The sequence below is a fragment of the Phenylobacterium sp. Root700 genome (assembly GCF_001429025.1).
Lineage (GTDB): Bacteria > Pseudomonadota > Alphaproteobacteria > Caulobacterales > Caulobacteraceae > Phenylobacterium.
Genome location: NZ_LMHT01000027.1, coordinates 1 through 41831 on the forward strand (window position 1 = coordinate 1; position 41831 = coordinate 41831).

Below are 41831 nucleotides of genomic sequence, written 5' to 3' on the forward strand. Positions count from 1 at the left end.
CTCGATCTCGCGGGCGATCAGGCCGTAGGCCACATGGCTGACCCCGGCCCCGCCGTACTGCTCAGGCAGGGTGGCGCCCAGGAAGCCCAGCGCGCCCATCTCGCTCATGATCTCGCGGTCGAAGCGCTCGTCGGCATAGGCCGAGACCACCCGCGGCAGCAGCTTCTCGCGGGCGTACGACCGCGCCGACTGCCAGACCATCCGCTCCTCCTCGGTCAGCCGCGAGGCCAGGTCGAGCGGGTCTTCCCAGTTGAAGGTCTTGGGCTGATCACCGGTGTCGAGGGCCATGGCGCTGGTCTCCAAAATATCGAGCAGATGGGGAGGCCGCCGATGCGCCCTCCCCTTAGGTTCAGATCAAGCCGAGACGGTTTCGGCCTGGGCGATTTCCATGCCCGGCAGGCTGTCGGCGGCCCGCCACTCCTTCAGGAGTTGGATGAAGATGACCGGACCGCCGCCGTAGAAGTTGTTCCGCACGGCCAGGTCGGACGGCATGCCTTCGTTGTTGTAATAGCCGGGCGTGCACTCCTGGTCGAAGGCGCGGCGCATGCCGGCGTACGACATCACCTCGGCCACCCAGGCCTCTTCCGCCGCCTGGCTCGGCTCGATGGCGCGGATCTGCCGGTCCTCGCAATGCTTGACGATATAGGCCACGTGCTTGCTGGCCTCGTTCAGCATGTGGGTGAAGTTCGGCGTATTGGCCGACTGCGCATTGCCCAGCACGAACATGTTGGGGAAGCCGCGCGTGGTCATGCCGTGCAGGGACGAGACCCCGTCCTTCCACTTCTCCGACAGGCTCAGCCCGCCGCGTCCGTAGGTCTGGAAGCCGGTCCGCCGGGCGTAGTCGGTCTGGAACTCAAAGCCGGTGCCGTAGATCAGGCAGTCGAGCTCATACTCCTGGCCGTCGACCACGACGCCGCGCTCGGTGATCGCCTCAACCCCCTGCCCCTTGGTGTCGACCAAGGTGACGTTGGGACGGTTGAAGGTGTCCAGATAGTAGTCGTTGAAGCACGGGCGCTTGCACATCTGGTCGTAGTACGGCTTCAGCGCCTCGGCGGTCGCGCCGTCCTGGACGACCTCGTCCACCCGCGCCCGGATCCGCTCCATCCGCGCGAAGTCCTTGAGCTGGATCTGCTCGAAGGCCTCGGGGCCCATCCCGCCGCTCATGGCGATGCCAATCGGCGAGAGGATCTCGGTCCAACCATCGCCGACCATGTCCTGGTCGGCGACGCCGCCGCTGACCAGCAGGTTGAAGTTGTCCATCCGCTCCTGCTGCCAGCCGGCCGCCAGGCTCTTGGCCCACTGCGGATCGGTCGGCCGGTTGTAACGGGCGTCCACCGATGAGGGCGTGCGCTGGAAGACATAGAGATGGCCCGCGCCCTCGCCCAGGTGCGGCACCGCCTGGATCGCCGTGGCGCCGGTGCCGATGATGCCGACCCGCTTGCCGGCCAGGCCGGTCATGTTCCCCTGTGCGTCGCCGCCGGTATAGGCGTAGTCCCAACGGCTGGTGTGGAAGGTGTGGCCCTTGAAGCTCTCGACGCCGGGGATGCCCGGCAGCTTCGGGCGCTGCAGCGGCCCGGTCGACATGCAGACGAAGCGCGCCTTCATGGCGTCGCCGCGATCGGTGGAGACGATCCAGCGCAGCGCCGCCTCGTCCCAGCGCAGTTCGGTCACCTCGGTCTGGAAGCAGGCGTCGCGATAGAGATCGAAATGGCGGCCGATCGCCTGGCTGTGCTGGAAGATCTCCGCCCCGCCCGCATACTTCTCGGAGGGGACGTAGCCCAGCTCCTCGAGCAGCGGCATGTAGACATAGGCCTCGATATCGCAGGCCGCGCCCGGATAGCGGTTCCAGTACCAGGTGCCGCCGAAGTCGCCGCCCTTCTCGATGATCCGGATGCTCTTGACGCCGGCCTCGCGCAGCCGGGCCGCGGCCATCAGCCCGCCGAACCCGCCGCCGATCACCACCACGTCGACCTCGTCGCTCAGCGGCTCGCGCGTGAAGCCCGGCTCGACATAGGGATCGTCCAGCAGGTGGGCGAACTCACCCTCAACATAGCGATACTGGCTGGTCCCCTCGTTGCGCAGGCGCTTGTCACGCTCAGCGCGATACTTCTCGCGCAGGGCGACGGGGTCGAAATCCAACACGGTGTCTTGGGTGGGGTTCACAGCATCCTCCAGAAGCCCGTCGCCTATTCCACCGCCCAGATGGCGGCCCGCGGTCTATCCGCGACGGGCGATCGAATTGACGTACTGGTGCACAAAATCCCCAAATCGCCACCGCTCGTCAAGCGCTTCGACAAATGAGGGCGCCAAGGTTCAGTTTGGACAATTACGTTTGCACGCGCTCGCGGCGGTGATGGTCCGCAACGCCGGGTTTTATCTCGCCTCACCTTTCTACCGCAGGGGTTCGCAAACCCAGCTCCACGATGCACCGCATCGTCAAATTGCTTGACAGCGAGCTTACACAAGAAGGTATCTATGACCCGGATCGTCAAAACCGGCCCGCCTGAGGCCGGACGCGGAATCATTAGTGGAGGGGAAATCCCATGCGTAAGTGCTTGCAAGTGCTGTTGTGCGGCTCGGCCGCGATCAGCGGTTTGGCGGCGGCCAGCGGAGCCTGGGCCCAAGCGGACGGGCCTGTTCAGATCGACGAACTGATCGTCACCGCTCAGAAGCGGGCCGAGAACATCCAGGATGTCCCGGCCGCGATCACCGCAATCAGCGGGGCCGCGCTGCAGGAGCGCGGGGTGGCGTCTCCCGTCGACCTTCAGTTCGTGGTTCCCAGCATGCAGGCGGGCAAACTGCTCGGCCAGACCGCAATCACGATCCGTGGCGTGGGACTGAACCAGGGCTCGCCCGGGGTCGCCATCCATGTCGACGGCGTCTACCAGCCACGGCCGTCCATGGGCGATCTGGCCCAGACCGACATCGAGCGCGTCGAAGTGCTGCGCGGCCCGCAAGGCACGCTCTACGGCCGTAACGCCAACGGCGGCGCGATCAACTTCATCACCCAGGCGCCGAGCGACCAACTCGAAGGCTACGTGCTCGGTAGCTACGCCACCTACAACGAGACCCGGCTGCAAGGGGTGATCAACGCGCCGTTCGGCGACCGCGTACGCAGCCGGCTGGTCATCGACCGTTGGGACCGCGACGAGGGTTTCGTCAAGAACGTCCTGCCGAACGGCCAAGATGTCGACAAGGGACAGACCCTGGCCGCCCGCTTGCGCGTGCAGGCCGACCTACTTGAGAATCTGACATTCGACCTTGGCCTCACGGGGCTCCACGGCGAGGGCCCGACCTCCTACTTCACGCTGTACAATGTCCCGACGGCGGGAGCGCAGGCGGTGAACCCCTATCTGACCGGCGCCACCGTACCGCTGGAGCCACGCCGCATCGCGGCGAACGACCCGATCGGCGCTGAACGGGACTTCGCCTCGGCCTCTGGCACGTTCACCTGGGATCTGGGCGACTTCCAGGTCAAGTCGATCACCGCTTACCAGCGCCTGGCCGATCACGAAGTGCGCGACGACGATTCCATCAATGTCAGCGCCTTCCCCTCCGAGCGCACCGCCCGTTCGCGGACCGTGACCCAGGAACTGAATATCGGCGGCCAGGTCGGCCCGGTGACGGCCGTTGTCGGCGCCTTCTACATGCGCGACAGCGCCTTCGATCAGTTGCACTACGACTTCCCGCTCGGCATCTTCCCGCTGCCTGCCGGAAGCTCCCTCGACCACCTCTCCATGCGCACGATGACGAAGTCCAAAGCGGTCTTCGGCGACGCGACCTGGAACCTGACGGACCGGGCTCGCATCGTGGCGGGCATCCGCTTCTCTGAAGACAAGATCACCCAGACCCAACGGACACTGCTGAGCTTCGGGCCGACGCCGCCCTTCGCCAGTTGCCCGCTGCGCACCAACGACGTGGCCTACAAATCCACCACCCCGAAAATCGGGGCGCAGTTCGACGTCTCGGACGACAGCAACGTCTATGCGACCTATTCGAAGGGCTTCAAGAGCGGCGGCTGGAACCTCTACGCCTGCGACAACGGGTTCGAGCCCGAGAAGGTCACGTCATATGAGGCGGGCTGGAAGAACCGGCTGCTCGACAACACCCTGATCGTGAACGCCTCAGTCTTCTACTACGACTACACCGACCTGCAGCTGAGCCAGGTGGTCGGCCTTGTCCGCCTGATCAAGAACGCCCCGGCCGCCAAGGTGAAGGGCCTCGAAGTCGAGGCGGTTTGGAAGCCCGAGGAACACTGGACGTTCAACGCCAACGCCTCGTTCCTGGACGCCAAGTTCACCGAGTTTTCCAACATCGACTCGCTGGACCCAGCGCTCGGAACCCAGAACGTGAAGGGGCACTATCTGAACAACTCGCCGAAGGTCTCCAGCAATGTCGGCGTCGCCTACAAGACCGACCCGCTCAATGTCGGCGGCCGGCTTACCGCCCGCGCGGACGTGAGCTACCGCAGCAAGATCTACTTCCGCGAGTTCAACAACGCTCAGGACGCCCAGAAGGCCTATACGATCGTCAACGCCGCGTTGATCTGGGATAGCCCGGAGGAAAAGTACCGTGTGCGCCTGTACGCCACGAACCTGTTCGGCGAGGACTATCTCGTGCAGATGGATTCCTCCGACAACTTCGGCTCCCGCTTCGTCGCATGGGGCTCGCCCCGTCAGGTCGGACTTGAGCTGAAAGCCAACTTCTAACGACCAAGGCGTCGGGAGCCATGGGCTCCCGACGCCGCGCCGTCGCCCTGCGCTCTCGGCGCTGATGACGCCTTGATCGCCGCGGTCCGACTGACAAATCAGAAGAAGAGATTCCATGACCGAGTTGACCCGTCGCGGGTTCGCGCAGGCCGCCGCCATCCTGGCGAGCGCCGCCCCTCTTCAGGCGCGTGCTTCGAGCGCGAGCGCCGCTCCGATGGACGCCGTGGCGATGGCGCAGGCTGTCCGCACGGGCAAGGCCAGCGCCGCTGATCTGGTCGAGGCCGCGATCACCCGCCTTGAGAAGGCCAACCCGCAGATCAACGCCGTCGCGCTCCCGAACTTTGAGCGAGCCCGCAAGATGGCGGCGGCTGGCGTCGCCGGCCCGCTGCCCGGCGTGCCGACGCTGATCAAGGACGTCGCCTCGCAGGCTGGCCTGCCCTTCACGTTTGGATCTCGGGCCTACCGCGCTCGCATCGGCGAAACGGACGCCCCCTATGTCGTCGCCGTGGAACGCTCGGGCGTCGTTTCGATCGGGCGCTCCACCACGCCCGAACTCGGCCTGTCCGGGACCACCCAATCGCTGCTCGCCGGGCCGACCCGCAATCCGTGGAACCTGGAGCATAGCGTCGGCGGATCCTCGGGCGGCGCGGCCGCGGCGGTGGCCGCGGGCGTCGTGCCGGTGGCGCACGCCAGCGACTCGGGCGGCTCGATCCGCGTTCCGGCCGCCGCCAACGGCCTGGTCGGATTGAAACCCTCGCGCGGGCGCATGGTCGGATCGCAGAACGATCACGCGATCACCGACCTCACCGTCAACAACTGCGTCAGCCGCACGGTGCGCGACACCGCCGCCTGGTTCGCCGCGACCGAAATGACCGGTGAAGCCGCGCGCTTCGCCCCGGTCGGCGTGGTCACCGGCCCGGGCCAGCGGCGGCTGCGCATCGGCGCCCACCCGGCCGAGAACAACGGCGCCCCGCCGAGCCCCGACGTCGAGGCGGTGTTCGCCAAGGCGCTGCCGCTGCTGCGGCGGCTCGGACACAAGGTCACCGATCGCCCCCTCGCCTTCGACATCGCGCGCGCCAACCAGGCCGTGCGGGTCATGTTCGGCGCTGCGGCGGCCGGTCGCGTCAAGGCGGTCGGGGTGGATCTGGGACGCGAGCCTGGCCCCGACGACCTGGAACCCTTGACCCTGGGCCTGGCCGAGATCGGACGGCGCTCGGCCCCCGGCGATCTTGGCGCGGCGGTGGCGACGCTCACCGAGGCGGTCCAGGGCTATGACGCCCAGTTCGAGACGATCGACGTCTACATGACCCCGACGCAGAACAAGCCGCCGATCCCGCTGTCCTATCTCGACCCGGCCCTGCCCGCCGAGACCCAGATCGAGCGTGTATTCGGCTTCGCCCCCACCTGGATCGACAACATCGCCGGCACGCCGGCGATCACCCTGCCCATGGGCCTGAGCCAGGACGGTTTGCCGATCGGCCTGCAATTCTCGACCCGCGCCGGCGGCGAGGCCGTGCTGCTGCAGCTCGCCTTCGAGCTTGAGCGCGAATTGCAGTGGTATCGCCGCACGCCGCCGATCTGGGTCGGCTGACGAGCGCAACTGATGATGCGCCCCCGGCCGCCACGCCTCTAACCCGAAGGCCACCTCCCGCCGCCAAGAGCCTAGCGCACAGCCACAACCTCAGCGATAAGGCGCGCGAAGCCGGGGAAAACCGGCGCGACGGGGGAATTGGGCCATGGAACTTATCCTCATCCGCCACGGCCTGCCCGTGCGCAACGACGAGAGCTCCGATCCCGATCTGTCGCAGGAAGGCCGCGACCAGGCCGGCAAGGTGGCCGCCTGGTTGGCCCACGAGGGCGCGGACGCGGTGTGGTCCAGCCCCATGCGCCGGGCCATCCAGACCGCGCAGCCGTTCGCCGACCACCTTGGCCACCAGATCAGTCAGCACGAAGGCGTGGCCGAGTTCGATCGCGATTCCGGCTCCTACGTGCCGATGGAGGTCCTGAAGCGCGAGAACTACGAGGCATGGCTGGCCCTTGCGAGGGGCGAGCACGCCATGGACATCAACGCCTTCAGCGCCGCCGTCGTCGGCGCGCTGGAAGAGGTGATCGCCGCCCATGCGGGCCAGCGGGTGGCGGTGTTCTGCCATGGCGGAGTCATCAATGTCTGGACCGCCCACATCCTGGGCATGGCGCCGCGGCTGTTCTTCGAGCCGGGCTACACCAGCGTGCATCGCTACATGTGCGCCCGTGGCGGTCAGCGGGCCGTGGTGGCGCTGAACGAGCGCGCCCACCTGCGGGCGGCCTAGGCGGTCTCAAACAACAAGAGGGGGAGCCAAAGATGGCGAACAACGAACAGGTGATAGCCGACTTCATCACCGCGTGGTCGCGGTTGGATGTCGAGGAGCTGGTTCAGTATTTTTGCGAGGACGGCGTCTATCACAACATGCCGACCAAGCCCGTGACCGGGCACGAGGCCCTGCGTCCGTTCATCGCGGCGTTTCTGAAGGACTGGACCTCGACCGAGTGGGACGTCCTGAACCTGGTGTCCAAGGGGAACATCGTCATCGCCGAGCGCCTTGATCGGACGATGGTCGGCGACAAGCCGGTCAACCTGCCCTGCTGCGGCGTGTTCGAAATGCAGGACGGACGCATCAAGGTCTGGCGCGACTATTTCGACATCGGAACCTACGTTTCGGCTCTGCGCGGCTAAAAGGCCGGGGGCGGGCGCTTTCAGGCACAAATTTGCGCCGGATCATTGAGTTCGGCTGGAATTTGGCGATCCAAGATGGCGTAAAGACCACAGCAGGCAGAAATTTCCTCAGCGAGGAAACTCTGCTGTTGCCACGAATAGTTTCGAATGGAACTATTTTCGACAATTCAGATCAAGAATATCGCGGCCGGGGGATTACATGACCACACTCATTTCAACAAGACAGCGCACCCGCTTGCTCGGAGCCACGGCCTTGGGCTCGGCTCTGCTGATCGCGGCGGGCGGCGGAACCGCCTGGGCTCAAGGGACCGCCAGCGGCGGCCCGGCGGTCGAAGAACTGGTCGTCACGGCGCTGAAGCGCTCGACCGTCCTGCAAGATACGCCCATCGCCATCTCCGCCGTCACCGGCGAGACCCTGGCCAAGATGGGCGTCGACAACATCGGCGACTACGCCAAGGCGGTGCCCGGCCTGACCCTGGTCGACGGCGGCCCCGGCGCGCGGCGCGTGGTGATCCGCGGCATCCAGGGCGCTGGTGAAGCCCAGGTCGGCATCTATTACGACGAAACCCCGGTCGGCGGCTCGCCCGGCACCACCAGCGACAGCGGCGCGCGTTCGCCGGACCTGAAGCTGTTCGACGTCCAGCAGGTCGAAGTGCTGCGCGGGCCCCAGGGCACGCTCTACGGCTCGGGCTCGATGGGCGGCACGGTGCGGGTGATCTTCCGCAAGCCGGGCTACGAGAATGAAGGCGCCTTCGAAGGCAACGTCTTCTCCACCAATGGTGGCGGCATGGGCTACGAGGCCAACGCCATGGTCAACCTGCCGCTGGTCGAGGACAAGCTGGCGGCCCGCGCCGTGGTGTTCTACCGCGAGGTCGACGGCTACGTGGACAACAACGTCCTTGGCCTCAAGAACCTCAACGACGAGACCACCTGGGCCGGCCGCCTGCTGGTGCGCTACGAGCCGACCGAGAACCTGACCATCGACGCCGCGGCCTTCGTCCAACGCACGGACGCGGTCGCCCAGTCGGTCAGCGTCAAGTCCGGCGACTACGTCTCGACCAGCCGCGCCCAGCTGCCGCTGTACGACGACTACAACATCTACAGCCTGACCGCCCGCTGGGACCTGGGCTGGGCCGCCCTGACCGGCGTGACCTCGAAATATTCGCGCAGCCAGCTGCAGACCTCCGACGTCAGCAACTTCATCGGCAACTTCCGCAACAATCCGGGCCTCTGCGCCTCGCGCAACGGCGGCGTCCCCTGCGGCCCGGCCGAGTTCGCGACGTTCAACGCCTATGTGAACACCCACACGCCCAGCACCCTGCACCAGCCGCAGGACGTCGACACCTGGACCAACGAACTGCGCCTGTCCTCGACCGCCGAAGGGCCGCTGAACTGGACCGTCGGCCTGTTCTCGGAAGACCGTGACGCCTTCATCGTCAGCCAGCAGCAGGGCGTGGATCCGGTCACCGGCATCGCCTACTCGCCGGCCCGCATCTCCACCGTCCGCACGATCGACGACAGCCTGAAGCAGACGGCCGCCTTCGGTGAAGGCTCCTACGAGATCACCGACAAGCTGACGCTCACCGCCGGCGCCCGCTACTTCAAGTATGAAAAGAAGATCGTCGGCCAGACCTTCGTCGGCCTCGACCTGATCGGCGCCCGCGTGACCCCGCCGACCACCGTCTCCTCCAAGGAAGACGGCTGGGTGTTCAAGTTCAACGCCTCCTATGACGTCAACGACGACATCATGGTCTACGCCCAGGCTTCGGAAGGCTTCCGCCCCGGCGGCGCCAACCAGGTGATCGGCCTGCCCGGCGCCCTGACGCCCTACGACTCCGACAGCCTGGTCAACTACGAGCTCGGCGCCAAGACCGCCTGGTGGAGCAACCGCCTGACCCTGAACTTCGATGTCTACCAGATCGACTGGGACAACATGCAGGTCAGCGGCCGCACGGCCAACGGCGCCTTCTCGTTCATCAGCAACGCCGGCGCCGCCCGGGTGAAGGGGGCCGAAATCGAGGCCGTCCTGAACCCGATGCAGGGCCTGCAGCTCCAGGCCAACGCCAACTTCAGCGACGCCAAGCTGGTCGAGGACCAGGTCAACCCTGACGTCAACGCTCCGGGCCGCAAGGGCGACCGCATCCCGTTCATTCCGAAAGTCACCACCGGCCTGGCGGCCCAGTACACCTGGCCGCTCACCGATGGCCTGGACGGTCTGGCGCGGCTCGACGCCAACTATGTCGGCACCAGCTATTCGGAGTTCCGGCCGACCAACGCCTTCAGGCAGAAGGTTTCGTCCTACACCCTCGCCAACGTCCGCGTGGGCGTGGAGGCCAAGGACTGGGGCGCCTACGTTTACGTCAACAACATCACCGACGAACTGGCCTACGTCACCAAGAACCAGAGCGCGATCAGCGCCGGGACGATCAACGGCGTCACCGTGCGTCCGCGCACCGTCGGCGTGACCTTCAACAAGAAGTTCTGATCGCCTTCACCGTTCACGCGGCCGCCGGCCGCGTGAACGGTCTCCATTTCGACCCAGACCCTATTTCGACCCAGACCTTCCGCCCGTCCCCATCCAGGGCGGCTAGGCCTCGGCGTGTTCAAAGCACCGGATTTTCCGCAGGAGATTAGCCCTTGAAGATCAGCCCGCCCCTTCGCGCCGCGGCCATGGCCTCGGTCGCCGTCCTGGCCCTCGCCGCCGCCCCCGCCCAGGCCAAGGACATCGTGGTCCATGCCGGCCGGCTCATCGACGGGGTCGGCAAGCTGCCGCGCAGCCAGGTCAGCATCCGCATCACCGACGACAAGATCGTCGCCGTCGAACCAGGCTTTGTAACCCCGGTCGGCGCCGAGGTGATCGACCTGTCGCGCGCCACGGTCATGCCCGGCTTCATCGACAGCCACACCCATATCCAGTCGCTGAAGCCCAAGGGCGACCCGATCGCCCGGAAGATGACTCGCACCAGCCTGGACTCGGCCCTGTCGTCCACGGTCAACGCCCGTAACCTGCTGCTCGCCGGCTTCACCTCGATCCGCGACGTCGGCGGCGGCGGCGGCGTCGACGTGGCGCTGAAGCGCGCCATCAACGCCGGCCAGGTCACCGGGCCGCGCATGTGGGTCGCCATGGAACCGCTCGGCCCGACCGGCGGCCACTCCGACCCCACCAACGGCCTCGACCCCGAACTGCTGCATTCCGGCTGGGGCAACTCGGTGGTCGACGGCGCCGACGAGGTCCGCAAGGAGGTGCGCGCTCACCAAAAGCGCGGCGCCGACCTGATCAAGATCATGCCCAGCGGCGGCGTGCTCAGCATCGGCGATGATCCCAGCCACGAACTGATGACCGTCGACGAGGTCAAGGCCGCCATCGACACCGCCCATAGCCTCGGCCTCAAGGTCGCGGCGCACGGCCACGGCAAGACCGCCATCGACATGGCCGTGAAGCTGGGCGTCGACTCGATCGAGCACGGCTCCTTCGCCGACGCAGAGAGCTACAAGCTGTTCAAGCAGCACGGGACCTATCTCGTCCCCACCCTGCTGGTGGCCTCCAATTCGCTGGAGCTGGCCCTCACCCATCCCGAGCTGATGAACCCCTCGGCCGCGGCCAAGGCCAAGGTCGTGGTGCCCCAAACCCTGCGCAACTTCGGCGACGCCTATCGCGCCGGGGTCAAGATCGCCTTCGGCACCGACACCGCGCTGGGCGAGAACGGCAAGGAGTTCGCCCTGATGGTGAAGTCCGGCATGCCGGCCATGGAGGCGATCCTCTCGGCCACCCAGTCGGCGTCCGACCTGCTGGGCGTGGCCGACCAGATCGGCTCGGTCCAACCCGGCCGCTTCGCCGACCTAGTCGCCGTCGACGGCGATCCGCTGACCGACATCACCGAACTGCAGCACGTCGACTTCGTGATGAAGGGCGGCGTTGTCTACAAGCAGGACGGCAAGGCCACCGTCGCCTCCAACTAGGCCCGGTCCGCCGGCGCGCTCAGCGCGTCGGCGGTCTCTCCGATCAGGCCTGCAGCGCGCGACGGAAGAAGTCGAGCAGCAGGCCCAGATCCTCGTTCCATGTCTCGGGGTCGGGCATGTGCAGTTGCCCCGCATAGATGTGAACCTCAGGGTCCCGCCCGGCGTCGCGAAGATTGGCGGCCAGATTGGGCGTCATCTCCGAAGGCCAGAGCCATCCTTGTCCCCGGCGCTCAGGAACAACGGCCCGGCATAGGCCTCGATTTCGATGGGTAGCCCGGGCGAAACCGGGTGGCCGCCAAGACTAGGCCGGCATCGTAGCTCTGACTCTGGAAGCTCCACCTCGATGGCGGCCCGTCGCCGCTTCGATCACAGGCCGTGGTCCCAACCGCCAGGCTCGGCGTCTCCCACACTGAAGCCACGCCGGAAGACTTGTCCACGCGCGCCGCCGCCGGCGCGCGGGACCGGGCGACGACGTGGCGTGCGAGTGTGTTTTCGGGCTTCCGGCGAGCCCATCGGTCTGGATATGCAAGTTTTTAGTCATCGGTAGGTCGCCAAGTCGCCCCTGCGGCCAGATCACGACATGGACCTCTGCGCCGCCGCGAATCTGAAACCCTACAAGCGTCACTCGGTTCGCCATAATTATCTGATTTAATTATAATTTCTTTCGCATTCCCGGGAACTCTCAACGCGGGCTTTGACAATTTCAGGTCTGCAAGGTTCGCCCCAGGCGCCACTTAAAATTGTTGCCGCCGCACCCACTCGGCAAGCTTGAAAGTGGCCTGCTCGGCAGCGGTCAACCGTCCGGAAACGCTCCTCTTCAACGAAAAATTCTCGGTGCGGGCCATCACGCCCGACAAATCAGAACGACATTTTATGTCTATAATTCAGATAGTTATGAAAAATCAAAATCAACAAATTGTGGCGCGAGACCTTCCAGGCCTCATCGCCTCGCTCCGCTAACCACCTTCATTACTTGCATTACGAGACCCGCTTAGTGCAGGTTGCGTTCGGACGAAGCCGAAGTGCTTCGCTGACGAAACGGGGAGACTTCAGATGCAATTGAAGATGATGTGCGGCGTCGCATGGGCCGCGCTGACGATTGGAACGCCTTTCGCCGCAGCAGCGCAGGACAGCGCGGTGGTCGAAGAACTCATCGTCACCGCTCAGAAGCGCGAGCAGGGCCTGTCGCAGGTTCCGATCTCGATCACCGCGCTCAGCGGTGAGCAACTCGAACGCTCCGGCGTCAGCCGCGTGGAAGACCTCTACGCCATCGCCCCATCGGTCTCGTTCTCGCCGGCGCAATCCTCCTCCGGCGCAGGCCTGCGGATCCGCGGCGTCGGCAGCGCGGCCTTCAGCTCGGCGACCGAATCCAGCGTCTCCACCATCATCGACGGCGTGGTGGCCGGCCCCGGCGGGGCCGCCCTGACCGACCTGTTCGACGTGGCGCGCGTGGAAGTGCTGCGCGGTCCGCAAGGCACGCTGTTTGGCAAGAACTCATCGGCCGGCGCGATCAATGTCGTCAGCCGCGCGCCCACCGACGCATTCTCAGGTTTCGCGAACCTGCGCTATGGCGAGGCGCTGCGCGAAATCCGCGCGGAAGGCGCGATCAGCGGCACGATCGCCCCCAACCTGCGGGCGCGTCTGGCCGGCTATCGCCTGACCCAGAACGAGGGCCAGGTCTGGAACCCGGTCCGCAAGACCGACGAGAACAAGCGTGACCGCTGGGGCCTGCGTCTGCGCGCCGATTATGAGATCGGCCCCAACAAGCTCGACTTCATCGCCCAGTACGAAGAGCAGGACAACGCCTGCTGCCGCGTGTCGTTCTACGGCCTGGACTCACGGGCCTACGGCGCCCTGACCCGGCTCTACCTTCTGCCGAGGCAGGCCGCGAACGGCGTCGTGCCCAGCCCGGACAACCGGCTTTCCATCGCCGACGGCCCGCTGAACGAGAGCACCCAGACCACCCATCTGGTGGCGACCGCCTCGCACGAGTTCCAGAACGGCCACGTGCTGCGCTCGATCAGCGGCTATCGGAAGTGGGAAGAGCTCGACACCATCGACGTCGATGGCGTCGACGTGAACCTTGGCAACGACGCGCGCCAGCAGCGCGACCTGAGCATCCTGAGCGAGGAACTGCAGCTCATCTCGCCGGGCGACCAGAACCTCCAGTACGTGCTCGGCCTGTATTTCTACGATCAGAACTCGGGCGGCGACTCGATCACCGCCGGCGGCGCGGGCACCATCCTCGGCCAAAGCTCGACGACCTCTCGCGGGACGGTCGACGTCCGAAACTACGCGGCGTTCGCCGATGGGACCTATGACTTCAATGAGCAGTGGCAAGCCTTCGCCGGCCTGCGGGTGCTCTACGAGAAGATGGAGGTCAGCTCGCAGCGGAGCGGCAACTACTTCGCCTTCTCGCCAGGCACGTTCCAGGGGAAAATCAGCACCGACGACACCAACTGGGTCGGCCGGGTCGGGGTTCGTTTCGTCCCCAACAGCAACCAATCCTACTATCTGTCAGCGTCGCGAGGCTACAAGGGCCGCGCCGTCGACAACTCGACCGGCAACCTGTTCTTCACCAATCCGGACCGGGCGGTGCTCAATCCGGAATTGGTCCACGCCTATGAATTCGGCGCGCGGACCAAGTGGTGGGAGAACCGCCTGGTTCTCAACCTGACCTTCTTCTACAGCGACTTCTTCGACTATCAGGCCGGGTCGTTCGACAACGTCACCAGCACGGTCATCCTGCGCAACGCCGGCAAGCTGAACACCAAGGGCGTCGAGGCCGACTTCGCGCTCATCCCCTGGCAGGGCGGCTCGATCTCCGGCGGCCTGGCCTATGTCGATGCGGTCTTCGAAGACTTCAAAGGCGCGCCCTGCACGGTGGTTCAGAACGCCCTGCGCACCTGCCCGGTCGGCGGTCAGGACCTGTCGGGTCGCCCGCTGAGCAATAACCCGAAGTGGCAGTACAACATCCGCGGCCAGCAGAACTTCCCGCTCGCCGACGCGATCGAGGGCTATGTCCGCGGCGAGTACTCCTGGCGCGACGACGTCACCTATGGCGGCGACCTAAATCCCGCCACCCGCCAGCCGGCCTTCGGCGTCGCCAACTTCCGGGTGGGCCTGACCTTCGCGGACGGCGATTACGAGGTCTCGGCCTTTGTCGAGAACGCCTTCGACGAGAGCTACGCCCTGCGGATCTACGACTCCCCAGCCTTCCCCGGGTCCTATTCCGCTTTCTTCGGTCCCTCGCGCACCTATGGCGCCGAGCTTCGCGCGAAATTCTGAGCAAGGAGAGCAACCATGAATTCCGACAATCCTCAGTCCCCCCTGCTACAGCGCCGTGAGCTCCTCGCGGGCGGGGGCAGCCTGCTGGGCGGTGCGATGGTGGCCGGCCAAGCCGTGAGCCAGGTGCAGGCCCGTCCTGATCGGGTGCGCCACTACGTGCTCGCGACCCACGACCGCGACTTCGTCTGCGACCAGATCTACGAGTTCCTGGGCCTGGCCCCGACGCCGAAACCCCCAGGTCCCGGCACCACCGAAAAATACGGCTTCTACAGCACGATGATGCGGGTCGGCGGGACGATGCTGGAGATCGTTCAGCCGATCAAACCCGACCACCACCTGAACGGCTGGCTCGCCGAACGGGGCGGTGACGGCGGCTACATGGTCGTGATGCAGAACTTCGACGCCGCGGCTCTCAAGGCTCGCGCCGCCCAGGAGAACCTCAAGCTCACCCGCGATCAGATGTTCCTCGGCCAGCACATGATCCAGTTCGACTACAAGCGGTTCGGAACCCACTTCGAAACCTACCAGTACAGTCCCGAGGACGACTGGTGGGGCAACCCGCTGACGGGTCCGTACAGCGACGCCCGCGTCGCAAGCGACGTGGTCGGCGGCGAGGTGGCCGTCGAAAATCCGCAGGAGATCGCCGCGCAGGTCGCTCGCCTGTTCAAGGGGGGAACCCCGGACGGCGACGGCGTGCGGTTCGGCGACAAGAAGATCAATTTCGTGCCCTCCGACGGGCAATGGCGCGGCCTCGTCGCCCTCGATCTGAAAGCCCGCGAGGCCCGGCGGGTCGGCGACTGGGCGCGGATCGGCGGCGTGAAGTTCCGGTTGGTTTAGTGGGATGCTCGACATGACCCGAGACAAAGAAGCCGGCGCCGGCGCGGCTCAAGCCGCCAAGCCGAACGTGATCCGTCACTACGTGCTCGCGACCCACGACCTGAAAGCGGTTTCCAGTCAGTTGCAGGACTTTCTGCAAGTCGACCAGGGCTTCCGCCATGACATGAGCGCGGCGCTCGGCTTCACCAATGAGATGATGATGATCGGCCAGACCATGGTTGAGATCATCCAGCCCGTCGCCCCCGATCACCGGGTGCACGCCTGGCTGGCCGAACGCGGTGGCGACGGCGGCTTCATGATCGTGTTGCAGACCTTCGACGCCGAAGCCTTCCGAGCGCGGACGACCGCCGAGAAGCTGCGGCTGGCGCGCGACATGCAGTTCCGCGGCCAAGACATGATCCAGCTGGACTACAAGCGGTTCGGCACGCGGTTCGAAACCTACCAGTACAGCCTGCCGGACGGCTGGTGGGGCGACCCGGTCGGGCGCAGCTACGCAAAGAGCAAGGTGGCCGCGGAGATCGTCGGGGCCGAGGTCGCGGTGGAGAACCCCCGCGAAATCGCCACCCAGATCGGGGGCCTGTTCCAGTCCCCGGTGAAGGGAGACACCGTCACCTTCGTCGACAAGCAGGTCCGCTTCGTAGACGCCAAGCCGCCCTGGCGGGGCCTTGTCGCCCTCGACCTCAAGGCCCTGGCGCGCAAGCGCCGCGGCGATCATCGTGTCATTTGCGGCGTCGACTGGCGCCTCGTTTGAACGCCGTACTGCTAAGGGGCGGATTTCATGGCTAAGATCTGGAAGATCATCACCTTCTATGCTCGCTTCACGCCGAGCTACAGCGCCATCGGGTACTATGCGAGGCGGCCGTTCTGGAGGACGCTGCGGCCTGACCTTTCCGGTCAGACCTGGCTGGTCAACGGCGGCTCTGAAGGCGTCGGCGCCGCCGCCGCCCGGGCGGCGGCGCAGGCCGGCGCCACCGTCATCGCCGTGGCGCGCAACCCCGACCGGCTCCGTGAATTCGCGGCCTCGGTGAAGGGACCTGGCCAGATCGTTCCGGAAATGGCCGACTTCTCGCTGCAGAGCGAGGTCGACGCGCTGCTCGGACGGTTGCAGGCGCGCGGCGTAAAAATCGACGTGCTGGTCAACAATGTCGGCTGCATGCTGGGCAAGCTGAAGATCACCTCCGAAGGCCTCGAAACCTCGTTCGTCACCAATCTGCAGAGCCACTATCTGCTGACCCGGGAGCTGATCTCCAGGGGCATGCTCACCGCACGGGCGAGCGTCATCGAGGTCTCCTCGGGCGGCATGTACAACCAGCCGCTGCTGGTGAAAAAGCTCAACGACGTCGGGACCGGCTACGAGGGCGTGCGCGCCTACGGCCTGGCCAAGCGCGGCCAGGTCGTGCTGACCCGCTACTGGCGCAAGGCCTACGGCGCGACCGATCTGCGGTTCTACGCGATGCATCCGGGTTGGGCCGACACCGTCGGCGTGCGGCGATCGATGCCCCGGTTCCGCAAGATCCTGAAGTCGGTGCTGCGCACCGAGGCGCAAGGGGCCGACACCGTGAACTGGCTGGCCGCCGCCCGGCCGGACCAGGCCCAGGAGGACGTGATCTGGTTCGACCGCAAGGAGCGCACCGCCCACATCTATCCCCACACCCCGAACTCGCCCGACACCGCTGAAGACCTGGTCGCCTTCCTCGAGGCCAACACCCAGGCCGCCGGGTTTGGCGAAGCCCGGGCGAAGGCGCCCGCTTAAGACGCTTGGCCTTCGCCTGCAGCAGCGCGGCTGCAGGCGAAACCGCCGGGACACGCCATCGTGTTCATTCTTCCCCATGACACAGCTTAATATATCGCATTACGATACTTATCTCGATTCCATGAAGGAGGACGGAGATGAAGTTCGTGACCGATTTCATGGGCTGGCTGGCCCATAGCGGCGCCCCTTGGCGGGCCTATCCCGAGGCGGGTCGCCACGGCCATGACCTCGGCGTCGTCCAGGCGCGCCGACCGGCCGCAGCCCCCGCGAGAACCTGGAGCGTCGAGACGGCGCCTGACCGCCGCCTATCGCAGGCCGTGGCGGGGCTGGATCATTGCGATCCCAGGGTTCACCCCCGCGAATGGCTGATCGCCGCCAGCCGGATGAGCGGCGTTCCGATCTTCCGCAAGGATGGCAGGCGGGTCGGCCAGATCAGCGACCTGTCGATTGATCGGCGCTCAGGCCGGATCACCTATGCGCTGGTCGCGTTTGGCGCCCGCCCCTCGGAACGGTTCCACCCGCTGCCCTGGGCGCTGCTGGCCTACGACCTCGAGAAGGACGGCTATGTCGTCCCCTTCGACACCTCGTCGCTGGCCGCCGCGCCCAGCCTGACGCGCGACGAGCTGCAGTGGTTCGGGGCGGGCGACGGCGCCTGGCGCGAGAAGGTCGCGGCCTATTACAGCCCCCACCTGCTGATGCCCTACATCTGAGGCGAGGTCAGTCGCCGCTCAGCTTCTCGAGCTGGCCGAGCAGGCCCGAGAACGCCGGAGCGATCACGCGCAGCTCGTTGAGATTGTTCGCCGAGAGCGCGGCCAGCACCGCCTCTCCATGATCGGTCAGCGAGACCAGCACCTTGCGCCGGTCGTCGTCGTCCACCGCGCGCTGGGTGTAGCCGGCCTTTTCCAGACGGCCGATCAACTCGACAGTGCTGTGGTGCTTGATCAGCAATTGCGCCGCGAGGTCGCCGATCGACATCGGCTTGGGCGCCGGATGCGCCTTGATCGCCAGCAAGGCTTGATGCTGTTGCGAGGTCAATCCGACCGACCGGGCGCCGGCCTCGGCGAAGGCCAGATAGCGCCGGACCGCATATCGGAACGAGGCCAGGGCCTCGTAATCGGCCAAGGTCAGCACGCCGGGGTCCGCCGCTCGATCTCCGACTGGTGTCATGGACGTCTCCTCGTCGCGGCGCACCCTTTGATATGCAGCGCTCGCGGTGGCGTCATGTTCATTTTCATCGCCCAATGCATCGCCTAACGATATACCCCGGCATGCCTTGATTTCGCTATGGATGGGAGGCGACGAAGAGCCCTCGCCGGGGCGGCCTCCGGCGCCGATGGAGCACCAGTTCGAATGACGACGCCCAAGGCCCCCCAGACGATCGCCGCCGCCAACGGGGTGGCGAGCGACACCGCGTTCGGGGCCGTGACCTCGCCGCTCCATCTGTCCACGACCTATCTGTTCGAAGGCTTCGACCGCGAGGGCCGCTACGCCTACAGCCGGATGGCGAACCCGACCCGCGACCAGTTGGCCGACACCCTGGCCAAGCTGGAAGGCGGGGCCGGAGCCGTGGTCACCGCCAGCGGCATGGCGGCGGTGGATCTGGTGCTGAGCCAGGTCGACCCCGGCCGCCTGATCGTGGCGCCGCACGACTGTTACGGCGGCACCTATCGGCTGCTGGCGGCGCGCGCGGCGCGCGGCCAGTTCGAGATCGCCTTTGTCGACCAGTCCGACCCGGCGGCGCTCGCCCAGGCGCTTGCCCGCGCCCCGGCCCTGGTGCTGATCGAAACCCCCAGCAATCCGCTGATGCGGGTGGTCGACATCGTCGTCCTGGCGGGCCTGGCCAAAGCGGCCGGCGCCAAGGTGGCGGTCGACAACACCTTCCTCTCGCCGGCGCTGCAGCGGCCGATCAGCCTGGGCGCCGACTATGTCATCCACTCCACCACCAAATACCTGAACGGCCATTCCGACGTGGTCGGCGGGGCGGTCATCGCCGCCGATCCCGCCGACGTCGAGGCCCTGGCCGCCTGGGCCAACATGACCGGCGTCACCGGCGCGCCGTTCGACGCCTACATGATCCTGCGCGGCGTCCGCACCCTGTTCCCGCGCATCGAGCGCCAGCAGCAGAACGCCGCCGCCGTCGCCGCCTTCCTGGAAGGTCACGCCGCGGTTCGCGCCGTCCATTATCCGGGGCTGGCCAGCCATCCTGGCCATCAGATCGCCAAGGCACAGCAGGCTGGGTTCGGCGCGATGCTGAGCTTCGACCTGGCGGGCGGCGTGGACGCGGTCCGCAGCTTCGTCGAGGCGGTGGGGGTCTTCACCCTGGCGGAGTCGCTGGGCGGGGTCGAAAGCCTGGTCGCCCATCCCGCCACCATGACCCATGTCGGCATGGGGGCCGAGGCCCGCGCGGTGGCCGGCATCGGCGACGGCCTGCTGCGGCTCTCGGTTGGGCTGGAAAGCGAGGCCGATCTGCTGGCCGACCTCCAGCAGGCGCTCGCCGCCTCAACCTGAGATAGCCAAGGCTGAGGTTTGAGGTATCGTCGCCTGGCGGCCGGGCGCCCTGCGCCGCCGCCGATGGGAGCGCGCATGCCATCTTCGCCTGACCCGCAGGACGCGGCCGAGGAGTCTCCCCGGCCGAGACGACGCGGCGGGCCGGTGCGCCTGGCGCTCTGGATCGCCGCCGGCGCGGCGTTGCTGGTCGGGCTCTATGCGGGCCTCGGCTTCTGGGTGGCCCCGCGGATCATCAAGGATCAGGTCGTCAGCCAGGTCGCCGAGCGCTACCAGCGCAAGGCCACGCTAGGCGAGGTCAGGCTCAACCCCTTCACGCTGAAGCTGGAGGCCGACCGCTTCAGCCTGCCCGACGCCGACGGCAAGCCGATGATCGGCTTCGATCGCCTAAAGGTCGATCTGTCGATCGCCTCGATCTGGCGGCGCGGCGTGGTCTTCAACGAGATCAGCCTGGAAGCGCCGAAGGTGCGGCTGGTGCGCCGCGCCGACGGACGGCTGAACATCGTCGACCTGATCCCGCCCAAGGAAGAGGACAAGCCGCCGGCCAAGGTGACGATCGAGCACCTGTCGGTCAGCCATGGCCGCGCCGAGGTCGTGGACCTGGCGCGCCGCAAGCCGTTCTCCAAGACCTTCACCCCTATCGGCTTCACCCTGAACAACTTCAGCACGGTGAAGGACGGGGCCGCCTATGTGCTCAACGCCGTCTCCGAGCGCGGCGAGGGCCTGGCCTGGCGCGGCGTGCTGGGCCTCAATCCGCTGGCCTCGCGCGGAACCTTCGCCCTGACCAGGGTCAAGGTCGCGCCGTTGGCCGAACTGGCGGACGACGCCCTGCCCTTTGGCGTGACCAGCGGCGAGCTGGGTCTGTCCGGCGGCTACGCCTTCGCCCTGAACGGCGAGAACCTGACCCTGGGCGTCGACGTCAATGATCTACGCCTGACCGACGCGGGCCTGCGCGCCCAGGGCGCCGCCGCCGACTGGGTGACCTTGCCGGAGGTCGTGGTCTCCAAGGTGCATGTGGACGTGCCGGGCCAGAGCGTCAGCGTCGGCCGCATCGAGGCGAACAACCCCACCGTGACCGCCTGGACCGAGCCCGGCGGCGCGATCAATCTGGCGCGCTACGCCGGCCCGCCGTCCCCAGCCGCCAAGCCCGGGGCCGGGGCCGCGCCCGCCGCGCCGGCCTGGAAAGTCGACCTGCCGGACCTGCGCGTGAAGGCCGCGAAGATCGCCTTCGAAGAACGCTCGATCGCCACCCCGCTGCGCATCGTCGCCACCCCGCTGGATGTCGCCGTCACGGGCCTGGCCCTGCCGATCGTCAAGCCTGTGCAGGTGCAGGCCAGCACCGGCCTGGAGGGCGGAGGCCGGCTGGCCGCCAGGGGAACGGTCACCCTGGACAAGGTGTCGGCTGACCTCGACGTCGAGGCCAGCGACATCGATCTGCCGCGCTTCCAGCCCTATATCGACGGCGGCGCGGACCTGCGGCTGCTGTCGGGCCGGATCTCCGGCAAGGGCCGGGCCGGATACGCCGCCAGCGGCGCGGCCAAGTTCGACGGCGCCCTGCGCGTCGACAACTTCCACACCGTCGACAAGACCCTGGAGCAGGACTTCGTCAACTGGCGCTCGCTGCGGCTTGAGGGCGTCAGCGCGCGCACCCTGCCGCTGGCCGTGAAGGTCCGCGAGGCGGTGGCCCTGGAGCCCTACGCCCGCGTGGTGATCGGCCCGAACTACGTGATGAACACCACTACGGTCCTTGATCCCAAGGCCGCGGCCGCCCAGGCGCTCGCAGCCCCGGCGCCCAAGCCGGTGAAGCCCAAGGTCAGCCTGTTCAAGAAGGCCAAGCGGGCGCCGCCTCCGCCGCCCAAACCTGAACCGCCCAAGCGCGAGGCCCTGCCGGTCGAGATCGCACTGGTGCGGATCGAGAACGGGCGGATGGATTTCTCCGACCTGTCGATCGAGCCGCACTTCATCGCCGGCATCGAATCCTTGGACGGCACGATCAAGGGCCTGTCGGGACGCCAGGACGCCCGCGCCGACGTCGACCTGGCCGGCCAGGTCGACCGCTATGCGCCGGTGAAGATCGCCGGGCAGGTCAACTACTTCGCCGCCCGCAGCTTCACCGACGTGAAGATGAGCTTCAAGAACATGGAGCTGACCACCTTCTCCCCCTATTCCGGCAAGTTCGCGGGCTACCGGATCAACAAGGGCAAGCTGGACGTCGACCTGAACTACCGGATCGACGACCAGAAGCTGGACGCCAACCACCGGGTGGTCATCAACCAGTTGGAGCTGGGCGAGAAGGTCGACAGCGCCGACGCCGTCAAACTGCCGATGAAGCTGATCGTCGCCCTGCTGAAGGACCGTCACGGGGTGATCGACATTCCGGTGGCGATCAGCGGCACCCTGGACGATCCCAAGTTCAAGATCTGGCCGGTGATCTGGAAGGTAGTCGGCAACCTGTTCGTCAAGATCGCCACCTCGCCCTTCGCCCTGCTGGGGTCGCTGGGCGGCGGCGGCGAGGAGCTGCAGTTCATCGACTTCGCGCCGGGCGCCGTGGTCCTCGACGACACCGGCCGCGGCAAGGTCGCGGCGCTTTCCAAAGCCCTGGTCGAGCGGCCGGCGCTCAATCTCGAGATCCCGATGCCGGTGAGCCCGGCGCTCGACAAGCCGGCCCTGGTGGAGACCCGGTTCAAGGCCGAACTGGCCGCGGCGGCGAGCGAGAAGCTGGGCAAGCGCGCAGGCAAGGCCGGCGCGGTCGAGGCCGCCCTGGCCGATCCGAAAACCCGACGCGGGGTGCTGGAAGACCTCTATCGCAAGCAGTTCGGCGCCAAACCCGACATCCCCAAGCCCCAGGCGGCCGAGGGCGGCGCTAAGCCCGACGCCGACCAGGCCGCGCTGGCCTGGTTGGAGGACAAGCTGCGCGCGCGCATCGCCATCGATGACCCGGCCCTCCAACAGCTGGGCCGCGCCCGGGCCGAGGCGGTGCAGGCCGCGCTGCTGGACGGAGGACAGATCGAACCCTCCCGGATCTTCGTCACCGCCCATCCTCCGCTCACGGCGACCTCGGCGCCCGTGCGGATGGAACTGTCCCTGAACTGACATTCCGATCATCTGGGCTGGCGTCAGGCGACCGAGACCGGGCTAGGGTGGGCGTCCCTTCGATTCCGGATCTCAGCATGCCGACACCGGCCCTCGCGCCCGCCGCCGAACGCGACCTGAAGATCGGGGTGACCCGGCTGCGCGAGCACCTGCTGAACCACGCCGAACTGCTGTTCCGCCGGGTGCTATCCACCGCGCCGGACCACCCGGCCGGCCAGCGCTTCCTAGGCGTCACGCTCTACAAGCTCGGTCGCCACGACGAGGGGCTGACGCTCATCCGCACGAGCGTCGAACTGGAGCCCGAGGCGGCCGGCGGATGGATGGACCTGGCCACCGCGCTCCATCGTCTGGGCGACGGACCGGGCGCCGCGCAGGCCTATGCCCGCGCCACCGGCGGCGCGGTGGGCGAGACGCCGTCCGACCTCGCCTTCTGGAGCGAGCGCGCGGCCCATGAGTTCACCGTGGTCGACTACCCCTATCGCTCGACGGTCCGCTATGGCTCGGGCCGGCCGCCGCATCGCGAGCTCGCCGAACTGATCGGGAAGGGCCGGGAGCGTTATCGCGCGTTCCTGACAGGCATGGGCGAGATCCAGGCCGACTTCTCCCAGCTGCCGCTGGGCGGCAGCTACGAGACGACCACCCCATTCTGGCTGAACGCCTGGTTCCCGCCGCTGGACGGCATGGCCCTGACCCAGATGCTGCGCTCCACCAATCCGGCCCGCTTCCTGGAGATCGGCTCTGGCGTCTCGACCAAGTTCGCGCGGCGGGCCGTCGAGCTCTACGGCCTGCGCACCAAGCTGATCTCCATCGACCCGCAGCCGCGCAACGAGGTCGACGCCCTGTGCGACCAGGTCCTCCGCAAGCCGCTGGAGACCTGCAACCCGGCGATGTTCGAGGACCTGAACGCCGGCGACATCCTGTTCCTGGATTCCTCGCACCGATCATTCCAGGGCTCGGACGTCACGGTGTTCTTCATGGACATCCTGCCGCGCCTGAAGCCCGGCGTGATCATCCAAATCCACGACATCTACCTGCCCGACGACTATGTCAGCGGCCACCTCCAGCGGATGTGGAACGAGCAGTACCTGCTAGGCGTCGCCCTGATGTTCGGGCAAGGCGCCTTCGAGATCCTGTTCCCCAGCTGGTTCGTCGGCCAGGACCCCGACCTGTCGCGCCACGCCGGCGCCATGCTGCGCCAGGGACCGCTAGAGGGCCTGAATCTCTACGGGGCGTCGTTCTGGATGCGGAAGACCTAGGCCCGCCGCCACACGCAGCGACCACTCGATTTGGCGGCGAACCAGGGCCAAGGCGCCGCCCGGCATGAGCCATTTCGGACTGGCCGATCCGCGACGCGGCCGACTTCTCGGCCCTGTCCAGCCACATCACCAGCCAGGGCGCCGACACGCTGATCACCCTGGGCGCCCAGACCGTGGTGCTGGTCGGGGTTTCGGCCGGCTCGCTGACCGCCGCGGACTTCGTGTTCGCCTAGAGGCGATTGCCATCGGCGGGGCGGCGCGGCAGGTTGCCCGCCGCCGCCCTTCGGCCGTGGGGCGGCGCGCATGAAACTCGCGGCCAGGGCGTCTTCATATGTCGAGTTCGCAGGTCCCCCTCTCCGCCCATGACCAACTGCGGGAGGCCGCGCGCGACGCCTGGCTCTACGCCCTGCCGCTGATCGAGATCGCCATGACCCGCGCCAGCCGCGCCGGGTTTGGCGGTGAGATCAACACCTTCAGCCACGCGCGCAACCTCGCCAACCACAAGATGCGGGCGGTGACCACGCCCAACAACGACACGCTCTACACCAGCGCCCAGATCGACCTGAGCGCCGGGCCCGTGACCATCACCCTGCCGGCGGCCGGAGAGCGCTACCTCTCGCTGGCGCTGATGGACGCCTACACCAACAATTTCGCCATCCTCGGCACCCGGACCACTGGCCCGGACGGCGGGACCTTCCGGCTGGTCGGCCCGACCGAGGCCGCCGAGGGCCCCAATGTCGTGCGCGCGCCGACCAACCATGTCTGGGCGCTGGCCCGTATCCTGGTGGACGGCCCCGCCGATCTGGAAGCCGCCCGCGCCATCCAGTCCGGCTTTTCAATGCAAGGCCCGCCCGCCCCGCAGCCCCAGACCCACGCCCGCCGCTCCGCGCCCTGGAACGAGTACTTCGCCAGCGTCGATGCGCTGATGGTCGCCAACCCGCCGCCGGCGACCGACCTCGCCCTGCTGCGCAAGGTGTCGGCCCTGGGTCTCGGCACGGGCGAGTTCGCGCCTGAGAACTTCACCGCCGAAAAGGCCGTCGCCATCGAGGCGGGCGTGGCCGAGGCCCGTGTCGCGGTGCGGCGCGGCGGCGGCGGAGCGAACTGGATCGACGGCTGGTTCTATCCGCGCGCCGACCTCGGGAACTTCGGCCAGAGCTACGCCTACCGGGCCGGCGTCGCCCTGGCCGGCCTGGCCGCCCTGCCGCCGGTCGAGGCCATGTACATGCGCGGGCGCGGCGAACGCGGCGGCATCTATGACGGCCTGCGGTCCTGGCGGCTGCACTTCGCGGCCGACCGCATGCCGGCGGTGGACAGTTTCTGGTCGCTCAGTCTCTACGAGGCCACCGCCGACGGGCAGTTCTTCTTCGCCGACAATCCGCTGGACCGCTACGCGATCGGCGACCGCACCGAGGGCCTGACCTATAACGACGACGGCTCGCTCGACATCTGGATCGGCCACCAGCGTCCCGACGAGGCGCGGGTATCGAACTGGCTGCCCGCCCCGCCCGCCGGCTTCGCCCTGTTCATGCGGGCCTATCTGCCGAAGCCCGCCCTGCTCGACGGCAGCTACCGGCTGCCGCCGGTGACGCTGCTGGACGAGACCTGACCGCGGCGCGGTCTTTACGCCGCCGCAAACATTACGCCTTAACCTTGGTCGCATGGGATACGAGCCGCCCATCGGCCAGGAACGACGCGCCCAGCCCCGCCAGCGCACCCTGTTGCGCGGCCGGATCTGCTACGGGCCGCGCCACGTCATCTCGATCGATTGCGGCATTCGCAACCTCAGCGATCAGGGCGCGCAGGTCAAAATTCCTGCCGGCCAGCCCCTGCCATCGGTTTTCACCCTGCTGCATGTGGTCGCAGGACTCGCGTTTGACGCGCATTTAAGCTGGCGAAAGGCCGATCTGATCGGCGTCCAGTTTGAAGGCCAGCACAACCTGAAGACTGAAATCAGCGACGACCTGGCGCCACTTCGGGCGATTTGGATGGCTCTCGCCTCAAGTTAACGCAGTTCAGGACGATTTTCCGGCCGCGTTTACTCAAATTGCCAAGCCTTCGCGGATTGATCACTCCAATTCCACCAAACGCGTTCGGTGAGCATGCTCGTCTATCGTGCGCCTGTGGATGATACTCGCGCTTTTCAAAGCGTGAATATGGGCCTTAACTCACTCGAATCCAACGCGAACCCCGGAGCCGCTGCTCCGTAGGCGGACGTTTAGGGTGAGGAGGCCAAGATGTCTGCGGAACCTTCAAACAAAACTCCCGATCCAATGGATGTGGCGTTGGGCGCAGCTGTGCGTATTCGACGGCGGACGATCGGCATGTCGCAAGAGGCGCTTGCCGAACAGTGCGGGGTCAGCTTCCAGCAAATTCAGAAGTACGAGAACGGCGCCAACCGCATCTCGTTTTCGCGGCTCGTCCAGATTGCGCGGGCGCTGCGATGCCGGGTTGTGGACCTGATGGATGTTCTCGACACCCCAGCCGGGGACGGTGACGTCGATCTGCTTAGCCGCATGCGCACGCCTGGCGCGCTTGAACTGCTGACCGCTTTCGAGCGGTTGCCGCAGGAAGCCCGCTCGTCGCTCGTCAACCTGCTTCGGGTGATGACCGATCCGGACGCCGGCCAGAAGACCACCCGCCACCGGGAAACTGTGTCAGCCTAGCCTAAAAGTAACGGGCGCCGACCTCGCTGGAAGTCGACGCCCGCAGTGTTTGACGCTTGAGCCCTAGAGGGGCTTCAGGTCGACCGCGGCGATCTTCCCGCGCTCTTCCCTCTCCTGATAATCCAGCTTCTGACCTTCGTTGAGGCCTTGCATCCCCGCGCGCTCGACGGCGGAGATGTGGACGAAGACGTCCTTGCCGCCGTTGTCAGGCTGAATGAAGCCGAACCCCTTGGCGGAATTGAACCATTTGACGGTACCCGTGGCCATAACGCTCTTGTCTCCCTGACAAGCGTTGGGCGCGCGACGGACCCCCGTCAGGTCGCCCGGAAACAATCACAGTCGTCTGGGAAGGCGCCAGTTCGGCCCGCATCGGCGGCGGTTGGAACGTGAGCAGGCCCAAGTCCGGATTGCGGGCGAAATTTTTGCACACGGGCCAGCGCCACCGTCAACAACCCCTGCGGTTCAACTTTCCGCCAACACCTTGTCGATCAGGGCCTTCGCGTCCTTGCCGCCCCAGTCCGCGCCGCCAGCCAGCCGGCCGCGTTCGACGCCGTCCGCGCCATAGATGATGGTGGTCGGCATGCCCGAAGCCGTCGGCTTGAAGGCGAACGGCAGGGCCATTTTCGGGTCGTGATAGAAGGCCAGCGGCGCGTGCTTGGCGATGAAGGCGCGGGCCTTGTCGGCGTCGTCGGGCCGATCGACGCTGATCGCGACGATCTCCACGGGTTTGCCCTGATATTCAGCCGCCAGCTTGGCCAGGGTCGGCATCTCGATCACGCACGGGCCGCACCAGGTGGCCCACAGATTGACCACCGTCACCTTACCCCTGAAGTCGGCGATGCGCTTGGGCGCGCCGGTCGGATCCTGGAAGCTGTTGACCGGCGCGGGCGCGGCCTCGACCGGGGTGACGAACTTCGCCATCTCGCCGGTGGACAGCGACTTCAAGTTCGTTTCCCGCTGGGGGTTTATGGAAGCCTGGGCGATGATGTAGACAATCCCGGCGACGCCAAGCACGGCGGCGCCCCGGAGCGCCCACTTCAATGGGATCGCCTTGGGTTCGCCCTTGGCCTCACCACCTGATTTTTCGCTCATATGACGCACTCTTCCTCGACTGCTTCCGGCAAGCCGGCGCAAGACCCGCAAGGCGCGGGCCAAGCCATGTGGGGTGGACGGTTCTCGTCCAAGCCCGCCGAACTGATGCAGGCGATCAACGTCTCCATCGGCTTCGACAAGCGACTGGCGGCGCAGGACCTGGCCGGCTCTCGCGCGCACGCCGCGATGTTGCTCAAGCAAGGCGTGATTACAAGCCAGGACGAGGCGGCCATCCAGGGCGGCCTCAAGGCCATCGAAGCGGAGATGGCGGCCGGGACCTTCCCGTTCCGCGACGAGTACGAAGACATCCACATGAACGTGGAGGCCCGCCTGCGCGAGCTGATCGGCCCGGCCGCCGGCCGGCTGCACACCGCGCGCTCGCGCAACGACCAGGTGGCTTTGGACTTCCGGCTCTGGGTGCGTGACGCCGCCGACCGCACCATTGCGCAGATCGCCGCCCTGCAGGGCGCCCTGGTCGCCAAGGCCGAGCCGCACGCCGCCACCCTGATGCCGGGCTTCACCCACCTGCAGCCGGCCCAGCCTGTGACCTTCGGTCACCACCTGATGGCCTATGTCGAGATGTTCGGCCGCGACGCCTCGCGCTTCGCCGACGCCCGCGCCCGGATGAACGAGAGCCCGCTGGGCGCCGCGGCGCTGGCCGGCTCGCCCTTCCCGATCGACCGCCATGCGACGGCCGCCGCCCTCGGCTTCGACGCCCCCACCGCCAACTCGCTGGACAGCGTCGCCGACCGCGACTTCGCGCTGGAGAGCCTGGCGGCGGCGACCATCTGCGCCACCCACCTGTCGCGGCTGGCCGAGGAGATCGTGATCTGGATGACGCCGCAGTTCGGCTTCATCAAGCTGACCGACGCCTTCACCACCGGCTCGTCGATCATGCCGCAAAAGAAGAACCCCGATGCCGCCGAACTGGTCCGCGCCAAGGTCGGCCGACTGCTCGGCTCGTTCACCCAGCTGACCGTGGTGATGAAGGGCCTGCCGCTGACCTATTCGAAGGACATGCAGGAGGACAAGGTCCCCACCTTCGAGGCCTTCGACGCCCTGGAGCTGTCGCTGGCCGCCATGGCCGGCATGGTCGCCGACATGGAGCCGGTGACCGAGCGCATGGCCGCCGCCGCCGGCGCCGGCTTCTCGACCGCCACCGATCTCGCCGATTGGCTGGTGCGCACCCTGGACATGCCGTTCCGCGACGCCCACCACGTGACCGGGGCTGCGGTGAAGAAGGCCGAGAGCCTGGGCTGCGACCTGCCGGGCCTGCCGCTGGCCGACCTGCAGGCGATCGAGCCGCGCATCACGTCCGACGTCTATGAGGTCCTGACGCCGCAAGCGTCGGCGGCCAGCCGCAAGAGCTACGGCGGAACCTCGCCGGAACAAGTCCGCGCCCAGATCGCGCGTTGGAAGGAGAAGCTGTCATGACCCTTCGTCCCCTGCTCGCGATCGCCCTGATCGGCGCGACGGCGCTGGCCGGCTGCGGCAAGATGGGCGCCCTGGAGCGTCCCGGCCCGCTGGTCGGCAAGGGATCGGGCGCCGACGCCGGCGCCGACCCCGGACGCACGATCCACACCGTCGATCCGCGTAACCGCGCCGACCGCCCGGCGCCGCCGCGCACCCTGCCGGTCGACTCGGCCCAGAACCCCACCTCCAGCGCCCCGCAGGGCGCCCTTCCGGACCCCTACGCGAACCCGCGATGAATCATTTCGAGCTGAAGGAGGGCGAGCTCTTCTGCGAGGGCGTGTCCCTCACCGACCTGGCCCACGCCGTCGGCACGCCGGTCTATGTCTATTCCAGCGCCACGCTGGAACGGCACTACACGGTGCTGCGCGACGCCCTGGTGGCTGAAGGCGTCAAGGGCGACAACGGCGGCGATCCGCTGATCGCCTTCGCCGTGAAGGCCAACTCCAACCTGGCGGTGCTGAAGACCCTGGCCCGCCTGGGCGCCGGCGCCGACACCGTGTCCGAAGGCGAGATCCGCCGCGCGCTCGCCGCCGGCGTTCCACCCGAGAAGATCGTGTTCTCCGGCGTCGGCAAGACCGCCGACGAGCTGGCCTTCGCGCTGAAGGCCGGGGTCGCCGAGATCAATGTGGAGTCCGAGCCGGAAATGCGGCTGGCCAGCCAGGTCGCCCAGTCGCTGGGCGCCCGGGCCACCATCGCCATCCGCGTGAACCCCGACGTCTCGGCCGGCGGCCACGCCAAAATCGCCACCGGCAAGGAAGACAACAAGTTCGGCGTCTCGTTCTCCGAGGCCGAGCGGCTCTACGCCAACGCCTCCAACGACGCGGGCCTCAACCCCGTCGGCGTCACCTGCCATATCGGCAGCCAGATCACCGACCTCGCCCCCATGGAGGCGGCCTTCACCAAGATGCGCGGCCTGGTCGAGCGCCTGCGCGGCGAAGGACTGTCGGTGCAGCGGCTCGATCTGGGCGGCGGCCTGGGCGTGCCCTATTTCAACCAGCCGACGCCGCCCTCGCCGGCCGACTACGCCCGCATGATCGCCAAGACCATGAACGGCCTGGACATCGCCTACGCCTTCGAGCCGGGCCGGATGATCGCGGCCAACGCCGGCGTCCTGCTGGCCAAGGTGCAGCACATCCACGAGCGGCCGGGCGGCCGCAAGTTCGTGGTGCTGGACGCGGCCATGAACGACCTGATCCGGCCGGCCATGTACGACGCCTATCACGAGATCGTCCCGCTGAAGCCGCGCGCTGGCGAGCCCGTCGTCTATGACGTGGTCGGCCCGATCTGCGAAACCGGCGACACCTTCACCCGCGAACGCGCCCTACCGCCGCTGGAAGCCGGCGACCTGATCGCCTTCATGAGCGCCGGCGCCTACGGCGCGGTGATGTCGAGCGAGTACAACAGCCGCCTGCTGGTTCCCGAGGTGCTGGTCAAGGCAAGCGCCTACGCCGTCGTCCGCCCGCGCCCGACCTATGAGGACATGCTGGCCAAGGAAGCCCCCGCGCCCTGGCAATAAAGTCTCTCGCCTCGGGGCGTTAATCCTAAACTCTTCTTGCACACTAGCTGCGCCATAATGGGGAAGAGCAGCGGAGACGACAGAAGTGCAGGGTTTGCAGGGCTTGACCTGGGGCGAGATACTCGAAGACGGGCTGCCCGGCTCGACCCTGGAGGCCAGCAAGCGCAGCTGGCGCAACCGGCTGTTCGGATCGGGCCTGGCGACCGCCGTGCTGCTGATCGGTTTTGGAATTCCGGCCGCCTGCATCTGGATCCTGGTCAACATCGCGCTTGAGGCCTCGCTGGTGTTCGCGCGCGCGCGCTATGCGCGCCTGGGCCGGCGCCCGCCCCTGGTTGAGCGCCTTGCACCGATCCTGGCCTTCAGCGCCGCATGGTCGGCCATGGGCAGCGTCTGCCTGTTCTACGGCCCCCCGCCGCTGCAGGTGGCGGGCTTAGCGATCCTGCTCGGGCTGCTGGTCGCCTCGCTCAAATACGCCGCGCTGAGCTGGGCCGGGTTCGTGTTCCTGGCGCCCGCGCCCTTCGTGACCCTGGCGCTCGCCCCGATCCTGCTGACCGGGTTCCGCGGATGGGAGTTGGCCTTGGTCCTCCTGGCCCTGCTGGGCCTGGCCATCGTCATCACCAATGTCGCGCGCACGATCCGGCGCAACGCCAAGGCCCTGGAGGCCGCGCGGGCCGAGGCTCTGGACGCCAGTCGCGCCAAGTCGGCCTTCCTGGCGATGATGAGCCACGAACTGCGCACGCCGATGAACGGCGTGCTCGGCATGGCCCACGCCCTGGCCGCGACCCAACTCAACCGCCAGCAGGCCGACTACCTGGACATGATCGTCCAGTCCGGCGACGGGCTGATGGCCGTGCTCAACGACATTCTCGACCTCTCGAAGATCGAGGCCGGAAAGCTGGAGCTCGAGATCGTCAGTTTCGACGTCGAGAAACTCGGCCGGCAGATCTTCCTGCTGTGGAGCGAGACCGCGCGCCTCAAGGGCCTGGAACTGGCGCTGGAGATCGATCCCGCCACCCCGGCCTGGCTGGCGGGCGACCCCATCCGGGTGCGCCAGATCCTGCTCAACCTGATTTCCAACGCCCTGAAGTTCACCGAGAGCGGCGGCGTCAGCATCCGCATCGCGCCGCTGCCGCGCCAAGGTCTCGAGATCGTCGTCACCGACACCGGCATCGGCATGCGCGAGGACCAGCAGACCAAGCTGTTCCAGGCCTTCTCCCAGGCCGAGATCTCCACGACCCGGCGGTTCGGCGGCACCGGCCTTGGCCTGTCCATCTGCCGTCAGCTCGCCGAGATGATGGGCGGGAACATCTCGGTCGCCAGCACGCCGGGCGAGGGCTCGACCTTCCGCGTCGCCCTGCCGCTGCCCACCGCGGCGGCCCCGGCTGAGGCCGAGATCCAGCACGACATCGTCAGCCTCGAAGGCCGCCAGGTGCTGGTCGTCGACGACAACAAGGTCAACCAGGCCGTGGCCAAGGCGATCCTGGAGGCGGCCGGCGCGGTGGTGACGCTCGCCGACGACGGCCTGTTCGGTCTTGAGGAACTGCGCGCCGGTCAGTTCGACGCCGTGTTGATGGACGTCCACATGCCGCGGATGGACGGGATCGAGGCCCTGGCCCAGATCCGCGCCGGCAAGGCCGGGCGCATCGATATTCCGGTGATCGCGCTCACCGCCGACGCCATGTCCGGCGAGGGCGAGCGGCTGATGGGGCTGGGCTTCGACGACGCCCACCCCAAGCCGATCCAACCCGCCGAGCTGCTCTATGCGGTGGCCGGCTGGTGCGCCCAGGACGTGCCCGCGCGCCTGTCGGCCTAGTCCAAGGCCCCGATATAGGGCAGGCCGCGCATCGCCCCGGCCGCGTCCATGCCGTAGCCGACCAGGAACCGGGCCGGGGCCTGCCAGGCCACGAAGTCCGGCACGATGGCGCGCGGGGTCGGCCAGGGCTTGGAGGCGAACACCGCCGTCAGCGCCCGGCTGGCGCCGGCGTCACGGACCAGGCGCTGGGCCTCCGACAACGACAGGCCGGTGTCGATCACATCGTCGATGATCAGGGCGGTGCGGCCCGACAGCGGGCGCTGCAGGTCGGCGCGCACCTCGCAGCGGCCCAGGCTGGCGCGCTCGTCGCCGTAGGAGGCCAGCCACAATGCATCGAAGCGGACATGACGGCCGGCGCGCGCCAGGGCCCTGGTCAGGTCGGAAGCAAACCACAGCCCGCCCGTCAGCAGGCAGACGGCGACGGTGTCGTCGTCGATGCGCGGCGCGATCTCGCGGGCCAGCGCCTCGACGCGCCGCGCCACCTCGTCCTCGCTCAGCAGGACGACGGGCGTACGGTTGTCAGGGGTCTCAGTCATGGGACGACAAGGCGTCGGGGGTTCCGACCGCCAGGGGCTGGGCCTCGACCGGCGGCGGGGTCGGCGCGCCGGCGGCCGGGCGCAGAGCCGGCGGGGCGGCGTCGTGCGCGCCAGGCGCCGGGTCGGCTTGATGGACCTTCAGATTGATCGGCTCCATCGGCGCGAACGCCACCTCGAGCTCACGGGCGCTGGCCGGGGGATCGAGTAGAGCGATCGCGAAGTGGCGGGTTTCGCCAGACGGGATCTTGGCGTCGGCGGGCCGGGCGATCTTGGTGGCGATGGCCTTGCCGTCGGCGTTCAGCAGGCTGATGCGCAGCGGCGGCGACACCACCGGCCTGTCCTCGATGTTGCGGATCATGCCCGAGACGGCCAGGGCGGCGTGACCGTCCTGCAAGGCGGGCTCGAAGCGCACGCCCTCAATGACCAGGCCCAGGCTGTTCACCGGCAGGCCGACGCCCGCATAGGCGCTGGCCGTCCGCGGCCACAGCCGCACGACGTCGACCCGGAAAATAATGGCGACGGCGATCAGCACCGCCAGGACCGCGGCCATGCCAGCCCAGATCACCCCGGTGGTCGCGGCTTCGCGCACCCGGCGCTCAGTATCGGCCTTAGCGCGGAAGACCTTGGGCAGCTCCTCGCCGGGCAGCTCCCGGATCGGGCGATCTTCGGAAATCTCCGGCGCGGGCTCGCGGGCGAAGGCGCCTTCCTCGTCGTTTTTTTCGAGCTGGAGCGAGGGGTCTTCGAGGTTTGCGGTCCACCGCGCCCCGCAACTGGCGCACTTCACAGCGCGGCCTTCCGTGGGGATCTTGGAATCATCCACGAAATAGCTGGTGGCGCACTCTGGACAGGTCAGTATCATGACGGCCGAATCGGACGCTCCAGCAACCTCAACCGAGGTCGCCGATTTCGGCTCTCATGTCCAGAAACCCAAACGCCACAGGCGCACCTGACGCCGATCACGCTGTTGTCCGCTTCGATGATGTTTCGATGCGCTATGGTCGTGCCCCCGAGACTCTGAAGGATCTTACCTTCTCCCTTGCGCCTGGGTCATTCCACTTCGTGACCGGCGCGTCGGGAGCGGGAAAGACCTCGCTGCTCAAGCTCCTGTTCCTGGCTGAGAAGCCCTCGAAGGGACTCATGCACCTGTTCGGGCAGGACGTCTCCACCGTCGCACGCGAGGATCAGCCCTTCCTGCGCCGCAGGATTGGCGTGGTTTATCAAGAGTTCAAGCTGCTGGAGCACATGTCGGTGTTCGACAACACCGCCCTGCCGCTGCGCATCGAGGGCCGCAAGGCCGACAGCTATCGCGGCGACGTGGCCGAACTGCTGGCCTGGGTCGGGCTGAAGCACCGGATGCACGCCATGCCGGCGACGCTGGCGGGCGGCGAGAAGCAGCGGCTGGCCATCGCCCGGGCCGTGGTGAACCGTCCCGAGATCCTGCTGGCCGACGAGCCGACCGGCAATGTCGATCCGGAAATGGGCCTGCGTATCCTGAAGCTGTTCGTGGAACTGAACCGCCTGGGCACCACCGTCCTGTTCGCCACCCACGACGAGGACCTGGTCGCCCGCTCGGGCATGCCGGTCCTGCACCTGGACAATGGGCGGCTGACCGCCCATGGCCATCGCTCATGAGCGATTTCGACGTCGAGCGCTGGCGCCCCGCCGCCTTCCTGCCGGAGGCCGACTCCCGCGACGGGTCGCTGACCTTCGTGGTGGCGACGCTGTGCTTCCTGGCCTGCCTGACCCTGCTGGCCGTGCTGGCGACCAACCGCGCAGCCCGTGATTGGACCGGCCAGCTCGACGGCCAAGCCACCGTCATCGTGCGCCCCAAGGCCAACGAGACCCCGGACGGCGCCGCCGCCCGCGCCGCCGAGACCCTGGCCGGCGTGCCCGGCGTGGCCGAGGCCCGGGCGCTGGAACGTGAAAAGGCCGAGGCGCTGATCGCGCCGTGGCTCGGTGACGCCGACCTCTCCGACCTGCCGGTGCCGCGGCTGGTCGCCGTCCAGCTGACGACCGAGGCCCCGGCCGACGCGGCCGCCCTGGATAACGCGCTGAAGGCCCAGGGCCTGGACGCCGTGGTCGATGATCATTCCGTCTGGATGGCCGACATCCAGCACGCCGCCCAGATCGCCCGCTGGATCGGCCTGGCGGTGTTTGGCCTGATCGCCACCGCCGCTGCGGCGGTCGTCGCCTTCGCCACCCGCGCCGGGCTCGCCGCGCGGCGCGAGGTGGTCGAGGTGCTGCACCTGTCGGGCGCCGAGGACAGTTTCATCGCCGGACTGTTCCAGTTGCGGTTTGCGAAGATGGCGGCCATCGCGGGCTTGTTCGGCGCGGGCGCGGCGGCGATCATGGGGGCTGTTTTGCGCCTGGCGGGGGGAGGCCAAGGTTTGACGCCCGTTCTGCCGATCTCCTGGCTCGACCTGCTGGCGGTCCTGCCCGCCCCGCTGGCCGCCGGCGCGGTGGCCGCGCTCGCCGCGCGCCTGACCGCCCAGGCGATGATCCGAGACCTGGCGTGAGGGGGCTCACCGCCATCCTCGTGGTCGCCGCCATCTGGGCCGCGGGCCTGCTGGCGTTCGCCGCCCGGGTCGAACGCTCGACCCCGGCGCCCGAACCGGAAATCGCCGACGGCGTGGTCGCCCTGACCGGAGCCGGCTCCAACGCCCGCATCGGCGCGGCCATGGGCTTGCTGGAAGACGGCAAGGCCAAACGCATGCTGGTCTCGGGCGTCAACCGCGAGGCCTCGCGCGAAGACATCCGCACGGTCAGCCGCGCGGTCCGCCGGCTCTATGACTGCTGCGTGGACCTGGGCTTCGACGCCGCCAACACCGTCGGCAACGCCCGCGAGACCCAGGAGTGGTCGCGCGCCATGGGCTTCGACAGCCTGATCGTGGTCACCGCCGACTACCACATGCCGCGCGCCATGCTGGAGCTGCGCGGCGCCATGCCCGACACCAAGCTGACCCCCTACCCCGTGGCGACCTCGGTGCTGAAAGCCCGTCGCTGGTGGGGAACTAGCGGCGGCGCGCGCTTGATGGTCGTAGAATACTGCAAATATCTGGCGATCCTGGGCCGCGAAGCGGTCCTGGGTCTGGGGCCCCGCGCCGATGCGGAAGACCCCGCGCCCAAGAAAGGCTGACGTTCTTGACCGCCCTGCGTTCCCTGCTCTTCGTGGCCCTGTTCTACATCTGGTCGGTGATGGTGGCTGTCGGCCTGTCGCCGGCCCTGCTCGGCCCGCGCTGGTGGATCATGCGTCTGATGGGCGTCTGGGCGAACGGCATCATCTTCCTGCTGCGGGTGATCTGCGGCATCAGGATCGAGGTCCGGGGCCGCGAGCATATGCCCAAGGGCGCGGCGCTGGTGGCGTCCAAGCACCAGTGCATGTTCGACGTCTTCGCCCAGTTCGCCTTCCTGCCGGACGCCTGCATGGTGACCAAGAAGGAGCTGATGTGGATCCCTTTCTTCAGCTGGTGGGCCATGAAGGGCAAGATGATCGTGGTCGACCGCGGAGGTCACTCGACGGCGCTGCGCAAGTTGATGCGCGACTCCAAGGAGCGCTTCGTCGACGCCCGCCAGGTACTGATCTTCCCGGAAGGCACCCGTTCGGAGCCCGGCGCGCCGCCTGACTACAAGCCCGGCATCGCCGCGCTCTATCGCGAGCTCGACGTGCCAGTGCACCCGGTGGCCACCAACTCCGGCGTCCATTGGCCCAAGCACGGCTTCATGCGCAAACCCGGGACCATCGTCTTCGAGTATCTGGAGCCGATCGCGCCCGGCCTGAAGCGGGCCGAGTTCATGCGCCTGCTGGAAGAGCGCATCGAGACCGCGTCGAACAAGCTGCTGGTTCTGTAGGCCTCGTTCCTCCCTCTCCCCCGCTACGCAGGGGAGGAACAAGGGAGCATCTGGCGGTCTATTTCGCCACCAGCTCCAGCGCATCGACCATGACCAGCAGCTTTTCCATGGCGTGGTCGCGTATCTCCTGCTGGCGCAGGTGGATGATCAGGTCGCGCAGGTATTCGACATTGCGCCCCGACAGCCCGGTCGCCCCGGCGATCAGTTCGGCCTGGCGCTCCAGCGACAGCGCGCCGGCCCATTGCGGATGATGCACGTCGGACAGGAAGGTCAGGGTCTCCACCTTGCGTCCGTCGGCCAGCCGCACGGTGGCGCTGGCCTCGACATAGGTCTCGGTCGGCTGCTCGCGCTCACGCAGATAGCCGTAGACCTCGGGCCAGATCTCTTCGGCGACGCGGTAGGCGGCGCCGCGCACCGCGCCGCCGGGGGCCAGCCCCAAGACCAGGCCGGGGCGTTCATAGGTGCCGCGGTGATGCACCGAATAGATGCAGAACGCCCGACGCCGCCCGTGTAGGGTGGCGGCCTGGCGCTCCAGGTGGTCAAAACCCGGCCGCCACATCAGCGACCCGTAACCGAAAACCCAACGCTCAACCGACATGGCCCGCCGCGCAAAACCCGCTCCGCCTCTCTCTCCTGTGCCCGATCCGCTCGCGCCCCGCAAACGCGGACGCATGGGGCTGTATCTTCCCTTCGCCATAACCCTGGTCGCGGCGGTCGGTTGGAGCGGCTTTTGGATCTATGCCCGCGCCCAGGCGGCCGAGCGGATCGAGGCCGGCGCCGAACAGCTGCGTAAGGCCGGATACGACGTGTCCTGGGCCGAACGGCGGATCACCGGCTATCCCTTCCGGCTGAACGTCACCCTGACCGACGCGCGCTTGCGCGAGCCGTCCGGCTGGGGTCTGGCCGCGCCGCGCCTGGAGACCCAGGCCTATATGCACGGCCTGGGAACCTGGGTGATCGCCACGCCGACCGGCCTCACCTTCACCCGCCCGACCGGCGGGGCGGTGAGCGTCAAGGGCGACGTGATCCACGCCAGCCTCTCGCATCTCGACAGCCCGCTGCCGAACTTCTCGTTCGAGGGGACCAAGCTCACCTTCGCGCCGGCCGCCGGCGCCCAGCCCTTCGCCCTCTCGGCCGCCGACAAGGTGGAGTTCCACCTACGCCCGGGTCCCGACGACCAGGCCGCGGTGATGTTCAAGGTCGACGCCGGCAAGGCGCAGCTGTCGGGCCTGTTCGCCCGACTGGCCGGCGACAAGCCGATCTCCATCCTCTGGGACTCGACGCTCTCGAAGGTCAGCGCCTTCAAGGGTGGCGATTGGCCAGACGCGGTTCGCAGCTGGGTCGCCGCCGGCGGCCTGATGACCGTGCGCCAAGCCGGGGTCACCGCCGGCGAGGCGGTGATCGGCGCCAAGTCGGGCACGCTCGGCGTCGGCTATGACGGCCGCCTGACGGGACATCTGGACGTCACCCTGCGCGAAGCCCCCAAGGCGCTCAGCGCCATGGCCGAGACCGGCGTCATCCGCCCGGAAGCCGCGCTCGCCGCCTCGGCGGTCGCCGCCGCCCGCCAGGGAACCGGCGACGTGGCGCAGGCCAATGTCACCTTCCAGGCCGGCCAGACCACTTTGGGTCCTGTCGCCGTGGGCCCCGCGCCCAAGGTCTACTGAACCAAGCAGTTTCCGATGCAACTTTCTTGCGGCGACGGCGCCTATTGCGCCCCTCGCCGCAATGACCTAAGCGCCAAACCTTCGTTTTCGGGGGACAAAATGGCTGAGGCCGATCCCAAGACCGCTGCGCCGAGCCTGGACGCCGTCCGGACCCGCATCGACGCGATCGACGCTCAGCTCCTGGCCCTGGTGGATGAGCGAGCCGGCCTGGCCATCCAGGTCGCCGCGGCCAAGGCCGCCGCCGGCGACGGCGACAAGTTCGCCCTGCGCCCCGGCCGCGAAGCCCAGGTGGTCCGCGCCCTGCTCGACAAGCCCCGCAACGCCGCGCGTCCCAGCCTGGTGGTGCGGATCTGGCGCGAGCTGATCGGCGACAGCCTCTCGCGCCAAGGCGCCTTCCATCTGACCGTCTTCGGCGGTCGCGATTCCGGCCGGGCGGTCGAGGGCGCGCGCCTGCGCTTCGGCGCCGCGCCGTCCCTGCGCCAGGTCGCCAAGGCCGAGGACGCCCTGGCCGCGGCCAAGACGCCGGGCGGCGTGGCCATCCTGGCGCTGGCCTCCGACACCCCTTGGTGGGGCCGTCTGCTGGCCGAACCGAAACTGAAGGTGTTCGCGACCCTGCCCTGCCTGACCGCCTGGGGGCCGCTCTCGGCCCTGGCCGTGGCTGATGTCGATGTCGAGCCGACCGGGTCGGACCTGACCTATTGGGTCACCGACGCCGCCGGCTCGGCCCAGTCCATCGAGGACGCCCTGGGCCGCGACGGCGTCGCCGGCGACCTGATCGCCGAAGCCGGGGGGCTGAAACTGTTCGCTCTGCTCGGCTTCTATCAGCCCGACGACGCGCGGCTGGCCCGCGCGCCGGGCCGCCTCACCGGCGTCATCGGGGCTGCGCCTGCGCAGCTGGACGTGTAAGGACGAGCCGTCCCTCCCGTCACGACCGGCCTTCGCCCCAATGACCGACACCGTTCTCGACCGTTCCGCCGCGCCCCGTCCGACGCCCAAGCCGGGCATCATGGACATCGCCCCCTATGTGCCGGGCCAGTCCAAGGTCGACGGCGTCGAGCATCCGCTGAAGCTGTCGGCCAACGAGAACATCCTGGGCTCCAGCCCAGACGCCCGCGAGGCCTTCTCCACCGCCTTCGACAAGCTGCAGATGTACCCCGACGGCCGCACCACCGCCCTGCGCGAAGCACTGGCGGCCAAGTACGGCCTGGAGCCGGAACGCCTGCTATTCGGCTGCGGCTCCGACGAGATTTTCCAGCTCCTGAACCAGGCCTTCCTCGAGCCCGGCGACAACATCGTCCAGGGCGAGTTCGGCTTTGGCGCCTACGCCATCGGCGCACGGGCCTGCCAAGCGCAGGTGCGGATGGCGCCCGAACCCAACTACCGCGTCGATGTCGACGAACTGCTGAAGCTGGTCGACGCGCGCACCCGCATCGTCTTCGTCGCCAACCCCGCCAACCCGACCGGCACCTGGAATTCGGCCGCAGAGATCCGCCGGCTGCACGCGGCCCTGCCGCCCAGCGTGGTGCTCTGCCTGGACGGCGCCTATGCCGAGTTCTGCCACGACCCGGCCTATGAAGACGGCATGTCGATGGTGCGTGAGTTCGACAATGTCGTGGTCACCCGCACCTTCTCCAAGCTGCATGGCCTCGCCGCCCTGCGGGTGGGCTGGGCCTATATGCCCGAGGAGATGGCCGGGGCCATCGACCGCATCCGCCTGCCCTTCAACGTCAATATCCCGGCCCAGCTGGCCGCCGTCGCAGCCCTGGCCGACGACGAATTCCAGCAGCGCTCGCTGGCCCTGGTCGACCAATGGCGGCCGTGGCTGACGCAGCAGCTTGGCGGCCTTGGCCTCGAGCCGCTGCCCTCGGCGGCCAATTTCGTGCTGGTCGGGTTCCCGACCACGCCTGGCAAGACCGCCAAGGAGGCCGACGCCTTCCTGAGCGCGCGCGGCCTAATCGTCCGTTACGTGGCCGGCTACGGCCTGCCCAACCACCTACGCATCACCATCGGCCTGGAAGAGCACAACCGGGCCGTGGTCGAGGCGCTGCAAGACTTCATGAAGGACCAACCGGCGTGAGCGTGATCTATCCTCGGATGGCGGTGATCGGCTGCGGGCTGATCGGCTCCTCGGTGATCCGGGCGGCGCGCGAGGCCGGCGTGGTCGGCGTGGTCGGCGTCGCCGACGCCAGCGAAGCGCACCGCCAGCGCATCGTCGAACTGGGCTATGCCGACGAGGTCACCGCCGACATCGCCGAAGCGGTGAAGGACGCCGACCTCGTGGTGCTGGCCGTGCCGGTGCTGGCCATGGGCGAGGCCGCCAAGGCCGCCGCCGCGGCGCTGAAGCCCGGCGCCACCGTGACCGATGTCGGGTCGGTGAAGGGCTCGGTCGCCGACGCCCTGGCCGCCGCCTTGCCAGACAGCGTCTTCATCATTCCCGGCCACCCCATCGCCGGCACCGAGCACTCGGGCCCCGACGCGGGCCTGGCCGAGCTGTTCCAGAACCGCTGGGTGATCCTCACCCCCCAAGCCAGAACCGACGAGCCCTATGTCGAGGCGGTCGGCCGGTTGTCGGAGTTCTGGCGGGCGCTGGGCGCCAATGTCGACCAGATGGACGACCGTCACCACGACCTGGTCCTGGCCGTCACCAGCCACCTGCCCCACCTGATCGCCTACAACATCGTCGGCACCGCCGCCGACATGGAGGAGGTCACCCAGGCCGAGGTGATGAAATACTCGGCCGGCGGCTTCCGCGACTTCACCCGCATCGCCGCCTCCGACCCGACCATGTGGCGCGACGTGTTCGTGGCCAACAAGGACGCGGTGCTGGAGATCCTCGGCCGCTTCACCGAAGACCTGCAGGCGTTGTCGCGCGCCATCCGCTGGGGCGAGGCCGACAAGCTGCACGAGCTTTTCACCCGCACCCGCGAGATCCGCCGCGGCATCATCGCCGCGGGCCAGGAAAGCGCCGAGCCGAACTTCGGCCGCGATCGCGGCAAGCATTAGGCCCGGACGCCCACCATCCGTGTCATCCAGGTTTGCGCAGCAAGACCGGCGACTGTGTTGATGGTCAAGGCTGGTTGGTTCGCCAGGGCCGGTCTGCCTTGAGCATGC

At 67.8% G+C, this 41831-nt stretch carries 38 protein-coding genes; 29 read left to right on the forward strand and 9 right to left on the reverse strand.

Features of this window, described 5'->3' with window-relative positions; genetic code table 11:
* Both ASE02_RS13805 and ASE02_RS13810 read right to left on the reverse strand, forming a co-directional pair.
* The coding region (locus tag ASE02_RS13805) for an acyl-CoA dehydrogenase family protein (protein ID WP_200957676.1) at nt 1-288 on the reverse strand (288 nt) is incomplete at its 3' end.
* 66 nt (nt 289-354) lie between these two features.
* Nucleotides 355-2163: an NAD(P)/FAD-dependent oxidoreductase gene (locus ASE02_RS13810; RefSeq protein ID WP_156406053.1), complete on the reverse strand. Its 1809-nt coding sequence runs from the start codon at nt 2161-2163 to the stop codon at nt 355-357.
* A gap of 380 nt (nt 2164-2543) precedes the next feature.
* Between ASE02_RS13810 and ASE02_RS13815 the strand changes: the two genes are divergently transcribed.
* The 6 genes from ASE02_RS13815 (at nt 2544) to ASE02_RS13840 (ending at nt 11382) form a co-directional block, all read left to right on the forward strand.
* Nucleotides 2544-4709, forward strand: a complete 2166-nt coding sequence (locus ASE02_RS13815) for a TonB-dependent receptor (RefSeq protein WP_082602070.1) — start codon at nt 2544-2546, stop codon at nt 4707-4709.
* A gap of 115 nt (nt 4710-4824) precedes the next feature.
* Entirely contained in the window at nt 4825-6300 is a 1476-nt protein-coding gene (locus ASE02_RS13820; protein ID WP_056735121.1) for an amidase family protein, read from the forward strand.
* Nucleotides 6301-6445: 145 nt separating this feature from the next.
* Entirely contained in the window at nt 6446-7018 is a 573-nt protein-coding gene (locus ASE02_RS13825) for a histidine phosphatase family protein (RefSeq protein WP_056735122.1), read from the forward strand.
* 32 nt (nt 7019-7050) lie between these two features.
* Complete coding sequence (locus ASE02_RS13830) at nt 7051-7422, forward strand: limonene-1,2-epoxide hydrolase family protein (protein WP_056735123.1); 372 nt, start codon at nt 7051-7053, stop codon at nt 7420-7422.
* Between the two features lie 199 nt (nt 7423-7621).
* Nucleotides 7622-9907, forward strand: coding sequence for a TonB-dependent receptor (locus ASE02_RS13835; RefSeq protein WP_082602071.1), 2286 nt, complete (start codon nt 7622-7624; stop codon nt 9905-9907).
* A 152-nt stretch (nt 9908-10059) separates the two neighbouring features.
* A complete protein-coding gene (locus ASE02_RS13840; protein WP_200957677.1) occupies nt 10060-11382 on the forward strand; it encodes an amidohydrolase family protein in 1323 nt (440 codons plus the stop codon).
* 43 nt (nt 11383-11425) lie between these two features.
* On the opposite strand, the gene ASE02_RS22370 is transcribed toward ASE02_RS13840, so the two are convergent.
* On the reverse strand, nt 11426-11578 hold the full coding sequence (locus ASE02_RS22370) for a hypothetical protein (RefSeq protein ID WP_156406054.1): 153 nt from the start codon (nt 11576-11578) through the stop codon (nt 11426-11428).
* A gap of 857 nt (nt 11579-12435) precedes the next feature.
* Here ASE02_RS22370 and ASE02_RS13845 point away from each other — a divergent pair.
* From ASE02_RS13845 to ASE02_RS22660, 5 genes are all read left to right on the forward strand, one after another.
* Nucleotides 12436-14670, forward strand: a complete 2235-nt coding sequence (locus ASE02_RS13845; protein ID WP_056735124.1) for a TonB-dependent receptor — start codon at nt 12436-12438, stop codon at nt 14668-14670.
* Between the two features lie 15 nt (nt 14671-14685).
* A complete protein-coding gene (locus ASE02_RS13850) occupies nt 14686-15507 on the forward strand; it encodes a hypothetical protein (RefSeq protein WP_056735125.1) in 822 nt (273 codons plus the stop codon).
* A 13-nt stretch (nt 15508-15520) separates the two neighbouring features.
* Nucleotides 15521-16258, forward strand: a complete 738-nt coding sequence (locus tag ASE02_RS13855) for a VOC family protein (protein ID WP_162257171.1) — start codon at nt 15521-15523, stop codon at nt 16256-16258.
* 27 nt (nt 16259-16285) lie between these two features.
* Nucleotides 16286-17260, forward strand: coding sequence for an SDR family NAD(P)-dependent oxidoreductase (locus ASE02_RS13860; RefSeq protein WP_056735127.1), 975 nt, complete (start codon nt 16286-16288; stop codon nt 17258-17260).
* Nucleotides 17261-17397: 137 nt separating this feature from the next.
* Nucleotides 17398-17970 (forward strand): PRC-barrel domain-containing protein, encoded by a 573-nt coding sequence (locus ASE02_RS22660; RefSeq protein WP_056735128.1) that lies wholly within the window; start codon nt 17398-17400, stop codon nt 17968-17970.
* 7 nt (nt 17971-17977) lie between these two features.
* Here the strand turns inward: ASE02_RS22660 and ASE02_RS13870 are convergent, their stop codons facing one another.
* Nucleotides 17978-18427, reverse strand: a complete 450-nt coding sequence (locus tag ASE02_RS13870) for a MarR family winged helix-turn-helix transcriptional regulator (protein ID WP_056735129.1) — start codon at nt 18425-18427, stop codon at nt 17978-17980.
* Between the two features lie 183 nt (nt 18428-18610).
* On the opposite strand from ASE02_RS13870, the gene metB reads away from it, so the two are divergent.
* From metB to ASE02_RS13900, 6 genes are all read left to right on the forward strand, one after another.
* Nucleotides 18611-19768 (forward strand): cystathionine gamma-synthase, encoded by a 1158-nt coding sequence (gene metB, locus ASE02_RS13875; protein ID WP_056735130.1) that lies wholly within the window; start codon nt 18611-18613, stop codon nt 19766-19768.
* A gap of 75 nt (nt 19769-19843) precedes the next feature.
* Nucleotides 19844-22858, forward strand: a complete 3015-nt coding sequence (locus ASE02_RS13880) for a DUF748 domain-containing protein (protein WP_162257172.1) — start codon at nt 19844-19846, stop codon at nt 22856-22858.
* A 77-nt stretch (nt 22859-22935) separates the two neighbouring features.
* Nucleotides 22936-24114: a class I SAM-dependent methyltransferase gene (locus ASE02_RS13885; protein WP_056735132.1), complete on the forward strand. Its 1179-nt coding sequence runs from the start codon at nt 22936-22938 to the stop codon at nt 24112-24114.
* Nucleotides 24115-24445: 331 nt separating this feature from the next.
* Nucleotides 24446-25720 carry a DUF1254 domain-containing protein gene (locus tag ASE02_RS13890; RefSeq protein ID WP_056735133.1) on the forward strand — a complete coding sequence of 425 codons (1275 nt, stop codon included), beginning with the start codon at nt 24446-24448 and terminating at the stop codon, nt 25718-25720.
* A gap of 52 nt (nt 25721-25772) precedes the next feature.
* Complete coding sequence (locus ASE02_RS13895) at nt 25773-26120, forward strand: PilZ domain-containing protein (protein WP_056735134.1); 348 nt, start codon at nt 25773-25775, stop codon at nt 26118-26120.
* Nucleotides 26121-26348: 228 nt separating this feature from the next.
* The gene (locus tag ASE02_RS13900) at nt 26349-26777 is read left to right on the forward strand and encodes a helix-turn-helix domain-containing protein (protein ID WP_082602073.1); all 429 of its coding nucleotides are present in this window, start codon (nt 26349-26351) and stop codon (nt 26775-26777) included.
* Between the two features lie 63 nt (nt 26778-26840).
* Here ASE02_RS13900 and ASE02_RS13905 read toward each other — a convergent pair whose 3' ends face one another.
* Together ASE02_RS13905 and ASE02_RS13910 are read right to left on the reverse strand one after the other, a co-directional pair.
* Nucleotides 26841-27044, reverse strand: coding sequence for a cold-shock protein (locus ASE02_RS13905; protein ID WP_056735136.1), 204 nt, complete (start codon nt 27042-27044; stop codon nt 26841-26843).
* A 195-nt stretch (nt 27045-27239) separates the two neighbouring features.
* Nucleotides 27240-27869, reverse strand: coding sequence for a TlpA disulfide reductase family protein (locus ASE02_RS13910; protein WP_056735137.1), 630 nt, complete (start codon nt 27867-27869; stop codon nt 27240-27242).
* Between ASE02_RS13910 and argH the strand changes: the two genes are divergently transcribed.
* From argH to ASE02_RS13930, 4 genes are all read left to right on the forward strand, one after another.
* A complete protein-coding gene (gene argH / locus ASE02_RS13915; RefSeq protein WP_162257173.1) occupies nt 27870-29303 on the forward strand; it encodes an argininosuccinate lyase in 1434 nt (477 codons plus the stop codon).
* Nucleotides 29300-29578: a hypothetical protein gene (locus ASE02_RS13920; protein WP_056735139.1), complete on the forward strand. Its 279-nt coding sequence runs from the start codon at nt 29300-29302 to the stop codon at nt 29576-29578. The genes argH and ASE02_RS13920 overlap by 4 nt, the downstream gene beginning before the upstream one ends.
* A complete protein-coding gene (gene lysA, locus ASE02_RS13925; protein ID WP_056735140.1) occupies nt 29575-30858 on the forward strand; it encodes a diaminopimelate decarboxylase in 1284 nt (427 codons plus the stop codon). Before ASE02_RS13920 ends, lysA begins: the two co-directional genes overlap by 4 nt.
* A gap of 85 nt (nt 30859-30943) precedes the next feature.
* Nucleotides 30944-32671: an ATP-binding protein gene (locus ASE02_RS13930; protein ID WP_235536698.1), complete on the forward strand. Its 1728-nt coding sequence runs from the start codon at nt 30944-30946 to the stop codon at nt 32669-32671.
* On the opposite strand, the gene ASE02_RS13935 is transcribed toward ASE02_RS13930, so the two are convergent.
* Both ASE02_RS13935 and ASE02_RS13940 read right to left on the reverse strand, forming a co-directional pair.
* Entirely contained in the window at nt 32668-33207 is a 540-nt protein-coding gene (locus ASE02_RS13935) for a phosphoribosyltransferase (RefSeq protein ID WP_056735141.1), read from the reverse strand. The two genes, ASE02_RS13930 and ASE02_RS13935, sit on opposite strands and share 4 nt — an antisense overlap.
* Nucleotides 33200-34066, reverse strand: coding sequence for a DUF3426 domain-containing protein (locus tag ASE02_RS13940; RefSeq protein WP_056735142.1), 867 nt, complete (start codon nt 34064-34066; stop codon nt 33200-33202). Before ASE02_RS13940 ends, ASE02_RS13935 begins: the two co-directional genes overlap by 8 nt.
* A 56-nt stretch (nt 34067-34122) precedes the next feature.
* On the opposite strand from ASE02_RS13940, the gene ftsE reads away from it, so the two are divergent.
* From ftsE to ASE02_RS13960, 4 genes are read left to right on the forward strand one after another with little or no spacing between them, the layout of a single operon-like run.
* On the forward strand, nt 34123-34839 hold the full coding sequence (gene ftsE / locus ASE02_RS13945; protein WP_056735143.1) for a cell division ATP-binding protein FtsE: 717 nt from the start codon (nt 34123-34125) through the stop codon (nt 34837-34839).
* Nucleotides 34836-35723, forward strand: coding sequence for an ABC transporter permease (locus tag ASE02_RS13950; RefSeq protein ID WP_056735144.1), 888 nt, complete (start codon nt 34836-34838; stop codon nt 35721-35723). The genes ftsE and ASE02_RS13950 overlap by 4 nt, the downstream gene beginning before the upstream one ends.
* Complete coding sequence (locus tag ASE02_RS13955) at nt 35720-36343, forward strand: YdcF family protein (protein ID WP_056735145.1); 624 nt, start codon at nt 35720-35722, stop codon at nt 36341-36343. Before ASE02_RS13950 ends, ASE02_RS13955 begins: the two co-directional genes overlap by 4 nt.
* Before the next feature lie 5 nt (nt 36344-36348).
* Complete coding sequence (locus ASE02_RS13960; RefSeq protein WP_156406055.1) at nt 36349-37056, forward strand: 1-acyl-sn-glycerol-3-phosphate acyltransferase; 708 nt, start codon at nt 36349-36351, stop codon at nt 37054-37056.
* A 58-nt stretch (nt 37057-37114) separates the two neighbouring features.
* On the opposite strand, the gene ASE02_RS13965 is transcribed toward ASE02_RS13960, so the two are convergent.
* Nucleotides 37115-37654 (reverse strand): gamma-glutamylcyclotransferase, encoded by a 540-nt coding sequence (locus ASE02_RS13965; protein ID WP_056735146.1) that lies wholly within the window; start codon nt 37652-37654, stop codon nt 37115-37117.
* Between the two features lie 73 nt (nt 37655-37727).
* Here ASE02_RS13965 and ASE02_RS13970 point away from each other — a divergent pair, with 73 nt between their 5' ends.
* The 4 genes from ASE02_RS13970 (at nt 37728) to ASE02_RS13985 (ending at nt 41723) form a co-directional block, all read left to right on the forward strand.
* On the forward strand, nt 37728-38720 hold the full coding sequence (locus ASE02_RS13970; protein WP_056735147.1) for a DUF2125 domain-containing protein: 993 nt from the start codon (nt 37728-37730) through the stop codon (nt 38718-38720).
* 99 nt (nt 38721-38819) lie between these two features.
* Nucleotides 38820-39626, forward strand: a complete 807-nt coding sequence (locus ASE02_RS13975) for a chorismate mutase (protein ID WP_056735148.1) — start codon at nt 38820-38822, stop codon at nt 39624-39626.
* Between the two features lie 40 nt (nt 39627-39666).
* A complete protein-coding gene (gene hisC, locus ASE02_RS13980) occupies nt 39667-40797 on the forward strand; it encodes a histidinol-phosphate transaminase (RefSeq protein WP_056735149.1) in 1131 nt (376 codons plus the stop codon).
* Nucleotides 40794-41723: a prephenate/arogenate dehydrogenase family protein gene (locus ASE02_RS13985; protein ID WP_200957678.1), complete on the forward strand. Its 930-nt coding sequence runs from the start codon at nt 40794-40796 to the stop codon at nt 41721-41723. The genes hisC and ASE02_RS13985 overlap by 4 nt, the downstream gene beginning before the upstream one ends.
* The last annotated feature ends 108 nt before the right edge of the window (nt 41724-41831 follow it).

Bases quoted from the DNA above. Each gene is read 5' to 3' on its own strand.
- ASE02_RS13920 (WP_056735139.1), top strand. From the start codon at position 29,300: ATGACCCTTCGTCCCCTGCTCGCGATCGCCCTGATCGGCGCGACGGCG.
- ftsE (WP_056735143.1), top strand. From the start codon at position 34,123: ATGTCCAGAAACCCAAACGCCACAGGCGCACCTGACGCCGATCACGCT.
- lysA (WP_056735140.1), top strand. From the start codon at position 29,575: ATGAATCATTTCGAGCTGAAGGAGGGCGAGCTCTTCTGCGAGGGCGTG.
- ASE02_RS13935 (WP_056735141.1), bottom strand. From the start codon at position 33,207: ATGACTGAGACCCCTGACAACCGTACGCCCGTCGTCCTGCTGAGCGAG.
- ASE02_RS13905 (WP_056735136.1), bottom strand. From the start codon at position 27,044: ATGGCCACGGGTACCGTCAAATGGTTCAATTCCGCCAAGGGGTTCGGC.
- ASE02_RS13900 (WP_082602073.1), top strand. From the start codon at position 26,349: ATGTCTGCGGAACCTTCAAACAAAACTCCCGATCCAATGGATGTGGCG.
- ASE02_RS13820 (WP_056735121.1), top strand. From the start codon at position 4,825: ATGACCGAGTTGACCCGTCGCGGGTTCGCGCAGGCCGCCGCCATCCTG.
- ASE02_RS13845 (WP_056735124.1), top strand. From the start codon at position 12,436: ATGCAATTGAAGATGATGTGCGGCGTCGCATGGGCCGCGCTGACGATT.
- ASE02_RS13860 (WP_056735127.1), top strand. From the start codon at position 16,286: ATGGCTAAGATCTGGAAGATCATCACCTTCTATGCTCGCTTCACGCCG.
- ASE02_RS13870 (WP_056735129.1), bottom strand. From the start codon at position 18,427: ATGACACCAGTCGGAGATCGAGCGGCGGACCCCGGCGTGCTGACCTTG.
- ASE02_RS13855 (WP_162257171.1), top strand. From the start codon at position 15,521: ATGACCCGAGACAAAGAAGCCGGCGCCGGCGCGGCTCAAGCCGCCAAG.
- ASE02_RS13910 (WP_056735137.1), bottom strand. From the start codon at position 27,869: ATGAGCGAAAAATCAGGTGGTGAGGCCAAGGGCGAACCCAAGGCGATC.
- hisC (WP_056735149.1), top strand. From the start codon at position 39,667: ATGACCGACACCGTTCTCGACCGTTCCGCCGCGCCCCGTCCGACGCCC.
- ASE02_RS13885 (WP_056735132.1), top strand. From the start codon at position 22,936: ATGCCGACACCGGCCCTCGCGCCCGCCGCCGAACGCGACCTGAAGATC.
- ASE02_RS22660 (WP_056735128.1), top strand. From the start codon at position 17,398: ATGAAGTTCGTGACCGATTTCATGGGCTGGCTGGCCCATAGCGGCGCC.
- ASE02_RS13890 (WP_056735133.1), top strand. From the start codon at position 24,446: ATGTCGAGTTCGCAGGTCCCCCTCTCCGCCCATGACCAACTGCGGGAG.
- ASE02_RS13815 (WP_082602070.1), top strand. From the start codon at position 2,544: ATGCGTAAGTGCTTGCAAGTGCTGTTGTGCGGCTCGGCCGCGATCAGC.
- ASE02_RS13835 (WP_082602071.1), top strand. From the start codon at position 7,622: ATGACCACACTCATTTCAACAAGACAGCGCACCCGCTTGCTCGGAGCC.
- ASE02_RS13970 (WP_056735147.1), top strand. From the start codon at position 37,728: ATGGGGCTGTATCTTCCCTTCGCCATAACCCTGGTCGCGGCGGTCGGT.
- ASE02_RS13965 (WP_056735146.1), bottom strand. From the start codon at position 37,654: ATGTCGGTTGAGCGTTGGGTTTTCGGTTACGGGTCGCTGATGTGGCGG.
- metB (WP_056735130.1), top strand. From the start codon at position 18,611: ATGACGACGCCCAAGGCCCCCCAGACGATCGCCGCCGCCAACGGGGTG.
- ASE02_RS22370 (WP_156406054.1), bottom strand. From the start codon at position 11,578: ATGACGCCCAATCTGGCCGCCAATCTTCGCGACGCCGGGCGGGACCCT.
- ASE02_RS13825 (WP_056735122.1), top strand. From the start codon at position 6,446: ATGGAACTTATCCTCATCCGCCACGGCCTGCCCGTGCGCAACGACGAG.
- ASE02_RS13830 (WP_056735123.1), top strand. From the start codon at position 7,051: ATGGCGAACAACGAACAGGTGATAGCCGACTTCATCACCGCGTGGTCG.
- ASE02_RS13950 (WP_056735144.1), top strand. From the start codon at position 34,836: ATGAGCGATTTCGACGTCGAGCGCTGGCGCCCCGCCGCCTTCCTGCCG.
- ASE02_RS13895 (WP_056735134.1), top strand. From the start codon at position 25,773: ATGGGATACGAGCCGCCCATCGGCCAGGAACGACGCGCCCAGCCCCGC.
- ASE02_RS13975 (WP_056735148.1), top strand. From the start codon at position 38,820: ATGGCTGAGGCCGATCCCAAGACCGCTGCGCCGAGCCTGGACGCCGTC.
- argH (WP_162257173.1), top strand. From the start codon at position 27,870: ATGACGCACTCTTCCTCGACTGCTTCCGGCAAGCCGGCGCAAGACCCG.
- ASE02_RS13850 (WP_056735125.1), top strand. From the start codon at position 14,686: ATGAATTCCGACAATCCTCAGTCCCCCCTGCTACAGCGCCGTGAGCTC.
- ASE02_RS13940 (WP_056735142.1), bottom strand. From the start codon at position 34,066: ATGATACTGACCTGTCCAGAGTGCGCCACCAGCTATTTCGTGGATGAT.
- ASE02_RS13880 (WP_162257172.1), top strand. From the start codon at position 19,844: ATGCCATCTTCGCCTGACCCGCAGGACGCGGCCGAGGAGTCTCCCCGG.